General features: G+C 66.6%; 37 protein-coding genes, 4 tRNA genes and 5 pseudogenes. 28 read left to right on the top strand and 18 right to left on the bottom strand.

The window, feature by feature from the left end:
• Both F2Q65_RS16325 and F2Q65_RS20485 read left to right on the top strand, forming a co-directional pair.
• Positions 1-334, top strand: a pseudogene (locus tag F2Q65_RS16325) (transposase); the annotation flags it as partial.
• Positions 335-384: 50 nt separating this feature from the next.
• A pseudogene (locus F2Q65_RS20485) lies at positions 385-579 on the top strand (hypothetical protein); the annotation flags it as partial.
• A gap of 9 nt (positions 580-588) precedes the next feature.
• Here the strand turns inward: F2Q65_RS20485 and glyA are convergent.
• Both glyA and metE read right to left on the bottom strand, forming a co-directional pair.
• Positions 589-841 (bottom strand): annotated as a pseudogene (glyA, locus tag F2Q65_RS16320) (serine hydroxymethyltransferase); the annotation flags it as partial.
• A 94-nt stretch (positions 842-935) separates the two neighbouring features.
• A complete protein-coding gene (gene metE / locus F2Q65_RS16315) occupies positions 936-3227 on the bottom strand; it encodes a 5-methyltetrahydropteroyltriglutamate--homocysteine S-methyltransferase (protein ID WP_150094471.1) in 2292 nt (763 codons plus the stop codon).
• Positions 3228-3338: 111 nt separating this feature from the next.
• Between metE and F2Q65_RS16310 the strand changes: the two genes are divergently transcribed.
• Positions 3339-4232 carry a LysR family transcriptional regulator gene (locus F2Q65_RS16310; RefSeq protein ID WP_150094470.1) on the top strand — a complete coding sequence of 298 codons (894 nt, stop codon included), beginning with the start codon at positions 3339-3341 and terminating at the stop codon, positions 4230-4232.
• Entirely contained in the window at positions 4153-4767 is a 615-nt protein-coding gene (locus F2Q65_RS16305) for an epoxyqueuosine reductase QueH (protein ID WP_150094469.1), read from the top strand. The genes F2Q65_RS16310 and F2Q65_RS16305 overlap by 80 nt, the downstream gene beginning before the upstream one ends.
• Positions 4768-4942: 175 nt before the next feature.
• Here F2Q65_RS16305 and F2Q65_RS20235 read toward each other — a convergent pair whose 3' ends face one another.
• Positions 4943-5071, bottom strand: coding sequence for a hypothetical protein (locus F2Q65_RS20235; RefSeq protein ID WP_281291051.1), 129 nt, complete (start codon positions 5069-5071; stop codon positions 4943-4945).
• A gap of 78 nt (positions 5072-5149) precedes the next feature.
• Complete coding sequence (gene pstS, locus F2Q65_RS16300; protein WP_170265781.1) at positions 5150-6229, bottom strand: phosphate ABC transporter substrate-binding protein PstS; 1080 nt, start codon at positions 6227-6229, stop codon at positions 5150-5152.
• Between the two features lie 381 nt (positions 6230-6610).
• Here pstS and F2Q65_RS16295 point away from each other — a divergent pair, with 381 nt between their 5' ends.
• The 5 genes and pseudogenes from F2Q65_RS16295 (at position 6611) to pstB (ending at position 11890) form a co-directional block, all read left to right on the top strand.
• Complete coding sequence (locus F2Q65_RS16295; protein ID WP_150094467.1) at positions 6611-7654, top strand: substrate-binding domain-containing protein; 1044 nt, start codon at positions 6611-6613, stop codon at positions 7652-7654.
• A gap of 148 nt (positions 7655-7802) precedes the next feature.
• Positions 7803-9194: a phosphate ABC transporter permease subunit PstC gene (gene pstC / locus F2Q65_RS16290; protein WP_150094466.1), complete on the top strand. Its 1392-nt coding sequence runs from the start codon at positions 7803-7805 to the stop codon at positions 9192-9194.
• Positions 9145-9693 (top strand): annotated as a pseudogene (locus F2Q65_RS20045) (DUF3333 domain-containing protein); the annotation flags it as partial. The gene pstC and the pseudogene F2Q65_RS20045, both read left to right, overlap by 50 nt.
• A gap of 513 nt (positions 9694-10206) precedes the next feature.
• Positions 10207-11013 (top strand): annotated as a pseudogene (gene pstA / locus F2Q65_RS20040) (phosphate ABC transporter permease PstA); the annotation flags it as partial.
• Between the two features lie 130 nt (positions 11014-11143).
• Entirely contained in the window at positions 11144-11890 is a 747-nt protein-coding gene (gene pstB, locus F2Q65_RS16280) for a phosphate ABC transporter ATP-binding protein PstB (RefSeq protein ID WP_342782254.1), read from the top strand.
• On the opposite strand, the gene phoU is transcribed toward pstB, so the two are convergent.
• From phoU to F2Q65_RS16260, 3 genes are all read right to left on the bottom strand, one after another.
• Positions 11871-12602: a phosphate signaling complex protein PhoU gene (phoU, locus tag F2Q65_RS16275; RefSeq protein WP_150094464.1), complete on the bottom strand. Its 732-nt coding sequence runs from the start codon at positions 12600-12602 to the stop codon at positions 11871-11873. The two genes, pstB and phoU, sit on opposite strands and share 20 nt — an antisense overlap.
• A 399-nt stretch (positions 12603-13001) precedes the next feature.
• The gene (locus tag F2Q65_RS16265) at positions 13002-13715 is read right to left on the bottom strand and encodes a cytochrome b/b6 domain-containing protein (protein WP_150094463.1); all 714 of its coding nucleotides are present in this window, start codon (positions 13713-13715) and stop codon (positions 13002-13004) included.
• Positions 13708-15366, bottom strand: a complete 1659-nt coding sequence (locus tag F2Q65_RS16260; protein ID WP_150094462.1) for a tetrathionate reductase family octaheme c-type cytochrome — start codon at positions 15364-15366, stop codon at positions 13708-13710. Before F2Q65_RS16260 ends, F2Q65_RS16265 begins: the two co-directional genes overlap by 8 nt.
• 566 nt (positions 15367-15932) lie before the next feature.
• Between F2Q65_RS16260 and F2Q65_RS16255 the strand changes: the two genes are divergently transcribed.
• A complete protein-coding gene (locus F2Q65_RS16255) occupies positions 15933-16895 on the top strand; it encodes an FAD:protein FMN transferase (RefSeq protein ID WP_246156286.1) in 963 nt (320 codons plus the stop codon).
• 88 nt (positions 16896-16983) lie between these two features.
• On the opposite strand, the gene fusA is transcribed toward F2Q65_RS16255, so the two are convergent.
• Complete coding sequence (fusA, locus tag F2Q65_RS16250) at positions 16984-19032, bottom strand: elongation factor G (RefSeq protein WP_150094461.1); 2049 nt, start codon at positions 19030-19032, stop codon at positions 16984-16986.
• A gap of 237 nt (positions 19033-19269) precedes the next feature.
• On the opposite strand from fusA, the gene F2Q65_RS16245 reads away from it, so the two are divergent.
• On the top strand, positions 19270-20877 hold the full coding sequence (locus F2Q65_RS16245) for a cation:proton antiporter family protein (protein ID WP_150094460.1): 1608 nt from the start codon (positions 19270-19272) through the stop codon (positions 20875-20877).
• A gap of 139 nt (positions 20878-21016) precedes the next feature.
• Positions 21017-21343, top strand: coding sequence for a hypothetical protein (locus F2Q65_RS19740; protein WP_211354065.1), 327 nt, complete (start codon positions 21017-21019; stop codon positions 21341-21343).
• A 59-nt stretch (positions 21344-21402) separates the two neighbouring features.
• Here F2Q65_RS19740 and glgA read toward each other — a convergent pair whose 3' ends face one another.
• Positions 21403-22962, bottom strand: a complete 1560-nt coding sequence (gene glgA, locus F2Q65_RS16235; RefSeq protein ID WP_386117418.1) for a glycogen synthase GlgA — start codon at positions 22960-22962, stop codon at positions 21403-21405.
• 91 nt (positions 22963-23053) lie between these two features.
• Between glgA and zwf the strand changes: the two genes are divergently transcribed.
• Positions 23054-24529: a glucose-6-phosphate dehydrogenase gene (gene zwf, locus F2Q65_RS16230; protein ID WP_150094459.1), complete on the top strand. Its 1476-nt coding sequence runs from the start codon at positions 23054-23056 to the stop codon at positions 24527-24529.
• Positions 24530-24570: 41 nt separating this feature from the next.
• Here zwf and F2Q65_RS16225 read toward each other — a convergent pair whose 3' ends face one another.
• Positions 24571-25479 carry a phosphoribosylaminoimidazolesuccinocarboxamide synthase gene (locus F2Q65_RS16225; RefSeq protein WP_150094458.1) on the bottom strand — a complete coding sequence of 303 codons (909 nt, stop codon included), beginning with the start codon at positions 25477-25479 and terminating at the stop codon, positions 24571-24573.
• A gap of 57 nt (positions 25480-25536) precedes the next feature.
• Between F2Q65_RS16225 and F2Q65_RS16220 the strand changes: the two genes are divergently transcribed.
• The 6 genes from F2Q65_RS16220 to F2Q65_RS16195 all read left to right on the top strand — a co-directional run bounded on the left by F2Q65_RS16220 (position 25537) and on the right by F2Q65_RS16195 (position 31521).
• Entirely contained in the window at positions 25537-25986 is a 450-nt protein-coding gene (locus F2Q65_RS16220; RefSeq protein WP_150094457.1) for a hypothetical protein, read from the top strand.
• Positions 25987-25999: 13 nt separating this feature from the next.
• A complete protein-coding gene (locus F2Q65_RS16215; RefSeq protein ID WP_150094456.1) occupies positions 26000-26392 on the top strand; it encodes a RidA family protein in 393 nt (130 codons plus the stop codon).
• A gap of 17 nt (positions 26393-26409) precedes the next feature.
• Positions 26410-27594 (top strand): lytic murein transglycosylase B, encoded by a 1185-nt coding sequence (gene mltB / locus F2Q65_RS16210; RefSeq protein WP_150094455.1) that lies wholly within the window; start codon positions 26410-26412, stop codon positions 27592-27594.
• 12 nt (positions 27595-27606) lie between these two features.
• Positions 27607-29706: an ATP-dependent DNA helicase RecG gene (recG, locus tag F2Q65_RS16205; RefSeq protein ID WP_150094454.1), complete on the top strand. Its 2100-nt coding sequence runs from the start codon at positions 27607-27609 to the stop codon at positions 29704-29706.
• A gap of 81 nt (positions 29707-29787) precedes the next feature.
• Entirely contained in the window at positions 29788-30705 is a 918-nt protein-coding gene (gene ubiA / locus F2Q65_RS16200) for a 4-hydroxybenzoate octaprenyltransferase (RefSeq protein WP_150094453.1), read from the top strand.
• A 114-nt stretch (positions 30706-30819) separates the two neighbouring features.
• Positions 30820-31521 (top strand): thiol:disulfide interchange protein DsbA/DsbL, encoded by a 702-nt coding sequence (locus tag F2Q65_RS16195; RefSeq protein ID WP_246156284.1) that lies wholly within the window; start codon positions 30820-30822, stop codon positions 31519-31521.
• A 30-nt stretch (positions 31522-31551) separates the two neighbouring features.
• Here F2Q65_RS16195 and F2Q65_RS16190 read toward each other — a convergent pair whose 3' ends face one another.
• From F2Q65_RS16190 to hemA, 6 genes are all read right to left on the bottom strand, one after another.
• Complete coding sequence (locus F2Q65_RS16190) at positions 31552-32085, bottom strand: hypothetical protein (protein WP_150094452.1); 534 nt, start codon at positions 32083-32085, stop codon at positions 31552-31554.
• A 63-nt stretch (positions 32086-32148) separates the two neighbouring features.
• On the bottom strand, positions 32149-32892 hold the full coding sequence (locus F2Q65_RS16185) for a HesA/MoeB/ThiF family protein (RefSeq protein ID WP_150094451.1): 744 nt from the start codon (positions 32890-32892) through the stop codon (positions 32149-32151).
• A gap of 16 nt (positions 32893-32908) precedes the next feature.
• The gene (locus F2Q65_RS16180; protein ID WP_150094450.1) at positions 32909-33319 is read right to left on the bottom strand and encodes a hypothetical protein; all 411 of its coding nucleotides are present in this window, start codon (positions 33317-33319) and stop codon (positions 32909-32911) included.
• Positions 33320-33391: 72 nt separating this feature from the next.
• A complete protein-coding gene (prmC, locus tag F2Q65_RS16175) occupies positions 33392-34228 on the bottom strand; it encodes a peptide chain release factor N(5)-glutamine methyltransferase (protein ID WP_150094449.1) in 837 nt (278 codons plus the stop codon).
• A gap of 99 nt (positions 34229-34327) precedes the next feature.
• On the bottom strand, positions 34328-35407 hold the full coding sequence (gene prfA, locus F2Q65_RS16170) for a peptide chain release factor 1 (protein ID WP_150094448.1): 1080 nt from the start codon (positions 35405-35407) through the stop codon (positions 34328-34330).
• 10 nt (positions 35408-35417) lie between these two features.
• Positions 35418-36692 carry a glutamyl-tRNA reductase gene (gene hemA, locus F2Q65_RS16165; protein ID WP_150094447.1) on the bottom strand — a complete coding sequence of 425 codons (1275 nt, stop codon included), beginning with the start codon at positions 36690-36692 and terminating at the stop codon, positions 35418-35420.
• Between the two features lie 182 nt (positions 36693-36874).
• On the opposite strand from hemA, the gene F2Q65_RS16160 reads away from it, so the two are divergent.
• The 6 genes from F2Q65_RS16160 (at position 36875) to pth (ending at position 42176) form a co-directional block, all read left to right on the top strand.
• Positions 36875-38572 carry a tetratricopeptide repeat protein gene (locus tag F2Q65_RS16160; RefSeq protein WP_150094446.1) on the top strand — a complete coding sequence of 566 codons (1698 nt, stop codon included), beginning with the start codon at positions 36875-36877 and terminating at the stop codon, positions 38570-38572.
• Position 38573: 1 nt separating this feature from the next.
• Positions 38574-39449, top strand: a complete 876-nt coding sequence (gene ispE, locus F2Q65_RS16155; RefSeq protein ID WP_150094445.1) for a 4-(cytidine 5'-diphospho)-2-C-methyl-D-erythritol kinase — start codon at positions 38574-38576, stop codon at positions 39447-39449.
• A gap of 117 nt (positions 39450-39566) precedes the next feature.
• Positions 39567-39641 (top strand) — tRNA-Gln (locus F2Q65_RS16150).
• 62 nt (positions 39642-39703) lie between these two features.
• A complete protein-coding gene (locus tag F2Q65_RS16145) occupies positions 39704-40657 on the top strand; it encodes a ribose-phosphate diphosphokinase (RefSeq protein WP_150094444.1) in 954 nt (317 codons plus the stop codon).
• A gap of 183 nt (positions 40658-40840) precedes the next feature.
• Positions 40841-41470: a 50S ribosomal protein L25/general stress protein Ctc gene (locus F2Q65_RS16140; RefSeq protein WP_150094443.1), complete on the top strand. Its 630-nt coding sequence runs from the start codon at positions 40841-40843 to the stop codon at positions 41468-41470.
• Positions 41471-41588: 118 nt separating this feature from the next.
• Positions 41589-42176 (top strand): aminoacyl-tRNA hydrolase, encoded by a 588-nt coding sequence (pth, locus tag F2Q65_RS16135; protein WP_150094442.1) that lies wholly within the window; start codon positions 41589-41591, stop codon positions 42174-42176.
• A 64-nt stretch (positions 42177-42240) separates the two neighbouring features.
• Here pth and F2Q65_RS16130 read toward each other — a convergent pair whose 3' ends face one another.
• Together F2Q65_RS16130 and F2Q65_RS16125 are read right to left on the bottom strand one after the other, a co-directional pair.
• Complete coding sequence (locus F2Q65_RS16130) at positions 42241-43704, bottom strand: OmpP1/FadL family transporter (protein ID WP_150094441.1); 1464 nt, start codon at positions 43702-43704, stop codon at positions 42241-42243.
• Positions 43705-43910: 206 nt separating this feature from the next.
• Complete coding sequence (locus tag F2Q65_RS16125; protein ID WP_150094440.1) at positions 43911-45254, bottom strand: UDP-glucose dehydrogenase family protein; 1344 nt, start codon at positions 45252-45254, stop codon at positions 43911-43913.
• A gap of 308 nt (positions 45255-45562) precedes the next feature.
• On the opposite strand from F2Q65_RS16125, the gene F2Q65_RS16120 reads away from it, so the two are divergent.
• The 3 genes from F2Q65_RS16120 to F2Q65_RS16110 all read left to right on the top strand — a co-directional run bounded on the left by F2Q65_RS16120 (position 45563) and on the right by F2Q65_RS16110 (position 46036).
• Positions 45563-45647 (top strand) — tRNA-Tyr (locus F2Q65_RS16120).
• Positions 45648-45781: 134 nt separating this feature from the next.
• Positions 45782-45855 (top strand) — tRNA-Gly (locus tag F2Q65_RS16115).
• A gap of 105 nt (positions 45856-45960) precedes the next feature.
• Positions 45961-46036 (top strand) — tRNA-Thr (locus F2Q65_RS16110).
• Positions 46037-46248 lie beyond the last annotated feature (212 nt).

Genomic DNA, 46248 nt, shown 5'->3' with positions numbered 1-46248 from the left:
CGAGATGCTCGCTTGGGAGAACAGCGGATTCTCACTCGATGCCGCGGTGCGCGTGGGCGCGCACGATCGCGCTGGGCCCCATTCGGAGCAGGGAGCGGCTGCTGCGCTATTGTGCCCGCCCAACCTTCGCGCTGGAGCGTCTGGAACTGCTCGACGCCGAACGTGTCGTCTACCGGTTGCCCAAACCACAGCGTGACGGCACCACAGCGCTGATGCTCACGCCACTGGCGCTGATCGACCAGCTCGCGGCACGGGTTGTTCACAGATTGGCCGCCACCGCCACCGCTACCACGGTGTGCTCGCCCCCAACTCGCCCCTGCGTGCGGCGGCTGTCGTCTCCTGCGGAAAGCGGTGCTGAGACCCCTCGTTCTGCCGCCGTCCGGCATGACCCCGAGCCCGCTCCAGCGCGTCGCTTCGGCCTGCAACAGGCATCGCGCGAGGTCGACAGTTGGATTTCCTATCCGTCGTATCCGTGAGATGGCCGACAAAGCAAGCGATCTGCTCGAGCGGATCGCGACACTCAAGGTCTACCGTCGCGGGGAGCGAAGGGCGCCGCACAAGCCGCTGCTCCTGCTGTCTGCGATCGGCCGCCTGCACCATGGCCAGACGCGGCTGAGCTACGTCGACGTGCTCGCAGCCGCCGTAGTAGCGCTTGCCGGGATAACCCTCGGCATACTTGTTGGTGAGCTGCGAGCCCTTGGGCTGCCATCACCGCCGGAGAGGTGTCGTTCTCCGAGGCGACCAGTACGATGTGATCCTCCTGGCGTCGGTTCTCCTGCTCGATGACGGCGAAGAGCTCGGGGTCGATCCGATCCAGGGTATTGCTGGCACGTTCGAACATCGGGGCGGCTCCAATGGCCGAATCCCGGCTCGGCGCCGGGATTCGTGCAGTGGGGATGCGAGAGGGCGGGCTGGCTGCTGCCGGCGCGCGCCGCTCAGGAGAGCGTGGTGCGCAGCGTCTTCGCCGCGGCGACCATACTGGTCAGCGATGGAATCACCTCCTCCCACTGCCGGGTTTTGAGTCCGCAGTCCGGATTCACCCAGAGTCGCTCGGCCGGAATGCGCTCGGCGGCCTTCCGCATCAGCGCCACCATGCGCGCCTCGGCCGGGATATTCGGCGAGTGGATGTCATAGACGCCGGGGCCGATGTCATTCGGGTAGCGGAAGTCGTCGAAGGCATCGAGCAGCTCCATGTCGGAGCGGGCGGTCTCGATGGTGATGGCATCGGCGTCCAGATCGGCGATGGAGCCGATGATGTCGTTGAACTCCGAGTAGCACATGTGGGTGTGGATCTGGGTCTCGTCCGCCACGCCGTTGGCAGCGATGCGGAAGCACTCCACCGCCCAGTCCAGATACGCCTGCCATTGCGACTTGCGCAGCGGCAGCCCTTCGCGGAACGCCGGCTCGTCGATCTGGATCACCTTCACGCCGGCGCGCTCCAGATCGACCACCTCCGCGCGGATCGCCAGGGCCAACTGTCGGCAGGTGTCGGAGCGCGGCTGGTCGTCGCGCACGAAGGACCAGTTCAGCATGGTCACCGGGGCCGTCAGCATGCCCTTCATCGGCTTGTCCGTCAGTGACTGGGCATAGGTGATCCAGCCGACGGTCATGGGCTTGGGCCGACTGATGTCGCCGAACAGGATCGGCGGCTTCACGCAGCGCGAGCCATAGGACTGCACCCAGCCGTAGCGGCTGAAGGCGTAACCCTCGAGCTGCTCGCCGAAGTACTCGACCATGTCGTTGCGCTCGGCCTCGCCGTGCACCAGCACGTCCAGCCCGATCAGCTCCTGCTCGCGCACGCAGCGGGCGATCTCGGCCTTCATTGTCGCCTGGTAGCCTTCCGCATCCAGACGGCCCGCCTTGAAGTCCGCACGCGCCTGGCGGATCTCCCGGGTCTGTGGAAAGGAGCCGATGGTGGTGGTCGGGAACTTGGGGAGTGCCAGCAGCTCGGCCTGCTTGGCCGCACGCTCCGCATAGGGGCTTTGGCGCTGGCCCATCCGCGAATCGATCCTCGCGACCGCGGCCTTGACCGCGGGGTTGTTGACCCGTGGTGAGCGACGCCGACCCTCACAAGCGGCACGGTTTGCTTCAAGCTCCGCCTGCACCGCTTGGCGCCCGTCGTTCAGCGCCGTCGCCAGCACCCGCAGCTCCGAGAGCTTCTGCTTCGCGAAGGCGAGCCAAGACCAAACCTCGGCGTCGAGCCTATCTTCACTGTCCAGGTCCACCGGGACATGCAGCAGCGAGCAGGAGGGCGCGATCCATAGACGCTCGCCGAGCTGTTCCTGGATCGGCTCCAGCCAATCGAGCACCCCGTTCAGATCCGTCTTCCAGATGTTGCGCCCGTCGATGATGCCGAGGGACAAGACCTTGGTGGACGGCAAGAGGTTCAACAGCGGAACCACATCGTCACGCCCGCGGACGGCGTCGATGTGCACCCCGGCCACTGGCAGGTTGGCCACCAGATAGCGCTGGTCCTGAAGCTCGCCAAAATAGGTGGCCAGCAACAGCTTGACCGGAGTCCCCTTCAAGGAGTGGTAGGCGACCTCGAAGGCGTGGCGCCAGCGCACGTCCAGCTCCGTGACCAGGATGGGTTCGTCGATCTGCACCCAGTCCACACCCTCCGCGGCGAGGACCTGGAGCAGCTCGGCGTAGACCGGCAGCAGGCGCTCCAATAGATCGAGCCGGTCGGATTCGTCCTTGCTCTTGCCGAGCGCAAGATAGGTCACCGGGCCGATGATGACCGGCTTGGCCGCGACGCCCCGGGCCTTGGCCTCGGTAAGCTGAGTGAGCAGCCGCGAGGCGTCGAGCGAGAAGGTCGTCACGGCGGTGAACTCCGGCACGATGTAGTGGTAATTGGTGTCGAACCACTTGGTCATCTCGCCGGCCCAGACGCCCGCACAGCCGGCCTGCTCGTCCGCCGCCGCAGCGGAGCGACCGCGGGCCACGCGAAAATAGTTGTCCAGCGCGTCGCCGCCGAAGCCACGCACCCGCTCGGGCAGGTTGCCGAGCGTGACGCTCATATCGAGCATCTGGTCGTAGAAGGAGAAGTCGCCCACCGGCACCAAATCCAGACCGGCCTGGTCCTGCCAGTGGCGTGCGCGCAGCTCGGCGCCGACCGAGGTCAGCGCAGCAAGCGAAGACTGCCCCTTCCAGTAGGACTCCGCCGCGAACTTGAGCTCGCGCTTGGCGCCGATGCGGGGAAAGCCGAGATTGTGGGTGATGGCCATTGCGATTGCCCTGTTGGTTGACACAGGGCGGTATTCTCCGGCGCTCAAAGCATGACGAAAAATGGTATTTTTTCAGCTATCCATGAGCTGTATTCATCCATATCTGGCCCTATGACCCAACTCGAACGAAGCCATCTCGCCATCGTCCGCGCCGTCGACCAGTATGGGTCGCTGACCGCCGCCGCCGAGCGGCTGAACCTGACGCAATCTGCCCTGAGCCATGCCGTGCGCAAGCTGGAGGATCAGCTCGGCGTTGCGCTCTGGACCCGTGAAAGCCGCCGCCTGCGCCCCACGCAGGCGGGCGAGTATCTGCTGTCGGTCGCCAACCGTCTGCTGCCGCAGCTCACCCATGCGGAGGCACGCCTGCGCCAGTTCGCCCAAGGGGAGCGCGGGACGCTGCGCATCGGCATCGAGTGCCATCCCTGTTACGCCTGGCTGCTTAAGGTGGTCGCGCCCTATCTCGCCGCCTGGCCGGACGTGGACGTGGACGTGAAGCAGGAGTTTCAGTTCGGCGGCATCGGCGCGCTCTTCGCCCACGAGATCGATCTGCTGGTGACACCCGATCCGCTCTACGAGACGGGGCTGCGGTTCGAGCCGGTGCTCGACTATGAGCAGGTGCTGGTCGTTGGTCCGCAGCATCCCCTGCGCGCGGCCCCCTTCGTGCAGCCGGAGCAGCTCGCCCGCGAGACCCTCATCACCTATCCGATCGCCATCGACCGGCTCGACATCTACACCCAGTTCCTCTTGCCGGCCGGCATCCGGCCCAAGCGCCACAAGCCGATCGAAACGACCGACATCATGCTTCAGATGGTCGCCAGCGGACGCGGTGTGGCGGCCCTGCCGCGCTGGCTGGTGGAAGAATACGCGCCCAAGCTGGAGCTCACCGCGGTGCGGCTTGGCACCCAAGGCGTGACCAAGCAGATCTTTGTCGGCATTCGAGCGGCCGACGCGCAGACCGCCTACCTGCGCGCCTTCGTCGAGCTTGGGCGCGAGCACCGCAACTAAAGGGGATGAACGACATGACGCTCACCGACGCCATCGAGCGCGAACCGCTGCCCTGAACCCGAATATCCATCCGCGCTCGGAGTACCAGCGGCGCAAGGACGAGGCAGCCCGCTTCACCGAAAAGCTCGGCGTGTCCTTTGTGGACGCCGACGACGACCACGACGACTGGGTCGAGCAAACGCGGGGCCTGGAGCAGGAGCCCGAGCGGGGGCGCCGCTGTACCCTCTGCTTCGACATGCGTCTGGAGCGCACCGCGCGCTATGCCCATGCACATGGCTTCCCGGTCATGGCGACCTCGCTGGGCATCTCGCGCTGGAAGGATCAGGAACAGGTCCGCGACTGCGGGCACCGCGCCGCCACGCAGTACCCCGGCCTGATCTACTGGGACTGCAACTGGCGCAAGAAACGAGGCGCTCGCGGGCCTGCGCGTGGAGGTGGTTCAAGGCGTCGGCGACGAGACCAAGGGGCTGCTGCGCCACGTCGAACGCGACCTTGGCGCCCATCACTCGCCGGATCTGTTCCACCTCCAGCGTGAGGTCTCCAGGGCCACCGCCTTGCCCTTGGCGCGCGCCCTCGAGCAGGCCGAGCGGGCCAGCGCACAAGCCTGCGCGGCGCTCGCGGCCGTGCAGCGCGCCCGCGACGCGCATCAGCGCTGCTGGCCGCGACCGCGCGGGCGACCGCCCGCGTTCGCCGCGCACATCAACGACGCGCTAATAGCGCAGCTCGACGCCGACGCGCAGTGTGAACAGGCCAAGCAGCAGCAACAACAGTCGTTCTGCCGCCGTCCGGCATGCCCCCGAGCCCTGCTCCAGCGCGTCGCTTCGGCCTGCAACAGGCATCGCGCGCGGTCGACAGATGGATTTCCTATCCGTTATCCGTTGGTGCGTTCCATCCAAGTGCGCGCTCCGCGCCGAGATTCAGTGCTCGAATCCGTCAAGCGCGGCCAGGGCAGCCTGCATGAGGTTCTCCGGCAGCGGCACATAGTAGAGTGATTCGGCGCCCGCCTGGCCGTCGCTGAGCATCCAGCGCACCAGGTCATGCACGGCCGAGGTTTGCTCCGGCGTATCGTAGTCTGCCCGGATCAGCGCCCAGGTGTAGGTGACGATGGGATAGGAGCGCGCGCCCCGAGGATCGGGGTTGGTGCGGGTCAGCGCGTCCGGGGGCGTATCGGCACCATCCGCGAGCCCGCGCCGACCGGTCTCGACGTTCGGATGCACCAAGCCGCCAGCGCGGTTCTCGAGCCAGGCCAGCGGCAGCCCCAGGCGCTCCGCGAAACCGGCCTCCACATAGCCGATGGCGTTCTCGGTCACCTGAATGCGCTGGGCGACACCCTCGTTGCCGTTGGCCTCCATCGCCCCGCCGGGCCAATCGATGCGCTTGCCAACGCCCGGCCCTGCCGCCCAGGCCTCGCTGATGGCGGCAAGGTGATTGGTGAAGGCGAAGGTGGTGCCGCTGGCGTCGCGCCGGGCCACCACCTGGATGGCCTTGCCGGGCAGGTTGATGCCTGGATTCGCCGCGGCGATGCGCGGATCGTCCCAGCGCGTGATCTCCCCAAGGAAGATGGCCGGATACACGTCTCTCGGAAGATTGAGCGGCCCCTGGATGTTAGGCAGGTTGTAGGCAATTGCGATCATGCCGCCGGTCACGGGCAACTGCAGGACTGCGCCGTCTGCCTGCGCGACCTCGTCGGGCTGCAAAGGGGCATCGGTGGCACCGATGTCGACGTCGCCGGCCAGGAAGCGCTCGATGCCGGCACCGCTGCCAACCGAGTCATAACGCAGGGAGACATCGGGCTGGCCCGCCCCATAGACCTCGAACCAGTGCTTGATGATAGGCGCGGCGAACGAGGAGCCGGCGCCCGTCAAGGTCATCTCGGTCGCGACCGTCTCCACGGATGTTGTTGCCGTCTCGTCTGCCCGGTCGCATGCGCCGACTAAGAGCATCCCGGTAATCGAGGCGACGACTGCCAAGGTCCTGCGGTTGATCAGTTTGAGCATGCCGTACTCCGAAAAGCAGATTAAGTATGGCAAATAATATATACGAATAATCCGATATACCAAGTGAAGAATTCGTGACGACCAATTGACGACAGGCGCTCGCCGTGGCGGTACCCAGGTCCCATCGTGCCGCCAGCGACGGAAGTGATAGTACACCGCCAGTAAAGGTAACAGAGGCTTTCCTATCCGTAACCTCGGCATCGGTTTCTCGGTGCCCAGTTATCGGGTTGAACAGGCGATGCGTCGCATCATTGGGCGCCGATAGCGGGGCGCCCGCGCGATCTTGCTCGCTGTCATCAAACTGCAATCTCATCGTCACGCCATCTCCATCGTTGAAGCCGACAATACGGGGTCCAACTCACCCGCTGATGGAGTCTCTCCATGAAGAAATCCGTACTGACCCTTGCCGTGCTTGGCACCCTGTCGCTGTCGTCGGTGGCGATGGCGCGTGACAGCATCAACATCGTTGGCTCCTCGACCGTGTTCCCGTTCGCGACCACGGTCGCCGAGAACTTCGGTAACGCCACCGCGTTCAAGACGCCAAAGATCGAGTCGACTGGCTCGGGTGGCGGCATGAAGCTGTTCTGCGCCGGCGTCGGCGTCGAGCATCCGGATGTGACCAACGCTTCGCGTCGGATGAAGGTCTCGGAGTTCGAGCAGTGCCAGGAGAATGGCGTCAAGGAGATCACCGAGGTCATGATCGGTTACGACGGGATCGCGGTCGCCAACTCGAAGAAGGCGCCACAGCTGAAGATTTCGCTGCGTGATCTGTGGCTGGCGCTGGCCAAGGATGTGCCGAATCCCGAGGGCGGCGAGGAACTCGTCCCGAACCCCTACAAGACCTGGAAGGAGGTCAACCCAGAGCTGCCCGATGTCGCCATCGAGGTGCTCGGCCCGCCGCCGACCTCCGGCACCCGTGATGCCTTCGCCGAGATCGCAATGGAAGGTGGCTGCAAGACCTTCGATTGGATCGCCGCGATGAAGAAGGAAGACAAGAACCAGTACAAGGCGGTCTGCCGTTCGGTGCGTGAGGACGGTGCCTATGTCGAGGCCGGCGAGAATGACAACCTGATCGTGCAGAAGTTGGACTCGAACCCGGACGCGCTCGGCGTGTTCGGCTTCAGCTTCCTCGACCAGAATGTCGACAAGCTTCAGGGCACGATCATCGAAGGCGTCGAGCCGACCTTCGACAACATTGCCGCCGGCGACTATCCGGTCTCGCGTTCGCTGTACTTCTATGTCAAGAACGCCCACGTCGGCACCATCCCTGGCATTCAGGAGTACGTGACCGCGTTTACCAGCGAGAACGCCTGGGGTCCGGATGGCTACCTGCCGAGCAAGGGTTTGATCCCGCTGCCGGATGCGATGCGCGCCGAGGTGGCCAAGTCGTCACAAGCCTTGGAGCCGATGTCGAGCCCGAAATAAGCGCTGGCTCGGCTTGCGCCCTCGTCTTGGTCACGACGGCGTCGTTCGCAACCGCCAGCGGTCCGCAAGGGCCGCTGGCGTCTTGCGTTGCAGCGACCCGAGAGCAAGCCGCGCTACCTAGAGTCCGAATCAAGATCGCACCTCCGCCATGAGCCCTTCGCTACTGCTGTTCATCATCCTCGCCGCCATGGCGCTCGCCTACCATCTGGGGCGTAAGCGGGCGATCGGTGTGGCTGGTGGTCTCAAGAAGATCAACCGCTTGCACTCGCTCCCGGCTTACTACGGCTTTTACGCCGCGCTCTGGGTCGGCCTGCCGACCTTGCTGCTGCTGCTGTTCTGGGCCGGACTTCAAGACCACATTCTGACCGCCCTGACCCTGGCTGAATTGCCGGCGGAGACCATGGCCAACCTCTCGGAAGGTCAGCTCAGCCTGTTGGTGAGCGATATTCGCAACTTGGCGAGTGGCAACCTGATGGGCCGCGAGCCAAGCGCGGAAGTGGAGGTTGCCGCGGCCCACTATCTGCGACTGCAGGGGATCGCCAACATCACGCTCTGGACCCTGGTCGGGGCGATGGCGCTGGCCGGGATGGCCTGGGCCTGGCAGCGCACGACGCCGAGCTTCCGTGCCCGCAATCGGGTCGAATCGATCGTGATGATCCTGCTGATCCTGTTCTCCTCGATCGCCATCCTGACCACGCTCGGCATCCTGCTCTCGGTGCTGTTCGAATCGATTCGCTTCTTCCAGAAGGTGCCTTGGACCGAGTTTCTCTTTGGCACCCAATGGAGTCCACAGATCGCGCTGCGTGCCGAGCAGGTGGGCGCCTCGGGGGCCTTTGGCGCCATCCCGCTGTTTACCGGTACCTTGCTGGTCTCGTTCATCGCCATGTTGCTGGCGGTGCCGGTGGGGCTGCTGTCGGCGGTCTACCTGGCCGAGTACGCGCCGCGCGCGGTGCGCACCTGGGCGAAGCCGGTGCTCGAGATCCTGGCTGGCATCCCGACCGTGGTCTATGGCTTCTTCGCCGCGCTCACGGTGGCGCCGTTCATGCGTGGGCTCGGCGAGAGCGTCGGCCTCGATATCGCCTCCGAGAGCGCGCTCGCGGCTGGCCTGGTGATGGGCATCATGATCATCCCCTTCGTCTCCTCGCTGTCCGAGGATGTGATCAATGCCGTGCCGCAATCGCTACGCGATGGCTCCTACGCGCTCGGCGCGACCCAATCCGAGACCATCCGCCGGGTCATCTTCCCGGCGGCGCTACCGGGCATCGTTGGCGGTGTGCTGCTGGCGGTCTCGCGCGCCATCGGTGAGACCATGATCGTGGTGATGGCCGCTGGCCTGGCCGCGAACCTGACCGCGAATCCGTTTGAGAGCGTCACCACGGTGACGGTGCAGATCGTGACCCTGCTCACCGGCGACCAAGAATTCGACAGCGCCAAGACCCTGGCCGCCTTCGCGCTCGGGCTGACACTCTTCGTCGTCACGCTGATCCTCAATGTCATTGCGCTGCACATCGTGCGTAAATACCGTGAACAGTATGACTAACACAGCCACCACGGGCGGCGCGCGCCGCAGCCCACAAGCCATTGTCGAGGCGAGCCTGAAGCGGCGCTATGCCGCCGAGCGTCGGTTCCGGTTGCTCGGTGCCGGCGCGGTGGCGCTGGGGCTCGGTTTCGTGCTGATCCTGTTCATCAGCATTGTCAGCAAGGGCTACACGGCCTTTTTCCAGTCCTACATCGAGCTGCCGGTGACCTTTGATGCCGAGTTGATCGATCCTCAAGGGGTGCTGCGCGAGGGCGGTCTCGATGAGACCGAGATCGCGCAACAGCTGCGCTCGGTGAACTTCTTGAAGCTGGCGCGTGACGCCCTGCGAGCGGAGTTTCCAGCGGTCAGTGGGCGGACGCAACGCCGCGAGCTCGACGCCTTGCTCAGCCCCGGAGCGCCCTTGCAGCTGCGGCGGATGGTGACCAGCGATGCGGCGGTGATCGGCACCGAGCAATCGGTTCGCCTGCTCGCCGACGACGACGTCGATATGTTCATGAAGGGGCGTGCGACGCCGATCTCGCGCCTCGATGGCGCGGGGGTCCTGACCCTCGAGGGTGATCTGGAGAAGATCGGCGGCGAGCTGGTCGTGCGGGTCACGGATGACGGCTTGTTGCCGCTGCTCGAGCGGGCCAGGGCGCGTCTGCATGACCAGGCCGATCGCCTCGAGCGCCAACAGGCGGGTCTGCAACGCTCGCGCGATGCGCAGACCGCGCGGCTCGAGCAAGGCGGGCTCGGTGCCGAGCAAACGGCCGAAGCCGAGCGCGAGGCGGCCCGCAATGCGCGCGATATCGCGCGGCTGGAGACCAAGATCCAGGCCCTTCGCGCCGAAGCCGAGGGCAGCGATGCGTTGCTGCTCGGCGCGGACGCGCCGAGCTTCCTGCTGCGCATCAAAGATGGGCTGATCAAACTGCTGGCCTTGGAGGCGAGCGCTGCGCGCGCTGAGCTCTTGGTGCCGCCCGTCTCGACAGCGCCAGCGGAGGCGGGTACCTGGGAGACACTCGAGCTGAGCATACCCGAGGGTGCTCGCCGACTGACGGATCAGCAACTCGCCTGGGTGCTGCGGTTGCAGCACGAGGGGCTGCTGAGCAAGCGCTTCAATGTGCCGTTCTTCACCAATGGCACCTCGCGCGAGCCTGAATTGGCGGGGATTGCTGGCGCCGTGCTGGGGTCGTTCTATACCCTGCTGTTGACCCTGCTGTTCTCGTTTCCGATCGCGGTCGGGGCCGCCTTGTATCTGGAGGAGTTCGCGCCGAAGAATCGCATCACCGACCTGATCGAGGTCAATATCAATAACCTGGCGGCGGTGCCCTCGATCGTCTTCGGTCTGCTGGGATTGGCGGTGTTCATCAATTTCTTTGGCGTGCCGCGCTCGACACCCCTGGTGGCGGCGATGGTGCTGACCCTGATGACGCTGCCCACCATCATCATCGCCAGTCGGGCGGCACTGAAATCGGTGCCGCCCTCGATCCGCGAGGCGGCGCTTGGCGTTGGCGCCTCGCCGCTACAGACCCGGCTGCATCATGTGTTGCCCTTGGCGCTGCCGGGCATGATGACCGGTACCATCATCGGTATGGCGCAGGCGCTGGGCGAGAGCGCGCCGCTGCTGATGATCGGCATGATTGCCTTCATCGTCGACATTCCACAGGGCTTTACCGACCCGGCCACCGTTCTCCCGGTGCAGATCTTTTTATGGGCGGATAGCCCCGAGCGCGGCTTTGTCGAGCGCACCTCGGCGGCTATCATGGTGCTACTGGCGTTCCTGATTGTGATGAACCTGACCGCCGTGCTGCTACGCAGGCGCTTTGAGCGGCGCTGGTAAGGAGACCACTCTAATGACTATGATCGTTGAAGCTAGTGCAGTGAAACCCGCGAATCTGAAGGCCGACCACCTGGCGCAAGATCAGTCCACGACGACCACGGTCGGCGAGATCAGCTCGCCGAATCCGCGGATGGTCTGTCGTGACATCAATGTCTGGTACAACAACAACCACGCGATCAAGCACGTCAGTCTTGATATCGGCAAGAACGAGGTGATCGCGATGATCGGTCCCTCGGGCTGTGGCAAGTCGACCTTCCTGCGCTGCCTGAATCGAATGAACGACACGATTCCGGCAGCGCGGGTGGAAGGCTCGATCACGCTCGATGGCCAAGAGATCCAGGACAAGGGCATCGACGTGGTGCCGCTGCGCGCGCGCGTCGGCATGGTGTTCCAGAAGCCGAATCCGTTCCCGAAGTCGATCTACGAGAATATTGCCTATGGCCCGCGCATCCATGGCCTGACCAACAGTCGCGCCGAACTCGATGAGCTGGTCGAGACCAGTCTACAGCGCGCGGGTCTGTGGAAAGAGGTCAAGGATCGGCTCGATGCCCCCGGCACCGGCCTCTCGGGCGGCCAACAGCAGCGTCTCTGTATCGCCCGCACCCTCTCGGTCTCGCCCGAGGTGATCCTGATGGACGAGCCCTGCTCGGCCCTGGACCCGATCGCCACCGCGATCATCGAGGATCTGATCGATGAGCTGCGCCAGCAGTACACCATCGCCATCGTCACCCATTCGATGCAACAGGCCGCGCGCGTGTCGCAGCGCACGGCCTATTTCCATCTCGGCGACTTGGTCGAGGTCGGCACCACCGATGACATCTTCAATCAACCCAAGCACAAGCTGACCGAAGACTACATCACCGGTCGCTTTGGCTGAGCAGCCGATCGATCAGCAACTCTCGGTTGCGGAAGCGCACGTCTTCGCCGGTGATCACGTAGACCGCCTGCTCGGCGATATTGTTGGCGTGATTGCCGGTGCGCTCCAGCGCGTGGGCCACCGTGAGGAGACTGGCGAAGTGATCCCCGCTGAGTCCTGAGGCGGGGTCAAAGAGCCGACCGCGCAACTGTTCGCTGGCGCCACGGAGCCGCGATGTGCCCTGGAAGACGGCGACCGCCTTGTGCAGATCACCCTCGATCAGCCCGGAGACGGCCTGCGTGAGCAGCTCGCAGTCGATCTCCGTCAAGGCCCGCATCGGTTGCACCGCGCGTTCCGGCAACAATGGGCGCGCGTCGGTCTCGAGCAACTTGAGACCCTGTCTCGCGATGCGCTTTGCCTTGTCGCCAGCCCGCTCCAGTTCGCCGACAATGCGCGCGGTGGCGAGCACGAGGCGCAGGTCGATTGCGGTCGGCTGGCGCTTGGCGATGACCCGAAACACCTCTTCGTCGGCGGCGAGGCTGAGCGCATCGACCTCGGGGTCGCGGTCGATGACCGCCCGAGCGAGGGGATCGCTGTTGGTGGCGAGTGCCTCGACCGCCTCTTGTGTCTGCTGGGTGACCGCGGAGACCATATCGACCACCAGGCGGCGCAGCTGGGCGAGTTCGAGGTCGTAGGCCCTTACGATATGGTGATGATCGTCAGTGGTCCGCATCGATTCTGGCCTCTTGGTCTAACGTGTATCGGATGGCGTTGGGCTTGACGTCTTGCGTCGCTCGGCCTGTCTGTATTGATTTTCGCATAGAAGTCTTAATCAAAGGGGGGCTTGTGTTGTTGGCACCAGAACGGCCTTGGCCGGGCATTCGGCTCGGCCTGCAACAGCGGGCTGTCCCTGGCTTGCTGATCGGTGTCGGGCGATGACCTGATAGTGGCCCTTGTATCAGCGGCGACTGCGGTCGCGCGGGGCTGCAGCAAGTGTTCGGCGCGGACTATGACGATCCGGTGATCAATCTGCTGCATCTGCCGGAATCCGCCTTTACCGCCCGCGCCTGGTTTCGCGCCCGCGATTCCTATGCAGTCCCCGGAAGGTGCTGTCCTGGAGATTCAGGGGCGTCTACTTGACCAGGCGCCAGGTCTCGTGACGAGACAGGTAGGCCTCCTGTTCAGGCGTCAGGGCCACGGTCTCGGTGCCCTTGATCATCGGGCGCACGCCTTCGCGGAAACTATGGCCGATGGTCAGCAGGTAGATGTGCAGGATCACGAAGCCCGCGACGAACCAGGCCACCGCCAGGTGCACATTGGCCACCACCTCGAGCCAGAACGGTGCATTGGGCAGGGTCTCCCAGAAGTTGTAGGTCAGGTAGAGCAGACCGGAGCCCCAGACCAGCGGGAAGATCACCGTCTTGAGCATCGAGTAGGCCAGCGCCTGCAACGGGTTGAGCCGCTGGGTGAGGCTCTTCTGGTAGGGATGATGCTCGCCCTTGAAGACGCCGTAGGCGTAGAAGCGCGCCACCCGGGTCAGGCCCATCATGCGCGGCAGGAAGACCTTGTAGGTGCCGGTGGTGAACAGCCAGAAGGTGGCGAAGACCCACAATAGCAGCAGCGCCAGCGCCACCAGCGTGTGCAGGCGCACGGCCAGCTCGAACGGCATCAGGTCGTGGAAGCCGTTCATGCCCAGTCCGGTGAACATCAGGATCATGATCGAGGCCGCCTGCGACCAGTGCCAGAGCCGTTCGAACCTGGGGTAGATCAGGACCTCGCGCTGGGAACAGTTCGGGCAGGTCTCGACCAGGTTGTCGATGTTGGGGGCATGGGTTGCGTCAGTCATGACCGTCTCCCTTGGCGCCGCGGGTGATGATGCGCAGCGTGATGTGCAGTAACACGCCACTCACCATGGCGATGAAAACCAGTATCCCCAGGATGCCGCCGATGCTGAACGGCTGCGAGCCCGGCATGTAGATACCCGACACCTTGGCCAGGCGGCCGTTGCTGGTGTGGCAGTCCTGACAGTCCAGCGCATCCTCCGCCGGCGCGACCATGTGGGTGATCGGCCAGTACATGTAGGTGTCCACGAAGCCGTATTCGCCGGAATAGTCCGCGCCTGCGGCCTTCATGCCTGCCTCGATCGCCTTGCCCCAGTCGTAGTGGGTCCAGAAGGCGGAATCGGTGGTCGGCCCCCAGACGTTGGAATAGGCAAGGTGGTTGAGGTTTGCGTCATAGGCCTGGCGCCCCTCCATCCGCTTGAAGGGCCAGATGCGCGAACGCCCGTCGTCGGAGGATCCGGCGATCCGGTTGATCTCGACCACCCGGGTGGGGTCGATGGTGGCGTCGGCGGTTGTGTATTCGACCTGGCCATTGAACCAGGCGTAGTGGGGCACGACGTCCTCGCCGTACTCGAAGTCGCCCTTGGTCGCCAGGTAGGTGTGCAGTGGCTTGCCGTCGCCCTGGGTGTATGCCTTCAGGTGCAGCGGGTTGCCGTAGACGTCCATCCGCCCGGCGGTGGACCAGTCCCAGCGGGTCTTGGTGGCAACGCCGCCCCTGGCGAACTCGGGAATGTGACAGGTCTGGCAGGCCACGCGGTCGCTGTGGTCGTTCAGCTTGATGCCTTGCACCGTCATCCAGTCATGGGGCGTGTCGCCGTGGCAGTTCTCGCAGGTGGCGACATCCCGGCGCGGCAGGCCGGGCTTGCCGGCGCCCTCGGGATCGGTGGCATGCACCGCATAGCGCGAGCCGGCAAAGACATGCTTGTCCGAGCGGTGGCAGGTCTCGCAACTGAAGTTGAGCCCATCGTCGGCCATGTGGACGTCGACGTCTCGGCTGGGGTGATTCAGCGCCGAGCTGAGGTCGCCGTGCTTCACATTGTCGCCGCCGCCGCCGTAGAAATGGCAACTGCCGCAATTCTGACGGCTGGGCTTGCCCACGCTTTGCGCGGCCTTGGTCAGGTCCACTGCCCAGGCCTTGGCGCCGGTAATGGTCTTGGCCTTGCCAGTGCTGGTACCGGTGCCCGAGATCACCGCATGGCCGGCTGCATTGTCCAGCTTGGTGTACTGGCCCGAGGTGTCGTGGCAGACGAGGCAGTCCACCGCGGCGTCGTCGGCGGGGGGCGGCTTGTTCATGTCTTCCCAGCCATAGCCGACATGGCATGAGGTGCAGCGCGGCTCGTTGGAGGCGACGCTGCCGCAGAACGAATTCAGCACATGACGCTTGCCCAGCCGCTGAGCGGTGGCGGGGTTGTCGAACTCCCAGGTCCAGTGGACCGAGTGCTTGACCTGCGTCGCCGCCTCGGTATGACAAGACAGGCAGGCCGCGGTCACTTCAGGCCCCGAGGCAAAGGCCTGTTGCAGCGCCTCGAACTTGGAATGATCCGCCGTGCTATTGGTGATCTGCGGCGCGTCCTGTGCCCAGAGCGTAGCCGAGCAGATCAGGCCGATGAGTGTGGCGGCCGCCGCCGGCTTCAGCCACGGAGTGAATCTGTACACGCTTCTCCCCGCACGCCCCGCCGCGAACGGTCAGGCGCATGCTCATGTTCAAAGATGTTGATACGGCATAACCCTTTGAAAGGAAAGCCTGTTCGGGGCAGATTATAGGCTGGGGGCACCGGCGTCGCGCCTTGATCATTCGCAAACTGGTTGGTTTTTTCTGCACAGGGCCGGACCTTAGGCAGCCGGCCGGCGCCCGACACGCGACTACCGAACGCGCGTTTTCGAATGGGTATACTGTGGTCTTTCGTGATGGGCCAGCGCCATGGCGACGCTCATGGTGCGCAGGTCCCGCTGGCGGCCATGACAGCGCCTGGCATCGCCTCCGGCGCTGTCTCCAAGGTCGGCCATCGGTCGAGGGAAAGCTTGTGCATCCACTGCTGTTGATATCCAGCGCATCGCCGGACACTGTCGCGCCGAGCGGGGCGGCTGCCCCGGTTGCTGCATCGGCGCCTGTACCGGCTGCCGTTGCGCCGGCTCGCGCCGGCCGGCGATGCTGGGCGGTCCGACCGTTGCTGGCGCTCGCCTGCCTCTGGGCCCTGTCCGCGTGCGAACGCGCTGCGCCGGTGCTTGCACTGCAGGGCAGCACCATGGGCACGACCTACAGCGTGCAGGTGACCGGCCCCCTGCCGCCGCCGGCAGGGGCGGAACACGACCCCGAAGCGCTGCAGCGGCGCATCGACGCGTTGCTGGAACAGATCAACGCCATGATGTCCACCTACCGGCCGGATTCCGAGCTGTCGCGTTTCAATGCCGCGGCCACCACCGACTGGTTCGCCGTGTCGCCGGAGCTGGCGCAGGTGGTCGCCACGGCGCAGTCGATCAGCCGCGCCAGCGACGGCGCCTTCGATGTCACCGTCGGTCCGCTGGTGAACCTGTGGGGCTTTGGTCCGGAACTGGATACCGATCTGCCACCCTCGCAGGCGCGGATCGACGCCACCCTGGCGCGCACCGGCTACCAGCTGCTGGAGGTGCGCCAGGCACCGCCGGCCCTGCGCAAGGCGCACGCGGATGTCTATGTGGATCTGTCGGCCATCGCCAAGGGCTACGGCGTCGACCGGGTAGCCGCCCTGCTGACGGAACTGGGGTACGACAATGCGTTGGTGGAGATCGGCGGGGAACTGCGCGGGCAGGGCGTCCGCGGGCCCGCTCGGCCCTGGCGCATCGCCGTGGAGCGGCCCCAGGCGGATGGCCCGCGGCGGGTGTTCCGGGTGGTGCAGTTGCGCAACCTGGGCATGGCCACCTCAGGTGATTACCGCAACTTCTTCGAACTGGACGGCGTGAATTACTCCCACACCATCGATCCGGCCACGGGCCGGCCGGTGCATCACCAGCTGGCGTCGGTGACGGTGCTCGCGGAGCAATGCATGCTCGCCGATGCCTGGGCCACCGCGCTGTTGGTGCTGGGACCGGAGCGGGGGCTCGAGCGCGCCGAGTCGCTCGGCCTGGCGGCGCTGCTCATCGAGCGGCAGGGGGAGGCCTTGTCGGCGCAGTCGACGCCGGCCTTTGATCGGCTGGCGCCGCAATAGCGTACAGGCCTGGCGGGCCGGACTGCGGTCTGAGCACTACCGCCAGCAACCAGCGCGTCACTGGCGGCTGGCGGCTGGTAGCTTCCCGTCAGTCGTCGCTGGCCCGCTGGTAGGCGTCGGCCAGTTGCTTCTGGATGTTGGCCGGCACCGGGGCGTAGTGACTCAGCTCGATGGCGTAGGTGCCCTCGCCGCCGGTGATGGATTTCAGCCGCGATTCATAGCCTTCCAGTTCCGCCAGGGGCACCTCGCCGTCGATGACGATGCGCCCCAGGCTCTTCGACTCGCTGCCGTTGATGCGTCCGCGGCGTCCGGACAGGTCGCCGGCGAGATCGCCCATGTTGCTGTCCGGCGCGGTGATGCGGATGCGTACCACGGGTTCGAGGATCGCCGGGCGGGCCTTGTCCACGGCGTCGAGGAAGGCCTTCTTGCCAGCGGTGGCAAAGGCGATGTCCTTGGAGTCCACCGGATGCGACTTGCCGTCGTAGACCGTCACGCGCACGTCCTGCAGCGGATAGCCGGCGATGGCCCCCTCAGCCAGCACCTGGCGCACGCCCTTCTCGATGGACGGGATGAACTGGTTGGGGATGCAGCCGCCGACGGTGGCGTCGACGAACTCGAAGCCGCTGCCCTGGTCCATGGGCTCCACCCGCAGCCAGACCTCGCCGAACTGGCCGGCGCCGCCGGTCTGTTTCTTGTGTCGATGGTGGCCTTCTGCCTTGGCAGTGATGGTCTCGCGGTACGGGATGCTCGGCGGATGGGTCTCGATCTCGACATGGAACTGCTCGGAGAGCCGGCGCATCAGCACCTTGAGATGCAGCTCGCCGAGGCCGCGCATCACCGTCTCGTTGGCGGCGGCGTTGTGCTCCAGATGGAAGCAGGGGTCCTCCGACTCCAGCTTGTGCAGGGCGTCGGTGAGCTTCTGCTCATCGCCGCGCTTGGCCACCTTTACCGCCAGCCCGTACAGCGGGATCGGGCATTCGATGCTTCTGAGGTGGAAGTGGTCCTCCTCGTGGGAGTCGTGCAGCACGGCATCGAAATGGATGTCGTCCACACGGGCCACGGCCAGGATGTCGCCGGGCACGCCCTCGTCCACCTCGGTGAGCTCGTTGCCATGCACCCGGAACAGGTGGTTGACCTTGAACGGCTTGCGCGCGTCGCCGATGAACAGCTGGGTGTTCGGGGTGATGCGTCCCTGATGGATGCGGAAGATGCCGATCTTGCCGCGGAAGGGATCATTGATGACCTTGAACACATGGGCGATGGCGTGCATGGACGGATCCGGTGTCACCGTCACCGGCTTCATGTCGGCGCCTTCGCCCTTCATGAACGGCGGCGGATTGCCCTCCGCCGGATTCGGCATCAGGCGCACCAGGATCTCCAGCAGTTCAGCGATGCCGGCGCCGGTCTCGGCGGAGCAGAAGCAGACGGGGATCAGGTGCGCCTCGCGCAGGGCCGCCTCGAACGGGTCGTGCAGTTGCTCCGGCTTCAGGTCCTGGCCCTGTTCCAGGTAGAGCTCCATCAGCGCCTCGTCCACCTCGACCACCTGGTCGATGATCTGCGCATGCGCCTCCGCCACCGAGGAGAAGTCGGCGCCCTCGCCGGCGGGATTGAAGAAGCAGTCGATGACGCGCTTGCCGCCGTCGGCGGGCAGGTTGATGGGCAGGCATTCGCTGCCGAAGGTGTCGCGGATCTGGGCGGTCAGTTCGCCGAGGTCCATGCCGGGGGCATCGATGTGGTTGACGATCAGGATGCGGCACAGGTTGCGCTGGTCGGCGGCCTTCCACTGCCGCTGGGTCATCGGCTCGATGCCGTTCTCGGCGTTGATGACGATGGCGGCGGTTTCCACCGCCCCCAGCACCGACAGTGCACGGCCGAGGAAGTCCGGAAAGCCGGGGGTATCCAGCAGATTGATGTGCTTGCCGTGGGTGGTGAACCCGGTGATGCCCACATCCAGCGAATGCTGCAGGTCCTTCTCCATGTCGTCGTGGTCGCAGACAGTGGTGCCGCGGGTGACGCTGCCGGGCTCGGAGATGGCGCCGGCGGCGGCCAGCAGGGCCTCCACCAGCGTGGTCTTGCCGGCTCCGGCGTGACCGACGAGGGCGATGTTGCGGACGTCCTCCGCGTTGTAGTCAGACATGGATCGACCTTCTTCGTTAGGCGGTTTCGGGGTGTGATCCGCGGCACGCCACCGGGGTGTACCGCAAGGGCCTGAGTATACCGTAACCCCCCGGTCATGCACGGGGCTCGGCAGGGGAATTTCCGCCAAACCGCCCGGGATGTGCCTTGAGTCAAGTTGTCAGTTACCATGGGGCCATCGGCGCGCTGCGCGTGCCGCTGTGCGCCGTCATCCACGCAGCCGGGGGGTCGAGCTCGAATGTACGATGCCATCGTCTGGATCGCCATCGCCTTTGCGCTGGGTGTCGCGGTACGCCAGGTGGGACTGCCACCGCTGGTGGGTTATCTCATCGCCGGTTTCGGGCTGCAGGCGGCTGGCGCCGCCCCGAGCCCGCTGATCGACGACCTGGCCGCCCTGGGCGTGACCCTGCTGCTGTTCACCATCGGTCTCAAGCTCAAGCTGAAAAGCCTGCTCGCCCCCCATGTCTGGGGGGTGGCATCGATGCACATGCTGACCATCGTGGCGTTGCTGGCGACGCTGCTGCTGGCGCTTGGGGCCCTGGGCCTGCCGTATGTGTCCACCCTCGATGTGCAGACGGCGCTGCTGCTGGGCTTCGCGCTGAGCTTCTCCAGCACGGTATTCGCCGTGAAGGTGCTGGAAGAGAAGGGCGAGATGGGCTCGCTGTACGGCACCGTCGCCATCGGCATCCTGATCATGCAGGACCTGGCCGCCGTGGTGTTTCTGGCCGTTTCGGCGGGCAAGGTGCCGACCCTGTGGGCGCTGCTGCTGTTGCTGCTGATCCCGTTGCGGCCGGTCATCTTCTGGTTGCTGGAGCGCGCCGGCCATGGCGAGCTGCTGCTGCTGTTCGGCCTGACCGTGGGCATCGGTGGTGCCGAGCTGTTCGAGCTGACGCAGGTGAAGGGCGATCTGGGCGCCCTGCTGCTGGGGGTGCTGATCGCCTCGCACCCCAAATCCGGCGAGCTGGCGAAGACCCTGCTGGGGCTGAAGGACCTGTTCCTGGTCGGCTTCTTTCTCAGCATCGGCCTTGGCGGCCCGCCTGGGTTGGCTGCGGTGCCCCTGTTGCTGGCGCTACTGATGGTGGTGCTGTTCAAGGCGTTCCTGTTCGAACAACTGCTGCTGCTGTTCAAGTTGCGGGCGCGTACCGCGTTCCTGGGCGGGCTGACCCTGGGCAACTACAGCGAGTTTGGTCTCATCGTCATCGCCATCGCGGTGGGTGCTGGCTGGTTGCCGTCCAGCTGGCTCGGCATCGTTGCCACGGCGCTAGCGCTGTCGTTCGTGGTGGCGGCGCCGCTGAACGCCCGCTCGCACATGCTGTACGAGGTGTTCAGCCCGCGGCTGCGGCGTCAGGAGCGCCGCCAGCGCATCGCCGAAGAGCGCGAGATCGACCCCGGCGATGCAGATGCCATGATCGTCGGCATGGGCAGGGTCGGCGCCGGCGCTTACGATACGCTGCACCTGGACAAGGGGCGCAATCCGGTGGGCATCGACGCGGACCCGGACATGGTGGCCAGGCACCGTTCCGCGGGGCGCAATGTGGTACAGGGCAGCGCCACGGACGCGGACTTCTGGCATCGGCTGCATCTGGACGATGGCCATGTGAAGCTGGTGCTGCTGGCGATGCCGCAGTTGTCGGAGAACGTCTTTGCCGCCGAGCACCTGCGCAAGGAGGGGTTCCAGGGGGCCATCGGCGCCGTGGCCAGGTTCCCGGACGAGGAGTCGGCGTTGCACGCCGCCGGCGTGCACCAGGTGTTCGACCTCTATGCCGAGGCCGGTGCCGGTTTTGCCCAGCATGTCTGTTCCGGGTTGCTGTTGTCGCTGTCGTCGGCGGATGCGGAGGCCCCGTGACGTCTGTGGGGCTGACGCCCGCGAGGGCCGGAGCAGTGGCCGGAGCCAGGGCGGATTCGCGGCACCATCGAGGGGGCCGCTCACATGCATTTCTGTGTCTATCTAATGGGGAGACATGATGTTGGGATCGTTCAGGGAGTTGGTCGAGAAACTGTTGCTGATCAAGCCACTGGATCAGCTACAGGAGCCGTCACGGGGGCAGCCGCAGGAGGCTGCGCCGAAGGCTGCGGTAGCGCAGCCTTTGGTGCCGAAGACGCCGGCAGCCGGGGGTGCAGCGCCGGGTCAGTCTGTGACGGACAATCCGGCACCGACGAAGAAGGCCGCGCCGGCCAGGAAGACAACGCCGGCAAGGAAGGTCGTTGCGAAGCCGGCAGCCCCCGCGAAGAAGGCTGCGGCGAAAAAGACCACGGCGAAGAAGGCACCGGCGAAGAAGGCGCCGGTGAAGAAGCGCCCCGACGCCGGCTGACGCGGCGCCGGTCGGGGAGCGGATCAGGCGGATCAGGCGGGTCAGGCGGGTCAGGCGGGTCAGGCCGGGATGCGTTCCGTGAGTCGCCGCCGGGCCTCCAGCGCCTCGCCATAGAAGGTCTCGTAGGCGAGGGCGCTGGCCTGCCAGCTGAAATCCTGGTGCATGCCGGTCAGGGCAAGCTGGCGCCACTGGTCCGGATGCTCCCGGGCGGTGCGCAGGGCGCGCTGTAATGCCTGCCACAGCCCTTCCGGGCTGGGCTCATCGAACAGGAACCCGGTCGCCGAGCGGTTGGCCAGAGTCTCGGCATTGGCGTCGACGATGGTATCCGCCAGTCCGCCGGTGCGGTGAGCAATGGGGACGGTGCCGTAGCGCAGGCTGTACATCTGATTGAGGCCGCAGGGCTCGAAGCGCGACGGCATCAGGAAGGCATCGCAGCCGGCCTCGATCAGGTGGGCGCGGGTCTCGTCGTAGCCGACGTGCACGCTGATGCGGTCCGGATGCGCCCGGCCGGCCTCGGACAGCATGCGTTCGAAGGCGCGGTCGCCAGACCCCTGCATGACCAGCTGCACGTTTGGCTCCGCCAGCAGCTGCGGCAGGATCTCGGCGATCAGGTCCGCCCCCTTCTGCTCCACCAGCCGGCCGACGTAGCCCAGCACCAGCGCATCCTCGGCCCGGGGCAGTTTGAACAGGCGCTGCAGCTCGAGCTTGTTCTCGGCCTTCAGGTGCAGGTTGCCGGCGTCGTAGGGCTGCGGCAGGGCCGGGTCGTCCGCCGGGTTCCAGGTGCGATAGTCGATGCCATTGAGGATGCCGCGAAAGCGACCGTCCAGTTGCCGCAGCAGGCCGTCCAGACCGCAGCCGTTGCCGGTGGTGCGGACCTCCTCGGCATAGGTCGGGCTGACGGTGTTGACGCGGTCGGCATAGACGATGCCGCCCTTGATGAACGACAGCCGCTGGTGAAACTCCAGCCCCGCCAGCGACCAGAGCCTGGGTGGCAGTTGCAGCCGATCGAACACGGCGCGATCGAACAGGCCCTGGTAGGCCAGGTTGTGGATGGTGAAGATGACCGCCGGGCGCTCCTCCTGATCGCTCAGGAAGGCCGGTGCCAGGCCGGTCTGCCAGTCGTTGCAGTGCAGGATGTGGGGCGTCCAGTTCAGCGCCTGCAGGCCGAGCGCGACACTGGCCACCACCCGCGAGAACAGCATGAAGCGTTCCGGGTTGTCGCCCCAGTCGTGGCCGCTGACATCGGTGTAGGGATTGCCCTCGCGACAGAAATGCTCCGGTGCCTCGACCAGGTACACCGGCAGGTCGCAGTTCGGCAGCAGCCCCTGCAGGATGCGCACCGAGGTGCTGCTGCCGCTCTCGAGCCCCGGCAGGCGCAGTTCGCTGACCCGCTTGAGTTCCCGCGCCAGGCGCACCGCCTGCGGATACGCAGGTATGATCAGGCGGGCATCGTGGCCCAGATCGCGCAGGGCCGCCGGCAGACTGGACGCGACATCGGCGAGTCCGCCCGTCTTCACCAGCGGATGGGCCTCGCTGCTGGCCATCAGGATGTTGTACCCGGCCTGGCGTGCCGCCATGGTCGGGGCTGGAGCATGGGTGAGGTCCTGTTTGTGGTCCATGGCGTTGCTTGATCGAACAGTCAGGGATCAACGGATATGCCGTTCTTTGCCATCACCGTAACACAAAGCTCTCAGAGACGGAGAAATGTGCATGAAAGATTCCTGTACCCTGATCATCTTCGGTTCCACAGGCAATCTCGCCCAGATCAAGCTGTTGCCTGCCTTGTACCAGCTGGAGCGCGGCGAGCATCTGCCCCCATCGATGCGGGTGATCGGCTTCGGCCGCCGCGACTGGTCCGACGAGCACTGGCGCGCCGAGGTGCGCTCGGTGCTGGCCGGGCAACTCGGTGCGGACCTGGAGGCCTCGGTGGTGGATCGCCTGGCGGCGCGTCTGTACTTCGTCGAGGGTGACCTGGGCGACGATAGCGGATTCCGCAGCCTGGCCGAGCGGCTGCGCGGTGACCAGGGCTTTCCCGCCAACCTGGTGTTCTACCTGGCGGTGGCGCCGGCGTTCTACGGCGAGACTGTCGACCGCCTGGCGGCGCACGCACTCAACGCCCCGGCGCACGGCTGGTCGCGGCTGGTGGTGGAAAAGCCCTTCGGCTACGACCTGGAGAGCGCCGAGGTGCTGGACGAGCGCCTGCAACGCCACTTCGGCGAGGACCAGATCTACCGCATCGACCACTACCTGGGCAAGAGCACGGTGCAGAACGTGCTGGTGTTCCGGTTCGCCAACCTGCTGCTGGAGCCGCTCTGGAACCGCAACTACATCGATCATGTGCAGATCACGCATGCGGAATCCCGAGGCATCGAGGGCCGCGCCGGCTTCTACGACGGCGTCGGCGCCCTGCGCGACATGATCCAGAGCCACCTGTTGCAGATGCTGACGCTGGTGGCCATGGAGCCGCCACCAAGCCTGGATGCCGAGGCCCTGCGCGACGAGAAGGTGAAGGTGCTGCGCTCCATCCGGCCGATCCCGCGGCAGGCGGTGCACGGGCACGCCTTTCGCGCCCAGTACCGCAGCGGCGAGGTCGATGGGGTCAAGTTACCGGGGTACCTGGAGGAGTCCGGTGTGGACCCGTGCAGCACTACCGAGACCTACGCCGCCATCAAGCTCTACATCGACAACTGGCGCTGGCGCGGCGTGCCCTTCTACCTGCGCACCGGCAAGCGCATGGGCGCCACCAATTCGCTGATCAGCATCCGCTTCCGGCATCCGCCGCAGCAGTTGTTCAGCAACACGCCCATCGAGCAGCTAAGGCCCAACTGGCTGTTGCTCAACATCCAGCCCAACGAGTGCATGCGTCTGGAACTGCTGGTGAAGCAGCCGGGTCTGCAGATGCGCACCCAGACCGAGCGGCTGGACGCCAACACCTGCGGCTTCGGGCGCGATCACATCGACGCCTATGAGGCCTTGATCCTGGACGTCATCGGTGGCGACCACTCCCTGTTCCTGCGCTACGACGAGGTCAACTACGCCTGGCGCGTGGTGGACCCGATCCTGAAGCTCTGGGCCACGGAACGCGACTTCATCCACACCTATCCCGCCGGCAGCTGGGGGCCGGCAGAGGCCTCGCGCCTGTTCGACAAGGACGACCAGGACTGGCGCAACGGCCTGGAGGACTGAGGGCCGCTGGCCCGGCGGCGCCGATGCCGCCGGCGCCCGCTTCAGTGCCCGGTTGAGCGCCCGGTTGAGCGCCCGGTGAGCCGGGTCTCGGCCTCGGCGTACTTGGCAGCGGTCTTGTCGATGATTGCCTGCGGCAGCGTGGGGCCCGGTGCTCGCTTGTCCCAGTCCAGCGTCTCCAGATAGTCGCGCACGAACTGCTTGTCGAAGCTGGGGGGGCTGCACCCGGGACGGTACTGGTCGGCCGGCCAGAAACGCGACGAGTCTGGCGTCAGCACCTCGTCGATCAGGTGCAGGGTGCCGGCCGCATCGACGCCGAACTCGAACTTGGTGTCGGCGATGATGATGCCGCGCTGTTCGGCATAGGCGGCTGCTTGCAGGTAGATGCGCAGGCTGAGGTCGCGAACCTGTGCGGCAAGCTCCGCGCCGATCAGTGCCGCCGCCTGCTCGAAGCTGACGTTCTCGTCGTGATCCCCCACGGCGGCCTTGGTGGAGGGCGTGAAGATGGGCTGCGGCAGCTGCTGGGCCTGCTGCAGGCCGGCCGGCAGAGTGATGCCGCAGACGGCACCGCTGCGCTGGTAGTCCTTCCAGCCGGAGCCGATCAGGTAGCCGCGGACGATGGCCTCCACCGGCAGGGGTTTCAGTCGGCGCACCACCACGGCGCGGTCGCCCAGGGCCCGGCGGCTGGCGGCATCGGTCACCACGTCGTCGACGGCGATGCCGCTGAGATGGTTCGGCACCAGGTCCGCCATGCGGGCGAACCAGAAATTCGACACCCGGGTCAGCACCTCGCCCTTGCCGGGGATCGGCTGCGGCAGCACGACGTCGAACGCCGACAGCCGATCGGTGGTCACGATCAGCATGTGCTCGGCATCGACGGCATAGATGTCGCGGACCTTGCCGCGATTGATCAGGGACAGGCCCTCGAGACTGGATTCGAACAGCGCTGACATGGGCGGTCACACGGATAGGTTGCATCTCGGTTCGGGGTGTGGAGACTATACCGCAAGATGAACCAGCCCGATTCCTTTCTACAGGCCTTTCGTGGCAGCTTTACCGCGGCGCTGCGCTGGCATCAGCTCGACGCGCTGTGGCAGCGGGTGCGGGCGGCGGCGGGGGAGGGCTGGTATCTGTACGCCATTGGCGAGCCACCGCCGACCGCGCCGGCGGATGCCGACCAGGTGCTCAGGTTCGTCGACGAGATCGACCGGCTGCTGCGTGCCGAGCACGACGAGGACTTCTGCGGCATCGTCTATGCGGACGACCCAGCCGCCCCGTCCATGATCAAGATCTACGATCCGAACAACCTGGGCGTGGTGTGCGGCTTCAGCGACAATCCGCCCCTGCCGGGCTGGGTCATGAGCCGGCTGCCGCCGCTGGACCTGCCCGCCACCCGGCTGATCACCAACAACCGCCGGCGCTGGTGGCGGCGCCTGTTCGGCGGCTCAGACAAGCATTGACCGGAGGTCATCGATGGCGAAACAGATCATCCATACCGATCAGGCACCCCAGGCTATCGGTACTTACTCCCAGGCGGTCCGTGTCGGCGACACGGTCTATCTGTCCGGCCAGATTCCGCTGGATCCGGCCACCATGGCGCTGGTGTCCGGCGACATGGAGGCGCAGATCCGTCGGGTGTTCGACAACCTGCAGGCCGTTGCACGGGCAGCCGGCGGCGAACTGATCGACGTGGTCAAGCTGAATGTGTTCCTGACGGACCTGGCCCATTTCCCGCTGGTCAACCAGATCATGGCTGACTATTTCCCCGAGCCCTACCCGGCCCGCGCCGCCATCGGCGTCGCTGCGCTGCCCAAGGCGGCCCAGGTGGAGATGGATGCGGTGATGGTCCTCAGCGACTGGCTGTGAGCGGGGGTCCCCTGATCATGTCTGCCTATCGGTCTCGGTTCGTGTCTGCGCCGAAGCGTGCCGGTCTGTGCGTCCTGCCCCTGGCTGCAGCCCTGGCGCTGAGCGCGGGGTGCGCGTCGCAACCGGATCGGGGTCCTGGCGTGCCCGACACGGCGCGGGCCGATGCGCCCCTCGGCCGCAGCACCGCACCGTCCAGCCCCAGGCTGACCCGGGGCGACTTTGCCGACCGTGCAGACGTCGAGCACTTCATCGACCGCATGCAGCGTCAGGGCTTCGACCGGGCCGAGCTGGTGGCGATGTTCTCCCAGGTGCGCCGCGATCCCTGGATCCTGGAGTACATGAACCGCCAATGGCGGCCGTCGCCGGGGCCGAACGGTGCCTGGACCCGCTATCGCGCCAAGCACATCAGCGACGACATGCTGGACCGCGGCCTGGCCTTCTGGCAGCGGCATGACGCGACACTGGAGCGTGCCGGACAAAAGTACGGCGTGCCGCCGGAGTACATCGTCGCCATCATCGGCATCGAGACCAAGTGGGGCGGCTACATGGGCCAGCACCGCATCATCGATGCGCTGTCCACGCTGGCGTTCGACTATCCCCGGCGTGCGGACTACTTCACCGACGAGCTGGAACAGTTCCTGATCATGGCGCGCAACGAGGGCAAGGACCCGTTCGCCTCTGTGGGCTCCTTTGCCGGCGCCATGGGCCTGGGCCAGTTCATGCCGTCCAGCTATCACAAGTATGCCGTCGACTTCGACCGCGACGGCCGGCGCGATCTGTGGGATCCGGAAGACGCCATCGGCAGTGTCGCGCACTACTTCGCCCGTCATGGTTGGCGGAGCGGCGAGCCGGTGGCAGCCCGGGCCGCCGGTGGCGCCGGGCTGCCGCAGGCGATGGAGACCGGCTTCAACAGCCGGTATTCCGTCGGCAGCCTGCAGTCGAAGGGGCTGCGGCCCGCGGTGGCCCTGCCGGCGGAGCAGCATGTGAGCCTGCTGCGACTGGATGCCGCCGGGGGCTACGAGTACTGGCTGGGGTTCGAGAATTTCTATGTCATCACCCGCTACAACCACAGCACCTACTACGCCATGAGCGTGCATCAGCTGGCGCAGGCGCTGCGTGCCCGCCGCGGCGGCTCGGTGCCCGCTGCCGGGCCGGCCCTGCGGATGACCCAGGCGGCGCCCCGGCAGGCGCCGGCCGGCTAACCCGGCGCGCCCATGGCTGCGGACAGCGGGCCGGCACTGGAGCGGATGCCGGTGGATCGGCTCAAGCGGGTCGGTCCGCGCATGCTTGAACGTCTGCAACGGCTGCGCATCCGCTCGGTGCAGGATCTGCTGTTCCATCTGCCCTATCGCTATCAGGATCGCAGCCGGCTGCACGCGTTGCGTGACCTGTGCGACGGCGACGAGGCCCTGGTGGAGGGGGTCGTCGCCGATGCGCAGATCAGCCAGGGGCGACGCCGGTCGCTGAAGGTCTGGCTGTGCGACGACGGCGGCAGCCTGATGCTGCGGTTCTTCCATTTCACGACGTCGCAGCTGGAGTCAATGGGGCCAGGGCAGTGCCTGCGCTGCTTCGGCGAGGTGCGCCAGGGACCCCAGTCGCTGGAGATGGTGCATCCAGAGGTGCAGCATCGCTTCGATGCCGGCACCGTGGCGGTGGGGCAGGCGATGACGCCGGTCTATCCGTCCACCGAGGGCATGCAGCAGGTCACCTGGCGCGGGCTCACGGATCAGGCCCTGGCGCTGCTGCGGCGCGACCCGCGGACCCTGCACGACTGGGTGCCGGCACAACTGCTCGCGCCGCTGCACCTGCCACCGCTGGGTGAGGCGCTGGTCTACCTGCACCGGCCGCCGCCGGAGGCCCCGCTGGAACAACTGGCCGAACGCGCCCATCCGGCCTTTCTGCGGCTGGCGTTCGAGGAGATGCTGGCCCACCAGCTGGCCCTGCGTCGCCTGCGCCGCGCCCGCCGGCGGTTGCGCGCACCGCCCCTGAACGTGCGCGGCGATCTGCGCCGGCAGCTGTTGCGCGGCCTGCCGTTCGGCCTCACCGGGGCGCAGCAACGGGTGCTAGACGAGATCGCCGCAGACCTGGGCCGTTCGGAACCCATGATGCGGCTGTTGCAGGGCGATGTGGGCTCCGGCAAGACCGTGGTGGCGGCCCTGGCGGCCCTGCAGGCGGTTGAGGCCGGCTTCCAGGCGGCCATCATGGCGCCGACGGAACTGCTGTCGGAGCAGCATCTGCGCAACCTGTCCCGCTGGCTTGCGCCGCTGGGGGTCTCGGTGGCCTGGCTGTCCGGCCGGCACAAGGGGGCCGAGCGCCGCGGCATCCTGGCGGACATCGCCGGCGGTGACGCGGCGGTGGTGGTGGGTACCCACGCGCTGTTCCAGGACGAGGTCCGCTTTCACCGGCTGGGCCTGGCCATGATCGACGAGCAGCACCGTTTCGGCGTGCATCAGCGCCTGCGCCTGCGCGGCAAGGGCGAGCAGGACGGCCTGACCCCGCATCAGCTGATCATGACCGCCACCCCCATCCCGCGCTCCCTGGCCATGGCGGTCTACGCCGACCTTGACCTGTCCGTCATCGACGAACTGCCCCCCGGGCGGACGCCCATCAGCACCGTTGCGGTGCCGGATACACGTCGCGACGAGGTCATCGAGCGCGTCCGCACCGCCTGCGCCGCGGGGCGTCAGGCCTACTGGGTCTGCACCCTGGTGGAGGAGTCCGAGGCGTTGCAGGCGCAGGCGGCGGAAGACACCGCCGCGGCGCTGCGCGAGAGTCTGCCGGAGCTCCGCGTCGGGCTGGTGCATGGGCGGATCAAGGCGGCGGACCGCGAGCCGGTGATGCAGGCCTTCGCCGCCGGCGAGCTGGATCTGCTGGTGGCTACCACCGTTATCGAGGTGGGCGTCGACGTGCCCAACGCCAGCCTGATGATCATCGAGAATCCGGAGCGGCTGGGCCTGGCCCAGTTGCACCAGTTGCGCGGGCGTGTCGGACGCGGCACCGTCCAGAGCTACTGCCTGCTGCTGTACCACCCGCCGCTGGGCGCCACCGCCAGGGAGCGTCTGGGCATCCTGCGCAAGGAGGTCAGCGGCTTCGCCATCGCCGATGCGGACCTGCGGCTGCGCGGCGCCGGCGAAGTGCTCGGCACCCGGCAGGCGGGCATGGCGCAGTTCCGGCTGGCGGATCCGCTGCGCGACCAGGCCCTGATGCAGGCCGCACAACAGGGCGCCGACCGGATGCTGGAACACTGGCCGGAGCACGTCGAGCCCCTGATCCACCGCTGGCTGGGCGAGCGCGAGGAGTGCGGACAGGTCTAGCCAAGCCCCGCACGCCGGCCCGAAGACCGGTGCGTTGCGGGTATAATCGTCGGCCGTTCCTGCTTTGGCTCGTGTTTTCGCATGGCATATCCTCCGTTGAAGGTCAGAACCACGGCCGCCCCCGGCTGGCGCGCGCGTCTGGTTGCCTATGTCCGGCTGGTACGTCTGAATCGACCCATCGGCATTTTCCTGCTCATGTGGCCGGCGTTGTGGGCGTTGTGGATTGCGGGCAATGGCCAGCCCGCCTGGACGGTGGCGGCCATCTTCGTCGCCGGCGTGGTGCTGATGCGCTCGGCCGGGTGCGCCATCAATGACTACGCCGACCGGGGCTTCGACGGCCATGTGCAGCGCACCGCCCAGCGGCCCCTGGCCCAGGGGCTGATCACGCCGGCCGAGGCGGTGGCGGTGTTCGTGGTGCTGAGCCTGGTGGCGTTCGCGCTGGTGCTGCTGCTCAACTGGCAGACCATTGCCATGTCCGTGGTCGCGGTGTCGCTGGCCTTCATCTATCCGTTCATGAAGCGCTACACCCACATGCCGCAGGTGTTTCTTGGGGCGGCCTTCGGCTGGGCGGTGCCCATGGCCTTCACCGCGCTGCAGGGCAGCGTGCCGCCGTGGGCCTGGGTGCTGTTTGCCAGCGCGGTGGTCTGGGCACTGATCTATGACACCCAGTATGCGATGGTGGACCGTGAGGACGATCTGAAGATCGGCATCAAGTCGACGGCAATACTGTTCGGTCGGTACGACCGTCTGGTCATCGGCCTGCTGCAGCTTGTGATGCTGGCCCTGTTGCTCCATGTGGGGCTTCAAGCCGGTCGTGGCTGGGCCTACCTGGGCGGTCTTGGTGTTGCGGCGGGGCTGTCGCTGTACCAGCAGTGGCTGATCCGGGATCGGGACCCCCAGCGTTGCTTCCAGGCCTTTCTCAACAACAACTACTTCGGCATGGCCGTGTTCATCGGCCTGGTGATCGATTATCTGCTCGATCCGGTCGTTTCGGGGTGATCCCGATCGGCCCCAGGATCGTCCCCAGGATCGGCCCCAGGATCGTCCCCCAGGATCGGCCCCAAATGGCCGGATCCGCTTGCCAGCAGACCCTTAGATGGAGATATGACCAGCATGACAGCACAGATCCGTTTTCCGCGCACACCCGCTACCTTGTCGGCAGGGCTGATCGGTGTCCTGATGTCCTTGGCCCTGTTGGTGACGACCGCCGCCACGGCGGCGACGCCGTCGGCCGCCGAGTTCGACGAGGGCATCGACTACCGCCGCGTGGAGCAGCCGGTGCGGGCCGAACCCGGCGCCGATGTGGAGGTGCTGGAGCTGTTCTGGTACGGCTGTCCGCACTGCTGGCATCTGGAGCCGCGTGTGCAGGCGTGGCTTGAGAACAAGCCCGCCGAGGCCACTTTCCGGCGCTTGCCGGCGGCGGCCGCGCCCCACTGGGCGCCCCATGCCAAGGCCTACTATGCGGCCGAGATGCTGGGTGAACTGGACCGTCTGCACGAGCCGCTGTTCCGGGCGATGCACGAAGAGCGGCGACGCCTGCAGACAGACGACGCGCTGATCGCCTTCGCCGCCGAGCAGGGCATCGACGAGGCCGCCTTCCGCAACGCCTACAACTCCTTCCCGGTGGACATGCAGGTGCGCAAGTCCGCCGATCTGGTGCGCCGCTACGGCGTCGACGGCGTGCCGGCCGTGGTGGTCAACGGCAAGTACGTCACCAGCGCGTCCCAGGCCGGCAGCAACGAGCGGATGTTCCAGGTGGTTGACTACCTTGTGGACCTGGAGGCCGGTGCCCCTGGGGCGGCCGCGCCCGAGTAAGGCCGGCTGTCCAAAGGCCCCTGTGGTTCCCTACGGCGCTGCGAGGGCGTCGTCTTCGACGATGGGTTTGGCGTCCGGGTTGGGATAGCGTTGCACCACCCAGGCCGGCAGCTTGGCCTGGTTGGCGTGGTACAGCGCATCGGACTCCACGATGATCAGGATCAGGATGGTGACCATCACCGGCAGGATACCGACGCCCACCACCAGCGCGATCACCGCCTCCTTCATCATGCCCAGGTAGACATGCCCGGCCCAGCCCAGGGCCATGACCACCAGCAGCAGCGATAGCATGACGATGAAGATGCGGCTGCGTCGGGCGCAGACCTGCCAGTGGCACATCACGTACCAGGGGTCACGGCGGATGGACTGGCGCGCCCGCCACAGGGTGTAACCCAGCAGGCTGAAGGAGATGGCCGGAATCACCGCCATGGCCCAGGGGAAGCTGCCGGCGATGCCACCCAGGGCCACCGCCAGCAGGATGTGATTGCCGATGAGGTTGGTCAGAAAGATCTCATGGGGCACATTGGCCTGCTTGATCTCGCGATCGGTCACTTCGAAGCGCATGGGCGGGATGGGGTCCGGGGGTGAAAAGGCCCGAGTATAGCCGATAAACGGCTGGCGGCTCGTTCAGCCCTGAGCGCAGACCGGGCATGCCGGGTCCGATGGCAGGCGCAGGCTGCGCCATTCCATGCGCAGTGCGTCGAGCAACAGCAGCCGGCCGTACAGCGGCTCGCCCAGGCCCGTCAGCACCTTGATCGCCTCGGTCGCCTGGATGCTGCCGATGATGCCCACCAGTGGTGCCAGCACGCCGTTTTGCGTGCAGGTCTCGTCCACCTGGCCGTCCAGCGGATACAGGCACTGGTAGCAGGGGCCGCCGCGGCGGCCGGAGAAGACCGCGACCTGGCCCTCGGTGCGAATGGCGGCACCGGACACCAGCGGGATGCCGGCCTGGAAGCAGGCGGCATTCACGGCGAAACGTGTGGCGAAGTTGTCGCTGCAGTCCAGGATCAGGTCCACCCCGTCCGCCAGCGCAGACAGTCGCCCGGCGTCCAGGCTGCCCTTGACCGGCTGCAGACGGACGTCCGGATTGAGTGCCGACAGGCTCCGGATGGCGGAGTCCACCTTGGTGCGGCCGATGCGGTCCGTGGTGTGCAGCAACTGGCGCTGCAGATTGGACAGGTCCACGGCGTCGAAGTCCGCCAGCAGCAGGTGGCCGACGCCGGCGGCGGCCAGATACATGGCCGCCGGCGAACCCAGCCCGCCGAGTCCCACCACCAGTACCCGGGCGTCCAGCAGCCGTTGCTGGGCATCGATGCCGAAGTCCGGCAGCATGATCTGGCGGCTGTAGCGCAGGAGCTGGTCGTCGTTCATCTGGATCAGCGTCCGCCTAGAGGTAACGGCGCCAGTGTTCCGGTCGGTGATCCCGGCAGCCGTGCTGCAGGGTCTGATAGCGTTTGGCAAAGACCCGCCGGGTGCAGTTGCTCTCGCCCTGCTTGCAGCCGCAGTTCTCGCGGAAGGTGTCTTCGGTGTAGTAGTGCAGCGCGCGCCGAATCCGGTAGACCATGCTGTTGTCCAGGTGCAGACCCAGTTCGTCCAGGGCCTCCTCGATCTCTTCCAGGCAGGTCAGCGTGAGGTCATAGGTCAGATCCAGCCGCAGCGGCGTCACCGCGTCGGTGTGCAGCACGCCGTCGACGCCGTCCAGGAATTCTGCCGCCGTGCGGGCATCGTTCCGCTCCGGATGCAGGTCCCGGAAGTGGATCTGGCGGTGCTTGATGCGATCGTCGTCGGCAATGTCCATGGCTACCGTATGCTAATGCGGCATGGGAAATAATCAAGTTTGCTGAGCCGCCAGCCGGCTCTGTGCGGGGTGTCAGGTCCGTCCGCTGGTGACGCGCTCGTGGCCGGCGAGGTCGCGCTGGGTGCGGATGTCGCGGAGGCCGGCGGCGTGCAGCAGCGCGCGGACCGATGGTCCCTGGTCCCAGCCGTGCTCCAGGGCGAGCCAGCCGCCAGGGCGCAGGCAGCGGGGGGCGTCGGCGACGATGCGGCGGATGGCGTCGAGTCCGTCGGCGCCGGCGGCCAGCGCAGTGATGGGCTCGTGCTGCAGGTCGCCCCGGGCCAGATGGGGGTCGTCAGCGCAGACATAGGGCGGGTTGCTGACGATGGCGTCCAGGCTGCGGGGGGCGATGGCGTCGAGCCAGTCGCCGCGTAACAGTTGCAGGTTGCCGAGACCGAGGCGGCGGGCGTTGTCCGCAGCGATGGCCAGCGCTGGGGCGGCGTGCTCGATGGCGATCAGGGTCCAGGCTGGGCGTTCCCGGGCCAGGGCACAGGCGACGGCGCCGGAGCCGGTGCCGAGGTCGACGCAGGTCAGGGCGGCATCGACGGGCAGGGCGGCCAGCGTTGCCTCCACCAGCCGTTCGGTGTCCGGACGGGGGACGAGCACGCCGGGACCGACCCGCAGGGTCAGGTCCCAGAATTCGCGCTGACCGAGGATGTAGGCCATCGGCTCGCCGCTGCTGCGTCGGGCGAGCAGGACCTGCAGCCGCCGGCGCTGGTCCGCGGCAAGCGTCCGCTCGGGCCAGGCCATGAGCGTGGTGCGGCTGATGCCGGCTGCCGCGCAGAGCAGCAGTTCGGCATCCAGCCGCGGGGATTCCGTCAGGCCAGCCAGTGCCTCACGGCAATGCGCCAGCGCCTCTGCAAGCGTCGTCATGGGGCGTTTTCTGCTGGACAGGCCCGTTCTAGACAAGGCATCGATATGGCACGATGGGTATCGTCGGACGGTGTGGCATGCCGCGGCGGGTGGCTTGCCTCAACTTCCCATCAGGTTCGCGAGTTGGTCCGCCTGATACTCCTGTCGCAGCGGCTCGGTGACCTGGTCCAGGTGGCCCAGCATGATCTCGTCGAGCTTGTACAGCGTGAGGTTGATGCGGTGATCGGTGAGCCGATTCTGCGGAAAGTTGTAGGTGCGGATGCGTTCGGAGCGGTCGCCGCTGCCCACCTGCAGCCGGCGTGACTGGCTCTGCTCGGCGGTCTGGGCATCGATGGCCTGGGACATGAGCCGGGCCTGCAGCAGCGACATGGCGCGGGCGCGGTTCTTGTGCTGGGAGCGCTCATCCTGGCACTCCACCACGATGCCGCTGGGCAGGTGGGTGATGCGCACCGCAGAGTCGGTCTTGTTGACATGCTGGCCGCCGGCCCCGGAGGCGCGATAGGTGTCCACGCGCAGATCGCCGGCGTCGATCTGGATCGCTTCCACCGCGTCCACCTCCGGCAGGATGGCCACGGTGCAGGCTGAGGTATGCACGCGCCCCTGGGACTCGGTCTCGGGCACGCGCTGCACCCGGTGGGTGCCGGACTCGAACTTCAGCCGCGCGTAGACACCGTTGCCGCTGATGCGGACCACCACCTCCTTGTAACCGCCCAGTTCGCCCTCGCTGGCGCTCATGATCTCGTGGCGCCAGCCCAGCGACTCGGCGTAGCGCAGGTACATGCGCAGCAGGTCGGCGGCGAACAGGGCGGCCTCGGCGCCGCCGGTGCCGGCGCGGACCTCGAGGTAGATGTTGCGCTGATCGTTTGGGTCGGACGGTAGCAGCAGTTGCAGCAACTGCGGCTCCAGGGCATCGCGGCGCTGCTCGGCGGCGCTGATCTCGTCGCGCGCCAGCTCGGCCATTTCCGGATCGGCCAGCAGCTCGTTGGCCGCGGCGATTTCCGCCTCGGTGTCGCGGTAGGCGTCGTACTGGCCGATCACCGGCTGCAGCTGGGCATACTCGCGGCCGAGGTCGCGAAACCGGTTCTGGTCGTTCTGCACCTCAGGGTCCGCCAGCAGGGCGGTGATTTCGCCGAAGCGGTCGGAGAGCCGTTCCAGCTTGTGGCGGATCGACGGGTTCATGGACACGCTATCAACCGGTGGCGTCCTGGCCGCTGCCGAGCTGGAAGAGTTCGTTGGCGGCGTCGAGCAGGTCCGACTGTCCCTCGCGGCCGGCCCGGCGCAGGCGCACGCTGGGGCTGTGCAGCAGCTTGTTGGTCAGGGTGTGGGCCAGCTGGCAGACGACCTCGTCCGCAGGCTTGCCGGCGGCCAGGTGGCGCTGGGCGCGTTCCACCATCTGATCGCGGATGCGCTCGGCGTTGGAGCGGTAGTCCTGGATCAGCGAGACGGCGTCGAGCGAGCGCACCCAGGCCATGAACTCCTCGGTGTGCACCTCGATGATCTCCATGGCCTGCTCCGAGGCCTGCTGGCGCGAGCGCATGCCTTCCTCGACCACGCCCTGCAGGTCGTCGACGGTGTACAGGTAGACGTCGTTCAGGTCGCCCACCTCGGGTTCGATGTCGCGCGGCACGGCGATGTCGACCATGAACACCGGGCGGTGACGGCGCTGCTTCAGCGCGCGCTCCACCACACCCTTGCCCAGCACCGGCAGCGGGCTGGCGGTGGAGGAGACGACGATGTCGGCCTCCGGCAGGTGACTGGCCAGTTCGGTCAGCGCGATGGCGTAGCCGTCGAACTGCTGCGCCACGTTGTGCGCGCGCTCGACGGTGCGGTTGGCAACGATGATGCGGCCAATGCCATGCTGGTGCAGATGGCGGGCGGCCAGCTCGATGGTCTCGCCGGCGCCGATCAGCAGGGCGGTCTGCTTGCTCAGGTCGCTGAAGATCTGCCGCGCCAGGCTGACGGCGGCGAAGGCGACCGAGACCGGGCTGCTGCCGATGGCGGTGTCGGTGCGCACCTGCTTGGCTACCGAGAAGGTGTGCTGGAACATGCGCCCGAGCATGCGCCCGGCGCTGCCGCTGTCGCAGGCGGTCTGGAAGGCGGCCTTGACCTGACCCAGGATCTGCGGCTCGCCCAGCACCATGGAGTCCAGCCCGCTGGCCACCCGCAACAGGTGTCGCACCGCCTCGCGGTCCTCGTGGGCGTACAGGTGCGGCGCGAACAGTTGCGGCTCGATGCCGTGAAAGCGCCCGAGCCAGTTGCGCAGGGCACCCTCGGTGTCGCGGCCGTCGATGGCGCAGTACATCTCGGTGCGGTTGCAGGTAGACAGGATCACCACCTCGTCCACCGGCGTCTGCTCGGTCAGGCCGCGCAGTGCGCCGACGATGACGTCGGGGCCGAAGGTGAGCCGCTCGCGGATGTCCACCGGGGCGGTCTTGTGATTCAGGCCAAGGGTCAAGATGGTCATGGAGCTGTTCGGAGTGCTAGCCGATCGCAGGCGGCCATGGCCTGGCGCCTTGCTGCTGGTGTATTTGTCCGGGATATGGGGGCGCGGGCCCCGTTCCGGGGGATGGAACTGCGCTAGTATACTGCGATCAAACCGACGTAACGGCTGATCGCGATCAACTGCCCGGAGACACGAATATTACAATGTCGACACCTCGATTGGGGGCCTTTTTTACCGCGCTGTTGCTGACGGCACCAGCGCAATCCGGCGCGCCGGTCTCGGCAGAACCCGCTGCCACAGCGCCGGATGAGCTGAACGCGGAGCTGGTCTACGACGTACTGGTGGGCGAGGTGGCGCTGCAGCGCGGCGCGCACCACGCGGCGTTCCGCCACTACCTGAGCGCCGCCACCCAGGCGCGGGATCCCGGACTGGCGGAACTGGCCGCCGCGGCGGCGCTGGGGGCCGATGACGCCGACGCCGCCCTGCAGGCCACCCGCCTCTGGATCGAGCTGGAACCGCTCGCCACCAAGGCGCGGCAGATTCGTGCCTACGCCCAGCTCGACCGCGGCGACCGCAGCGGCGCGCTGGACGAGCTGCGCAGGCTGCTCGATCTGCTGCCGGATCCGGCTCACCGCTACATGCAGGTGGCGCAGCTGCTGACCCGGGTGGCCGAGCCGGCGGAACGCCTGTCGATGATGCGGGAGCTGCTGGCCGGGCGTGACGACGACGCCGATGCCCAGCAGGCCCTGGCCATGCTCGCCGCCGCTGCAGACCAGCCGGATGCGGCGCGGGCCTACGCCGAGCGCGCCGCGTTGCTGCGACCCGACTGGAACGATCCGCGGATGTTCCAGGTGCGCCTGCTGGCCACCGAGCAACGGCGCGATGATGCCCTGGCGCTGCTGCAGCAGTACCTGGCGGCGGACCCGGACGACCAGGAACTGCGGCTGATGCTGGCCCAGTTCCACGTCGATGCCGAGCGCTATGCGGAGGCACTGACGGAATTCTCGCGCGTGCTGGAGGCCGATCCGGCGCAGCCGGACGTGCTGCTGGCCGCGGCAGTGCTGGCGGCGGAACTGGATGCGCTGGCACAGGCGCGGGACTACCTGAACCGCCTGCACGCCTTCGCCGGTCGCGCGGACGACGCCGCCTACCTGCTGGGGCAGGTCGAGGAGCAGGCCGAGAACCCTCAGCAGGCCATGGACTGGTACCGTCAGGTCCGCGGCGAGAACCTCAGCAGCGCCCAGATCCGGCTGGCGGGGCTGCATGCCCAGCAGGGCGAGGTCAAGCGTGCGCGCGAGATCCTGCAGCGGTTGCGGGACCAGTCCCCCGCCGATGCCATCACGTTGTACCTGATCGAGGGCGATCTGCTCAGCGAGCACGGGCTGGATGAGCAGGCGATCGCGGTCTACGGCGATGCGCTCAAGGCGCATCCGGAAAACGCTGATCTGCTCTACGGCCGCGCCATGCTCGCCGTCGGCATGGACCGTGTAGACCTGCTGGAGCGTGATCTGCGCCGCATCCTGGTGGCCGATCCGGATCATGTGGACGCGCTCAATGCCCTGGGCTACACCCTGGCGGACCGGACCGACCGGCTGGACGAGGCCCTGAGCCTGGTGGAGCGTGCCCTGCAGTTGAGCCCGGACGAGCCAGCGATCCTCGACAGCATGGGCTGGGTGCGCTATCGCATGGGCGATGCCACCGGGGCGGAGCCCTACCTGCGCAAGGCGCTGGACAGCGTGTTCGATGCCGAGATCGCCGCGCATCTAGGCGAGGTGCTCTGGACCCTTGACCGCCGCGACGAGGCCCGTGCCATCTGGGAGCGCGCCCTGTCGGAGTACCCGACGCATGAATACCTGCTGAAGGTGCTTGGCCGCCATCGCTTCACCCAGTCGGAGCCCTGACATGCTGCCTGAAATGCTGGCGCAACCCGCTGCGGACGGCGCCTGGCTGGCGCCGGCCAAGCTCAACCTGATGCTCAAGGTGGTGGGCCGGCGCGCGGACGGCTACCACCTGCTGCAGACCGTGTTCCAGTTCATCGACCGCTGCGATCGGCTGCATTTTCAGCTGCGGGCGGATGGTCGGGTGCAACGCGGACGCGGCGCCCTGGGCATCGATCCGGCGCAGGACCTGGTGGTGCGGGCGGCGCTGGCGCTGAAGGCCCGCACCGGCTGCGATGCCGGCGTCGACATCGACGTCGACAAATGTCTGCCCATGGGCGGCGGCCTCGGCGGCGGCAGCTCGAATGCCGCCACCACGCTGCTGGCGCTGAACCAGCTCTGGGGCCTGGGTCTGACGCAGGACCAGCTGGCGGAGATCGGCCTGGGGCTCGGCGCCGATGTGCCGGTGTTCGTGCGCGGCCAGGCGGCTTGGGCGGAAGGCGTCGGCGAACGCCTCACGCCGGTGACCATGCCCGAGCCCTGGTACCTGGTGCTGACACCGCCCACGGCGGTGGCGACGGCGGCGGTCTTCGCCGACCCGGCGTTGACACGCAACTCGCCTCCAGTCAAAATGGCGGACTTTATCGAGGGAGATGAGGCGAACGACTGCCTGCCGGTGGTACTGGATCACTACCCGTCGGTCGCAGAGGCCTTCCACTGGCTCGAGCAGCAGGCCTCGGCTCAGGGCAGCAAGGCACGGCTGACCGGCACCGGCGGTTGCGTCTTCGCCGCCTTCAGTACTGCGCAGGAGGCACAGCAGGTCGCCGCCGATGCACCGGCACCGTGGAACGCCTTCGTTGCCCGGGGCCGGAACCGGTCGCCGCTGTTCGGGCCGGCCTAGTTCGATCTTGCAGGATCTCGGTCGGATTGCGCTGGGTCCAACTGGGTTCGACCTGGCCTGAGAAAGACCGGCACAACGCGGCACGGTCGCCTGCCGGGTCTCCCTGCCAGAGTTTTTTGGGGCGTCGCCAAGCGGTAAGGCACTGGGTTTTGATCCCAGCATTCCCAGGTTCGAATCCTGGCGCCCCAGCCATTCATCGTCGTCATCACCCCACCGCCGCCACCAGCCGTACCCAGCTGACGAGAGGAAGACCCGTGCCCGCCAGTCACATGATGGTGTTCTCCGGCAACGCGAATCCCGATCTGGCCGCCGAGATCGCCGGGCATCTTAGCATTCCGCTCGGCAAGGCCGTCGTCGGCCAGTTCAGCGACGGCGAGGTCATGACGGAGATCCAGGAGAATGTGCGCGGGCGCGACATCTTCGTGCTGCAGCCCACCTGCGAGCCCACCAACGACAACCTGATGGAACTGCTGGTGATGATCGATGCCCTGCGCTGGGCGTCGGCCAAGCGGGTCACGGCGGTGATTCCGTATTTCGGCTACGCCCGGCAGGATCGCCGGCCCCGTTCGGCGCGGGTGCCCATCACCGCGCGGCTGGTGGCCAAGATGATCGGCTCGGCGGGGGCTGACCGCGTGCTGACCATGGACCTGCACGCGGACCAGATCCAGGGCTTCTTCGACATCCCGGTGGACAATGTCTACGCCTCGCCCATCCTGCTGGGCGACATCTGGCGGCGCAAGTATCCCGGTCTCATGGTCGTGTCGCCGGACGTCGGCGGCGTGGTGCGGGCGCGTGCTCTGGCCAAGCGTCTGGACGACGCGGACCTGGCCATCATCGACAAGCGCCGGCCGCGGCCGAACGAGGCCCGGGTAATGAACATCATCGGTGACGTGCGCGGCCGCTCCTGCGTGCTGGTGGATGACCTGGTGGACACTGCCGGTACCCTCTGTCAGGCCGCCGCGGCGTTGAAGGACCACGGCGCCGCTCGGGTGGTGGCCTACTGCACCCATCCGGTGCTGTCGGGTCCGGCCGTCAGCAACATCGCCGGCTCCATGCTGGACGAACTGGTGGTAACCAACACCATCCCGCTGCAGGCCGAGGCCGCCGCCTGCCCGAAGATACGGCAGCTGAGCATCGGCGAACTGCTGGCGGAGACCATGCGGCGGGTGTCCAACGAGGAATCCGTCAGCTCGCTGTTCGTCGACTGATGCCGGCTGGCGTCGTCCGGGCATTCCGCTCGTCCCGAGTGGGGCAGAGGGCTATCAATGAACCGCCCGACTGGATGAGATCCATCCGGTCAGGCATCCGCCGGCCCCGGACGGGGCCGGCTTTTTGTGTCGGCTGCCTGGTCGCGGGTCGCCGACACCTGAGTTTTTCACGGAGTAATGCCAATGAGTGAGACATTCGAAGTCATCGCCCAGGCCCGGACCGACGAGGGGAAAGGTGCGAGCCGCCGCCTGCGTCGTCAGGGACTGGTTCCGGGGATCGTCTATGGCGGACACAAGGAGCCGCAGATGATCACCCTGGTCCACAACGATCTGCTGCGCCACCTGGAGCACGAGGCCTTCTACTCCTCGCTGCTGGACCTGAAGATCGACAACGAGGCGTCCAAGGTGGTGCTGAAGGACCTGCAGCGCCATCCGGCGAAGCCGTTCGTGCTGCATGCGGATTTCCAGCGCGTCAGCATGGCGGAGAAGCTCAAGTTGACGGTGCCGGTGCACTTCGAGAACGAGGCCACCGCCAAGGGCGTCAAGCTGGGCGGCAAGGTGTCGCATAACATCACCGAGATCGAGGTCACCTGTCTGCCCGCGGACCTGCCCGAGTTCATCGTCGTGGACATGGCAGACATGGATGTCGGTGACATCATCCACGTGTCCGAGCTGAATCTGCCGGCCGGGGTCGAGCTGACCCACGCGGTGGAGCCGGAAACCCCGGTGGTCATGATCCACGCGGGTTACGGTGGTGCCACCGAAGAGGGCGAGGAAGGCGAAGAGGGCGGCGAGGGCGAAACCCCCGCCTGATGTCTGTGGGCGGTCTGCGTACCGCCTTCAGGTCGTCTTCGCACCGTCGACCGGCGGCCGATTGCCCGCGTCAATCCCCGGATTGTCGCGGGCTTTTCGTTTGTGGAGGGACAGGACCTTGTCAGAGAGCGGAATCCGGCTGATCGTCGGGCTCGGCAATCCGGGGCCGGACTATGCGCACACCCGGCACAATGCCGGTTTTTGGCTGCTGGACCGGCTGGCGGCCAGCCATCAGGGGCAGTTCCGGGCGGAGTCGAAGTTTCACGGCATGCTGGCACGCATCACCGTGGCCGGGCAGGATCTGCGGTTGCTGAAACCCACCACCTACATGAATCACAGCGGCCGTGCGGTGGTCGCGGTGGCGCGCTATTTCGACGTGCCCGTCCAGCAGATCCTGGTGGCCTACGACGAACTGGACCTGCCTGCGGGTCGGGTCAAGCTCAAGCGCGGCGGCGGTCATGCCGGCCACAACGGCATGCGCGACACCATTGCCGCCCTGGGCAGCCCGGACTTCTGGCGTCTGCGCATCGGAATCGATCATCCTGGCCATAAGGACCGGGTGATCAATTATGTGCTCGGGCGGCCGTCGAAGGAGGATGCAGCGGCGATCCTTGATGCCATCGACGACGCGGAGCGGGGTGTGCCGGAACTGGCCGCGGGCAAGTTCCAGCTGGCCATGAACCGGCTTCACTCGGCGATGCCGTGACCTGCCGATGGGGCATGAAAAAAGCCGCCCGTGGGCGGCTTGTTCGTGCATCAGGCGTCACAGCCTAGTCGAACAGCCAGGCGAAGCTGACGCCGACCTCGTACTGATGCATGCGGATCTCCGGTGCCTGGTCGCCGGTGAATGCCCCCGGACCGCTGACGCTGTTCTCCGGGGCGTACATGCCCCAGAAGCCAATCTCGTAGTTGTCGCGCAGGGCGTAGGAGGCGCCGATGGTCCAGTGTTCCTCGATCACCGCCGGGGCCAGGGTGTTGAATGCCACCTGGCTGCCGTCGATGGGGTTGTCACCATAGCTGTAACCGGCGCGCAGCGTGAGCTTGTCATTCACCTCGTACTGCACGCCGAGCTTCAGGATGGTCATGTCGTCCCAGCCGAAGCCGGCACCGCGGGAGCCGCCGAGGCAGTAGCGGGAGTCGTAGATGCTGCCGGGGGCGCTGGGCATGCCGAAGGCGGCGTTGAGGTCGCACTTCTGCGCCAGATCGTTCTCGTTGGCGATGGCGTCGACATCGCCGTACCAGATGTGCTGTACGTCCAGGGCGAAGGTGAGCTGATCGGTGGCGCGGAAGGCGGCGCCGATGTTACCGACGGCAGGGATGTCGAAGTCACCACCCTCCGCCAGCAGGTCGGAGTATTCGTCGAACTTCTCCATGTACATCTTGGTCCGGTAGGATGCGCCCAGGCTCAGCCGCGGATGCACGTCCCAGATGCCGCCCACCTGAAAGCCGAAGCCCCAGGAGGACGACTTGCCGTTGTCGCTCAGGTCGGTCGGCGACACCGCCGCCATGCCTCCATTGGCGAGCATGCTCTGGGTGAAGGTCTGGGTGAAGCCCTGGAAGGCGCCCACGCCCTTGACCTCGATCGTCTGGTAGGCGACCAGGAAGCTGGCGCCCAGGGACAGGGTATCGGACAGGTCGCGGGCATAGCCGATGCTGAGCCCGAGCTGCTCCAGGTTGACGCCGGCGTTGCCGGCGCCCTGGGCGCTGGTGCCCGGGATCTGGGGGGGGTTGTATTGCGGGTTGTTGCCGCCGAAGGTGCCCAGATGGCCGACACCGGGGTAGATCATGGTGTCCCTGGCGCGGTAGTCGGTGTTCATGCCGCCGTTGCCGAACAGGGCGACGCCCACCGCGCTGCGGTCATCGATCGGGTGAGTGTAGCCCAGGCCTGGGATCAGGAAATCGGTATTCTCGCTCTCCACCGTGCCTGTGCCGTCCGCCCCGGAACCGATGGGGGCTAAGGCCCCCCGCACTGGGTCGGGGGTCAGGCCGTCGTACTCGCGCTGCGGGCTGAACCAGGACACGCCGATGTCGGCGCGGCGGCCGACCCGGGTCAGACCCGCCGGGTTGCCGATCAGGGACAGGCTGTCCTGGGGCAGGGCGGCGGCGCCGGCGCCGGCCATGCCCTTGGTGGCGGGTGAATACGAATGCGACATGTAGCCGTTGGTGGCCTGGGCGACGGGGACAACGGCGGCGGACGCGATGGCGACGGCAGCCGCCAGTGACTTGACTCTCATTGAAACCACTCCTCGTGAACTCTCGCTGGCCCCGGTCGGCGCCAGATCGACGGCATTCGGACCCGGGCGGGCCCGCTGTTATATTTGTGAAACAATTTGCCGGGCATGGTACGCGAGGATTGGGAATTGTCAATCCGCATTCGCTCCGGAGGGGCGCCGAAAAACACGGCGCCCCAAGGTGTTGTATGACGGCAACGCCGCGGCTGTCAGCGCCCCGTGGCCGGCACCGGGCGCCGGCCGATGGAGACATAGTCCAGCCCCGCGGCCGCGACCTGAGCGGGGTCGTAGATGTTGCGGCCGTCGAAGACCACCGGGGTGCCGAGCTTGGCCTTGATGGCGTCGAAGTCCGGGCTGCGGAACTGCGCCCATTCGGTGACGATTGCGAGGGCGTCCGCGCCGTCCAGGGCGGCCATCTGCTCGTCCACCAGGGTCAGATCCTCGCGCTCGCCGTAGATGCGTCGGGTCTCCTCCGCGGCCACCGGATCATAGGCGCGCACGCGGGCGCCGGCGGCCCACAGCTGTTCCATCAGGCGCCGGCTGGAGGCCTCGCGCATGTCATCGGTGTTCGGCTTGAAGGCGAGGCCCCAGAGCGCGATGGTCCTGCCCGCCAGCGCGCCGTCGAAACGGGCGTCGATCTTGCGAAACAGCACGTCCTTCTGCCGGTCGTTGACCGCTTCCACGGCCTGCAGCAGATCGGGTCGGTAGTCGATGCCTTGCGCCGTGCGCTCCAGGGCGCGCACGTCCTTGGGGAAGCAGGAGCCGCCGTAACCGCAGCCGGGATAGATGAACTGGTAGCCGATGCGGGGGTCGGAGCCGATGCCGAGGCGCACCTGTTCGATGTCGGCGCCGACGGCCTCGGCGATGTTCGACAGCTCGTTCATGAAGCTGATCTTGGTGGCGAGCATGGCGTTGGCGGCGTACTTGGTCAGCTCCGCCGAACGGATGTCCATCACCATCACGCGATCGTGGTTGCGGTTGAAGGGCGCGTACAGGGCGCGCAGCAGTTCACCGGTGCGGGGGTTATCGGTGCCCACGACGACGCGATCCGGTCGCATGAAGTCCTCGATGGCGGCGCCCTCTTTGAGGAACTCCGGATTGGAGACGACGTCCACCTCGTGCTGGGTGCCGCGGGCCGCCTGGGCCTCGCGAATGGTCTCGGCCACGCGATCGGCGGTGCCCACCGGCACCGTCGACTTGTCCACGACGATCCTGTAGCCATTGATGTGCTCGCCGATGGTGCGGGCGACGCCCAGTACATGCCGCAGATCGGCGGAGCCGTCCTCGTCCGGCGGCGTACCCACTGCGATGAACTGGAACAGTCCATGGGCGATGCCTTGGGCCGGATCGGTGGTGAAGGCGAGTCGGCCGGCCGCCCGGTTCTTGCGGATCAGGTCCTCGAGCCCGGGCTCATAGATTGGTACGCCGTCGTTGTTCAGGATGTCGATCTTGCGCTGGTCGACATCGACGCACAGCACATGGTTGCCGACCTCGGCCAGGCAGGCGCCCGTGACCAGACCGACATAACCGCTACCGAAGATCGTCACGTTCATGGTTAGGTTCCCGTATCTTGAGGATGGGATTGGGGTCGGCAGTCAGGCCCGGAGGGCATCGGTCTGCGCATATCCGGCGGGCCAACCGTTGTCGAAAGGCCGTGGATGGTAGCAGAAAAGTTCGTTTGCGCCGGCAACGGATGTCACCTTGCCGGCAGACGTCGACGAGGCCCTGGTGCGATGCGGGTAGCCGATCCGGGAGGATGGCCGGACGGTCGGGGCGTGAACGGGAAGCATGCGAAAAAAATGCCGGATTCGGGCGTTGACGCAGGGCCGGGCGAGATGTACTATGCGCAGCTCGGCACATCGGAGGGGTTCCCGAGCGGTCAAAGGGATCAGACTGTAAATCTGACGGCTCAGCCTTCGGAGGTTCGAATCCTCCCCCCTCCACCAAATCGAGAGAGTAGCCATCGGCGGGGTGTGCGGTCATTGCAGGGCGAGCCCTGCATCGCACGCGCCGGATAGGCAGCATCCCTGAGCAGTCGGGTGTCCCCGGCGGGCTTGGGGTTGCCGAAGCCGCTGGGCTTGCGGGTGTAGTTCAATGGTAGAACCTCAGCCTTCCAAGCTGATGGTGTGGGTTCGATTCCCATCACCCGCTCCATCAGGTACGGATCGGCGACGGTTTCGGCCTGGCCGGCATCGTACCCTGGTTGGTGAGGTCGGGTGCAATGTGCAGCCCGAAGAGATGTGCAAGTAAGATAGCTTGGCCCATGTAGCTCAGTTGGTAGAGCACACCCTTGGTAAGGGTGAGGTCACCGGTTCAACTCCGGTCATGGGCTCCATACAGGTCGTGCATCGGGTCTGCGGGCCCGATCGCCATCGTCGCGAAGTGCCTATTTCCGAGCCCGGTCATACGCCCGGTTTCGGGCAAGACAGTCGCGGTCAAAGGCTTCAGGTATCAGGCGGAGAAAGAGTCGATGTCCAAAGCAAAGTTCGAGCGCAAGAAGCCCCACGTCAATGTCGGCACCATTGGTCACGTCGACCATGGCAAGAC

Source organism: Thiohalocapsa marina (genome assembly GCF_008632335.1).
Lineage (GTDB): Bacteria > Pseudomonadota > Gammaproteobacteria > Chromatiales > Chromatiaceae > Thiohalocapsa > Thiohalocapsa marina.
The sequence above is the reverse complement of the archived record's forward strand: the minus strand, read 5'-3'. Positions and strand labels throughout refer to the sequence as shown.

What these genes read in the sequence shown, in the direction of transcription:
- phoU (WP_150094464.1), bottom strand. Translation starts at nt 12,602, where the DNA reads ATGCGGACCACTGACGATCATCACCATATCGTAAGGGCCTACGACCTC.
- F2Q65_RS16225 (WP_150094458.1), bottom strand. Translation starts at nt 25,479, where the DNA reads ATGTCAGCGCTGTTCGAATCCAGTCTCGAGGGCCTGTCCCTGATCAAT.
- F2Q65_RS20235 (WP_281291051.1), bottom strand. Translation starts at nt 5,071, where the DNA reads ATGCCTGTTGCAGGCCGAAGCGACGCGCTGGAGCAGGGCTCGGGGGCA.
- F2Q65_RS16310 (WP_150094470.1), top strand. Translation starts at nt 3,339, where the DNA reads ATGACCCAACTCGAACGAAGCCATCTCGCCATCGTCCGCGCCGTCGAC.
- F2Q65_RS16180 (WP_150094450.1), bottom strand. Translation starts at nt 33,319, where the DNA reads ATGGACATTGCCGACGACGATCGCATCAAGCACCGCCAGATCCACTTC.
- mltB (WP_150094455.1), top strand. Translation starts at nt 26,410, where the DNA reads ATGTCTGCCTATCGGTCTCGGTTCGTGTCTGCGCCGAAGCGTGCCGGT.
- F2Q65_RS16190 (WP_150094452.1), bottom strand. Translation starts at nt 32,085, where the DNA reads ATGCGCTTCGAAGTGACCGATCGCGAGATCAAGCAGGCCAATGTGCCC.
- prmC (WP_150094449.1), bottom strand. Translation starts at nt 34,228, where the DNA reads ATGACGACGCTTGCAGAGGCGCTGGCGCATTGCCGTGAGGCACTGGCT.
- pstS (WP_170265781.1), bottom strand. Translation starts at nt 6,229, where the DNA reads ATGCTCAAACTGATCAACCGCAGGACCTTGGCAGTCGTCGCCTCGATT.
- F2Q65_RS16185 (WP_150094451.1), bottom strand. Translation starts at nt 32,892, where the DNA reads ATGAACGACGACCAGCTCCTGCGCTACAGCCGCCAGATCATGCTGCCG.
- F2Q65_RS16215 (WP_150094456.1), top strand. Translation starts at nt 26,000, where the DNA reads ATGGCGAAACAGATCATCCATACCGATCAGGCACCCCAGGCTATCGGT.
- F2Q65_RS16125 (WP_150094440.1), bottom strand. Translation starts at nt 45,254, where the DNA reads ATGAACGTGACGATCTTCGGTAGCGGTTATGTCGGTCTGGTCACGGGC.
- F2Q65_RS16220 (WP_150094457.1), top strand. Translation starts at nt 25,537, where the DNA reads ATGAACCAGCCCGATTCCTTTCTACAGGCCTTTCGTGGCAGCTTTACC.
- metE (WP_150094471.1), bottom strand. Translation starts at nt 3,227, where the DNA reads ATGGCCATCACCCACAATCTCGGCTTTCCCCGCATCGGCGCCAAGCGC.
- pstC (WP_150094466.1), top strand. Translation starts at nt 7,803, where the DNA reads ATGAGCCCTTCGCTACTGCTGTTCATCATCCTCGCCGCCATGGCGCTC.
- glgA (WP_386117418.1), bottom strand. Translation starts at nt 22,962, where the DNA reads ATGGACCACAAACAGGACCTCACCCATGCTCCAGCCCCGACCATGGCG.
- recG (WP_150094454.1), top strand. Translation starts at nt 27,607, where the DNA reads ATGGCTGCGGACAGCGGGCCGGCACTGGAGCGGATGCCGGTGGATCGG.
- pstB (WP_342782254.1), top strand. Translation starts at nt 11,144, where the DNA reads ATGGTCTGTCGTGACATCAATGTCTGGTACAACAACAACCACGCGATC.
- F2Q65_RS16295 (WP_150094467.1), top strand. Translation starts at nt 6,611, where the DNA reads ATGAAGAAATCCGTACTGACCCTTGCCGTGCTTGGCACCCTGTCGCTG.
- F2Q65_RS16245 (WP_150094460.1), top strand. Translation starts at nt 19,270, where the DNA reads ATGTACGATGCCATCGTCTGGATCGCCATCGCCTTTGCGCTGGGTGTC.
- zwf (WP_150094459.1), top strand. Translation starts at nt 23,054, where the DNA reads ATGAAAGATTCCTGTACCCTGATCATCTTCGGTTCCACAGGCAATCTC.
- F2Q65_RS16130 (WP_150094441.1), bottom strand. Translation starts at nt 43,704, where the DNA reads ATGAGAGTCAAGTCACTGGCGGCTGCCGTCGCCATCGCGTCCGCCGCC.
- prfA (WP_150094448.1), bottom strand. Translation starts at nt 35,407, where the DNA reads ATGAACCCGTCGATCCGCCACAAGCTGGAACGGCTCTCCGACCGCTTC.
- F2Q65_RS16195 (WP_246156284.1), top strand. Translation starts at nt 30,820, where the DNA reads ATGACAGCACAGATCCGTTTTCCGCGCACACCCGCTACCTTGTCGGCA.
- ispE (WP_150094445.1), top strand. Translation starts at nt 38,574, where the DNA reads ATGCTGCCTGAAATGCTGGCGCAACCCGCTGCGGACGGCGCCTGGCTG.
- F2Q65_RS16140 (WP_150094443.1), top strand. Translation starts at nt 40,841, where the DNA reads ATGAGTGAGACATTCGAAGTCATCGCCCAGGCCCGGACCGACGAGGGG.
- fusA (WP_150094461.1), bottom strand. Translation starts at nt 19,032, where the DNA reads ATGTCTGACTACAACGCGGAGGACGTCCGCAACATCGCCCTCGTCGGT.
- hemA (WP_150094447.1), bottom strand. Translation starts at nt 36,692, where the DNA reads ATGACCATCTTGACCCTTGGCCTGAATCACAAGACCGCCCCGGTGGAC.
- ubiA (WP_150094453.1), top strand. Translation starts at nt 29,788, where the DNA reads ATGGCATATCCTCCGTTGAAGGTCAGAACCACGGCCGCCCCCGGCTGG.
- F2Q65_RS16160 (WP_150094446.1), top strand. Translation starts at nt 36,875, where the DNA reads ATGTCGACACCTCGATTGGGGGCCTTTTTTACCGCGCTGTTGCTGACG.
- F2Q65_RS16265 (WP_150094463.1), bottom strand. Translation starts at nt 13,715, where the DNA reads ATGACTGACGCAACCCATGCCCCCAACATCGACAACCTGGTCGAGACC.